At 61.9% G+C, this 57,671-nt stretch carries 45 protein-coding genes, 1 other RNA gene and 4 pseudogenes (2 of these 50 cut by a window edge); 25 read left to right on the forward strand and 25 right to left on the reverse strand.

Annotation, left to right across the window (positions count from 1 at the left end; genetic code table 11):
* A pseudogene (locus QF045_RS07575) lies at window positions 1-435 on the reverse strand (penicillin-binding protein activator); it reaches 1,378 nt to the left of the window's first position.
* A 176-nt stretch (window positions 436-611) separates the two neighbouring features.
* Here QF045_RS07575 and rsmI point away from each other — a divergent pair.
* From rsmI to lpxC, 18 genes are all read left to right on the forward strand, one after another.
* The gene (rsmI, locus tag QF045_RS07580) at window positions 612-1,517 is read left to right on the forward strand and encodes a 16S rRNA (cytidine(1402)-2'-O)-methyltransferase (RefSeq protein WP_306491668.1); all 906 of its coding nucleotides are present in this window, start codon (window positions 612-614) and stop codon (window positions 1,515-1,517) included.
* A 96-nt stretch (window positions 1,518-1,613) separates the two neighbouring features.
* An RNA gene (gene rnpB / locus QF045_RS07585) (RNase P RNA component class A) lies at window positions 1,614-1,967 on the forward strand.
* A gap of 354 nt (window positions 1,968-2,321) precedes the next feature.
* A complete protein-coding gene (gene mraZ / locus QF045_RS07590; RefSeq protein WP_306491669.1) occupies window positions 2,322-2,777 on the forward strand; it encodes a division/cell wall cluster transcriptional repressor MraZ in 456 nt (151 codons plus the stop codon).
* Window positions 2,774-3,721, forward strand: coding sequence for a 16S rRNA (cytosine(1402)-N(4))-methyltransferase RsmH (rsmH, locus tag QF045_RS07595; protein WP_164485554.1), 948 nt, complete (start codon window positions 2,774-2,776; stop codon window positions 3,719-3,721). The genes mraZ and rsmH overlap by 4 nt, the downstream gene beginning before the upstream one ends.
* Window positions 3,718-4,011 (forward strand): cell division protein FtsL, encoded by a 294-nt coding sequence (gene ftsL / locus QF045_RS07600; protein ID WP_057724615.1) that lies wholly within the window; start codon window positions 3,718-3,720, stop codon window positions 4,009-4,011. Before rsmH ends, ftsL begins: the two co-directional genes overlap by 4 nt.
* Complete coding sequence (locus tag QF045_RS07605; protein WP_306494868.1) at window positions 4,011-5,753, forward strand: penicillin-binding protein 2; 1,743 nt, start codon at window positions 4,011-4,013, stop codon at window positions 5,751-5,753. Before ftsL ends, QF045_RS07605 begins: the two co-directional genes overlap by 1 nt.
* A complete protein-coding gene (locus QF045_RS07610) occupies window positions 5,753-7,216 on the forward strand; it encodes a UDP-N-acetylmuramoyl-L-alanyl-D-glutamate--2,6-diaminopimelate ligase (protein WP_306491670.1) in 1,464 nt (487 codons plus the stop codon). Before QF045_RS07605 ends, QF045_RS07610 begins: the two co-directional genes overlap by 1 nt.
* Window positions 7,209-8,579 carry a UDP-N-acetylmuramoyl-tripeptide--D-alanyl-D-alanine ligase gene (gene murF / locus QF045_RS07615; protein WP_306491671.1) on the forward strand — a complete coding sequence of 457 codons (1,371 nt, stop codon included), beginning with the start codon at window positions 7,209-7,211 and terminating at the stop codon, window positions 8,577-8,579. The genes QF045_RS07610 and murF overlap by 8 nt, the downstream gene beginning before the upstream one ends.
* A complete protein-coding gene (gene mraY, locus QF045_RS07620; RefSeq protein WP_057724619.1) occupies window positions 8,579-9,661 on the forward strand; it encodes a phospho-N-acetylmuramoyl-pentapeptide-transferase in 1,083 nt (360 codons plus the stop codon). Before murF ends, mraY begins: the two co-directional genes overlap by 1 nt.
* 6 nt (window positions 9,662-9,667) lie before the next feature.
* Window positions 9,668-11,014 carry a UDP-N-acetylmuramoyl-L-alanine--D-glutamate ligase gene (gene murD, locus QF045_RS07625; protein WP_306491672.1) on the forward strand — a complete coding sequence of 449 codons (1,347 nt, stop codon included), beginning with the start codon at window positions 9,668-9,670 and terminating at the stop codon, window positions 11,012-11,014.
* Window positions 11,011-12,234, forward strand: a complete 1,224-nt coding sequence (gene ftsW / locus QF045_RS07630; RefSeq protein WP_124385200.1) for a putative lipid II flippase FtsW — start codon at window positions 11,011-11,013, stop codon at window positions 12,232-12,234. The genes murD and ftsW overlap by 4 nt, the downstream gene beginning before the upstream one ends.
* Window positions 12,224-13,294 carry an undecaprenyldiphospho-muramoylpentapeptide beta-N-acetylglucosaminyltransferase gene (gene murG, locus QF045_RS07635; RefSeq protein ID WP_306491673.1) on the forward strand — a complete coding sequence of 357 codons (1,071 nt, stop codon included), beginning with the start codon at window positions 12,224-12,226 and terminating at the stop codon, window positions 13,292-13,294. The genes ftsW and murG overlap by 11 nt, the downstream gene beginning before the upstream one ends.
* Entirely contained in the window at window positions 13,287-14,732 is a 1,446-nt protein-coding gene (gene murC / locus QF045_RS07640) for a UDP-N-acetylmuramate--L-alanine ligase (protein WP_306491675.1), read from the forward strand. Before murG ends, murC begins: the two co-directional genes overlap by 8 nt.
* Entirely contained in the window at window positions 14,729-15,685 is a 957-nt protein-coding gene (locus QF045_RS07645; protein WP_306491676.1) for a D-alanine--D-alanine ligase, read from the forward strand. Before murC ends, QF045_RS07645 begins: the two co-directional genes overlap by 4 nt.
* Before the next feature lie 4 nt (window positions 15,686-15,689).
* Window positions 15,690-16,559, forward strand: a complete 870-nt coding sequence (locus QF045_RS07650) for a cell division protein FtsQ/DivIB (protein ID WP_306491677.1) — start codon at window positions 15,690-15,692, stop codon at window positions 16,557-16,559.
* Window positions 16,560-16,574: 15 nt separating this feature from the next.
* Window positions 16,575-17,837 (forward strand): cell division protein FtsA, encoded by a 1,263-nt coding sequence (gene ftsA, locus QF045_RS07655; protein WP_306491678.1) that lies wholly within the window; start codon window positions 16,575-16,577, stop codon window positions 17,835-17,837.
* A gap of 132 nt (window positions 17,838-17,969) precedes the next feature.
* Window positions 17,970-19,166, forward strand: coding sequence for a cell division protein FtsZ (gene ftsZ / locus QF045_RS07660; RefSeq protein WP_306491679.1), 1,197 nt, complete (start codon window positions 17,970-17,972; stop codon window positions 19,164-19,166).
* Window positions 19,167-19,278: 112 nt separating this feature from the next.
* Complete coding sequence (gene lpxC / locus QF045_RS07665; protein ID WP_003171886.1) at window positions 19,279-20,190, forward strand: UDP-3-O-acyl-N-acetylglucosamine deacetylase; 912 nt, start codon at window positions 19,279-19,281, stop codon at window positions 20,188-20,190.
* Between the two features lie 186 nt (window positions 20,191-20,376).
* On the opposite strand, the gene QF045_RS07670 is transcribed toward lpxC, so the two are convergent.
* The 6 genes and pseudogenes from QF045_RS07670 to QF045_RS07695 form a co-directional block, all read right to left on the reverse strand.
* Window positions 20,377-21,873, reverse strand: coding sequence for a sensor domain-containing diguanylate cyclase (locus tag QF045_RS07670; protein WP_306491680.1), 1,497 nt, complete (start codon window positions 21,871-21,873; stop codon window positions 20,377-20,379).
* A gap of 188 nt (window positions 21,874-22,061) precedes the next feature.
* A complete protein-coding gene (locus tag QF045_RS07675) occupies window positions 22,062-23,384 on the reverse strand; it encodes an OprD family porin (protein WP_306491681.1) in 1,323 nt (440 codons plus the stop codon).
* A 279-nt stretch (window positions 23,385-23,663) separates the two neighbouring features.
* Window positions 23,664-25,034 (reverse strand): heavy metal sensor histidine kinase, encoded by a 1,371-nt coding sequence (locus tag QF045_RS07680; RefSeq protein WP_306491682.1) that lies wholly within the window; start codon window positions 25,032-25,034, stop codon window positions 23,664-23,666.
* A complete protein-coding gene (locus QF045_RS07685) occupies window positions 25,024-25,716 on the reverse strand; it encodes a heavy metal response regulator transcription factor (protein ID WP_306491683.1) in 693 nt (230 codons plus the stop codon). The genes QF045_RS07680 and QF045_RS07685 overlap by 11 nt, the downstream gene beginning before the upstream one ends.
* 31 nt (window positions 25,717-25,747) lie before the next feature.
* Window positions 25,748-28,843, reverse strand: coding sequence for a multidrug efflux RND transporter permease subunit (locus QF045_RS07690; RefSeq protein ID WP_306491684.1), 3,096 nt, complete (start codon window positions 28,841-28,843; stop codon window positions 25,748-25,750).
* Window positions 28,840-30,007, reverse strand: a pseudogene (locus QF045_RS07695) (efflux RND transporter periplasmic adaptor subunit). The gene QF045_RS07690 and the pseudogene QF045_RS07695 overlap by 4 nt, the downstream one beginning before the upstream one ends.
* Before the next feature lie 214 nt (window positions 30,008-30,221).
* Here QF045_RS07695 and QF045_RS07700 point away from each other — a divergent pair.
* Window positions 30,222-30,455 (forward strand): hypothetical protein, encoded by a 234-nt coding sequence (locus QF045_RS07700; protein WP_306491685.1) that lies wholly within the window; start codon window positions 30,222-30,224, stop codon window positions 30,453-30,455.
* Between the two features lie 165 nt (window positions 30,456-30,620).
* A complete protein-coding gene (locus tag QF045_RS07705) occupies window positions 30,621-31,427 on the forward strand; it encodes a transporter substrate-binding domain-containing protein (RefSeq protein WP_306491686.1) in 807 nt (268 codons plus the stop codon).
* Here QF045_RS07705 and QF045_RS07710 read toward each other — a convergent pair.
* The 6 genes from QF045_RS07710 to QF045_RS07735 all read right to left on the reverse strand — a co-directional run bounded on the left by QF045_RS07710 (window position 31,405) and on the right by QF045_RS07735 (window position 38,211).
* A complete protein-coding gene (locus tag QF045_RS07710; protein ID WP_306491687.1) occupies window positions 31,405-32,148 on the reverse strand; it encodes a YkgJ family cysteine cluster protein in 744 nt (247 codons plus the stop codon). The two genes, QF045_RS07705 and QF045_RS07710, sit on opposite strands and share 23 nt — an antisense overlap.
* A gap of 108 nt (window positions 32,149-32,256) precedes the next feature.
* Window positions 32,257-32,739: an N-acetyltransferase gene (locus QF045_RS07715; RefSeq protein ID WP_306491688.1), complete on the reverse strand. Its 483-nt coding sequence runs from the start codon at window positions 32,737-32,739 to the stop codon at window positions 32,257-32,259.
* A 3-nt stretch (window positions 32,740-32,742) separates the two neighbouring features.
* Window positions 32,743-33,645, reverse strand: coding sequence for a chemotaxis protein CheV (locus QF045_RS07720; protein WP_306491689.1), 903 nt, complete (start codon window positions 33,643-33,645; stop codon window positions 32,743-32,745).
* Between the two features lie 168 nt (window positions 33,646-33,813).
* Window positions 33,814-34,788, reverse strand: a complete 975-nt coding sequence (locus QF045_RS07725) for a D-glycerate dehydrogenase (protein WP_306491690.1) — start codon at window positions 34,786-34,788, stop codon at window positions 33,814-33,816.
* Between the two features lie 184 nt (window positions 34,789-34,972).
* Entirely contained in the window at window positions 34,973-35,941 is a 969-nt protein-coding gene (locus QF045_RS07730) for a LysR family transcriptional regulator (protein ID WP_306491691.1), read from the reverse strand.
* A gap of 74 nt (window positions 35,942-36,015) precedes the next feature.
* Entirely contained in the window at window positions 36,016-38,211 is a 2,196-nt protein-coding gene (locus QF045_RS07735; RefSeq protein WP_306491692.1) for a hypothetical protein, read from the reverse strand.
* A 229-nt stretch (window positions 38,212-38,440) separates the two neighbouring features.
* Between QF045_RS07735 and QF045_RS07740 the strand changes: the two genes are divergently transcribed.
* From QF045_RS07740 to QF045_RS07755, 4 genes are read left to right on the forward strand one after another with little or no spacing between them, the layout of a single operon-like run.
* Window positions 38,441-39,952, forward strand: coding sequence for an efflux transporter outer membrane subunit (locus tag QF045_RS07740; RefSeq protein WP_306491693.1), 1,512 nt, complete (start codon window positions 38,441-38,443; stop codon window positions 39,950-39,952).
* A 10-nt stretch (window positions 39,953-39,962) separates the two neighbouring features.
* On the forward strand, window positions 39,963-42,152 hold the full coding sequence (locus QF045_RS07745) for an FUSC family protein (RefSeq protein ID WP_306491694.1): 2,190 nt from the start codon (window positions 39,963-39,965) through the stop codon (window positions 42,150-42,152).
* The gene (locus QF045_RS07750; RefSeq protein ID WP_306491695.1) at window positions 42,142-42,342 is read left to right on the forward strand and encodes a DUF1656 domain-containing protein; all 201 of its coding nucleotides are present in this window, start codon (window positions 42,142-42,144) and stop codon (window positions 42,340-42,342) included. The genes QF045_RS07745 and QF045_RS07750 overlap by 11 nt, the downstream gene beginning before the upstream one ends.
* A gap of 10 nt (window positions 42,343-42,352) precedes the next feature.
* Complete coding sequence (locus QF045_RS07755; protein ID WP_306491696.1) at window positions 42,353-43,213, forward strand: HlyD family secretion protein; 861 nt, start codon at window positions 42,353-42,355, stop codon at window positions 43,211-43,213.
* Between the two features lie 38 nt (window positions 43,214-43,251).
* Here QF045_RS07755 and QF045_RS07760 read toward each other — a convergent pair whose 3' ends face one another.
* Together QF045_RS07760 and QF045_RS07765 are read right to left on the reverse strand one after the other, a co-directional pair.
* Window positions 43,252-43,653: a DUF4440 domain-containing protein gene (locus QF045_RS07760; protein ID WP_306491697.1), complete on the reverse strand. Its 402-nt coding sequence runs from the start codon at window positions 43,651-43,653 to the stop codon at window positions 43,252-43,254.
* On the reverse strand, window positions 43,650-44,834 hold the full coding sequence (locus QF045_RS07765) for an MFS transporter (RefSeq protein WP_306491698.1): 1,185 nt from the start codon (window positions 44,832-44,834) through the stop codon (window positions 43,650-43,652). The genes QF045_RS07760 and QF045_RS07765 overlap by 4 nt, the downstream gene beginning before the upstream one ends.
* Before the next feature lie 111 nt (window positions 44,835-44,945).
* Here QF045_RS07765 and QF045_RS07770 point away from each other — a divergent pair, with 111 nt between their 5' ends.
* Entirely contained in the window at window positions 44,946-45,803 is an 858-nt protein-coding gene (locus QF045_RS07770) for a LysR family transcriptional regulator (protein ID WP_306491699.1), read from the forward strand.
* Here QF045_RS07770 and QF045_RS07775 read toward each other — a convergent pair.
* From QF045_RS07775 to QF045_RS07820, 10 genes and pseudogenes are all read right to left on the reverse strand, one after another.
* Window positions 45,800-46,612: an SDR family oxidoreductase gene (locus QF045_RS07775; protein ID WP_306491700.1), complete on the reverse strand. Its 813-nt coding sequence runs from the start codon at window positions 46,610-46,612 to the stop codon at window positions 45,800-45,802. The two genes, QF045_RS07770 and QF045_RS07775, sit on opposite strands and share 4 nt — an antisense overlap.
* 14 nt (window positions 46,613-46,626) lie before the next feature.
* On the reverse strand, window positions 46,627-47,091 hold the full coding sequence (locus QF045_RS07780; protein ID WP_306491701.1) for a multidrug transporter: 465 nt from the start codon (window positions 47,089-47,091) through the stop codon (window positions 46,627-46,629).
* Between the two features lie 262 nt (window positions 47,092-47,353).
* A complete protein-coding gene (locus tag QF045_RS07785) occupies window positions 47,354-48,805 on the reverse strand; it encodes a mannose-1-phosphate guanylyltransferase/mannose-6-phosphate isomerase (protein ID WP_306491702.1) in 1,452 nt (483 codons plus the stop codon).
* A 222-nt stretch (window positions 48,806-49,027) separates the two neighbouring features.
* Window positions 49,028-49,686, reverse strand: a pseudogene (locus tag QF045_RS07790) (alginate O-acetyltransferase AlgF).
* 16 nt (window positions 49,687-49,702) lie between these two features.
* Complete coding sequence (locus QF045_RS07795) at window positions 49,703-50,875, reverse strand: alginate O-acetyltransferase (RefSeq protein ID WP_306491703.1); 1,173 nt, start codon at window positions 50,873-50,875, stop codon at window positions 49,703-49,705.
* Between the two features lie 11 nt (window positions 50,876-50,886).
* The gene (locus QF045_RS07800) at window positions 50,887-52,419 is read right to left on the reverse strand and encodes an MBOAT family protein (RefSeq protein WP_306491704.1); all 1,533 of its coding nucleotides are present in this window, start codon (window positions 52,417-52,419) and stop codon (window positions 50,887-50,889) included.
* Window positions 52,420-52,636: 217 nt separating this feature from the next.
* Window positions 52,637-53,746 (reverse strand): mannuronate-specific alginate lyase, encoded by a 1,110-nt coding sequence (locus QF045_RS07805; RefSeq protein ID WP_306491705.1) that lies wholly within the window; start codon window positions 53,744-53,746, stop codon window positions 52,637-52,639.
* An 8-nt stretch (window positions 53,747-53,754) separates the two neighbouring features.
* A pseudogene (locus tag QF045_RS07810) lies at window positions 53,755-55,204 on the reverse strand (alginate O-acetyltransferase).
* A gap of 11 nt (window positions 55,205-55,215) precedes the next feature.
* Complete coding sequence (algG, locus tag QF045_RS07815; RefSeq protein ID WP_306491706.1) at window positions 55,216-56,784, reverse strand: mannuronan 5-epimerase AlgG; 1,569 nt, start codon at window positions 56,782-56,784, stop codon at window positions 55,216-55,218.
* A protein-coding gene (locus QF045_RS07820) for an alginate export family protein (protein WP_306491707.1) crosses the window boundary here: on the reverse strand, window positions 56,784-57,671 show its 3' portion. It continues 600 nt past the right edge of the window; 888 of the gene's 1,488 nt are visible here — the last part of the coding sequence; its start codon lies beyond the right edge, outside the window — the gene reads right to left on this strand; it ends in the stop codon at window positions 56,784-56,786. Before QF045_RS07820 ends, algG begins: the two co-directional genes overlap by 1 nt.

Below are 57,671 nucleotides of genomic sequence, written 5' to 3' on the forward strand. Positions count from 1 at the left end.
GCTTCATAGGCGCGGGCATGCACGGTGCCGGTGCGGATCTGCTGTTCGACCGGCAGCTCCTTCAAGGCTTTGCAGGCTGGGGTGGCTCAGCGCCGTCAACGCAGCCTTGGGCTGGTTGCGGGTCATCGCGAGTTCGGCGGCCAGGGTGCTGGCAAACACTTGCGCGGCTGGCTTCAGGACATCCAGAGGCACCTGCGCAAGAATCTGCGAGGAGCGCCCGGGGTTGTTCTGCTGGTAGGCCAGGTCAGCCGCACTCAGGCGCAGCAAGGCGGCCTTTTCCGGCGTTTTGGCGGCGGTGGCCTGTTCGAGCAGTTGCTCGATACTGGCGTCGGGCGTGCGTGGAAGGTCGCCAAGGCTGGACGAGGGCGAGCTGGCGCAAGCGGCCAGCAAGGCAGCGAGGCAGAGGGCGGAGAGCAGCCGCAGGCAAGCGATCATGTAAGTGTTCCTGATACCGATCAAATTAGCGTGGAAGTGTACCCAAGCACTGGCCCAGGCGCGATGTTCGTGGCGTGAAACCGTGGATTTAGGTCGTGCAATTGTTGCAATTGACTAACAGTGGCTGAAACGTCATCCGCCGTGACGGCATATTTTCAGCGCGTTGACGCGCTACAATGTGGCTTTTGCCAATCATCGAGGTGTGCGTTTTGACTGCTCCAGGTCCTTTGAATTCCACTGCAGGCTCGCTTTTTGTCGTGGCGACGCCCATTGGCAACCTGGACGACATCAGTGCCCGGGCGCTGAAGGTGTTGCGCGAGGTTAAATTGATCGCGGCGGAAGACACACGACACTCCCAACGGTTGATGCAGCATTTTGGAATCAGCACGCCACTGGCGGCTTGCCATGAACACAACGAGCGCGAGGAGGGCAGCCGTTTCATCACCCGCTTGCTGGCCGGTGATGATGTTGCGCTGATCTCCGATGCGGGCACGCCGCTGATTTCCGACCCTGGGTACCACCTGGTCCGCCAGGCGCGTGCCGCTGGTATCAATGTAGTGCCTGTTCCAGGAGCGTGCGCGCTGATCGCTGCATTATCTGCAGCCGGCCTGCCGTCGGACCGCTTTATTTTCGAGGGTTTCCTGCCCGCCAAGGCGGTGGGGCGTCGCGCGCGTCTGCAAGCGCTGAAGGAAGAACCGCGCACATTGATTTTCTACGAGGCTCCGCACCGCATCCTGGAGTGCCTGCAGGACATGGAGCTGGTGTTCGGCGGCGCGCGCCTGGCGCTGCTGGCGCGAGAGTTGACCAAGACCTTTGAAACCCTCAAGGGTCTGCCGTTGGAAGAGCTGCGTGGGTTTGTGGAAGGCGACAGCAATCAGCAGCGCGGAGAATGCGTCGTGCTGGTGGCAGGTTGGACGGCTCCGGAAAGTGAAGATGCGGTCGGTAGCGAAGCCATGCGCATCCTTGATTTGCTGCTCAAGGAAATGCCGCTCAAACGTGCCGCGGCCCTTGCAGCGGAGATTACCGGGGTGCGCAAGAATGTGTTGTATCAGGCTGCGCTCGATAAACAGAAAGCCGAATAGTTCCGGGGGCGGGCCGGTGTTTCGTCCGAACGTGATGGCAATGCCGCACTTTTAGTACTTGTCCTGAGGCCGTCGTGCCGTTAACCTGCGCGGCGGAGAGTCGATTGGACAGTCGCTGCCCTCTATGAAAATTAGGGGGGGGAGGAAAGTCCGGGCTCCATAGGGCGAAGTGCCAGGTAATGCCTGGGAGGCGTGAGCCTACGGAAAGTGCCACAGAAAATAACCGCCTAAGCACTTCGGTGCCGGTAAGGGTGAAAAGGTGCGGTAAGAGCGCACCGCACGACTGGCAACAGTTCGTGGCTAGGTAAACCCCACTTGGAGCAAGACCAAATAGGGTCCCAAGGCGTGGCCCGCGCTGGGACCGGGTAGGTTGCTAAAGATGTCCAGTGATGGCCATCGTAGACGAATGACTGTTCAAGACAGAACCCGGCTTACAGATCGACTCTCCACCTTTTTCTTTCCGCCCGAGCCTCGGGCAGAAAACCGGTAGTAACGCAAGAATCCCTCCCTGCCAAATCATTGGCAGATGCGTCTTCGTAATACCAAAAAAATCTTACTCTTAACAAATCACTTTAACTTTGAGCTACAGCTCTTTGAGTTATTTGTGCTTGTTGAGTCAAAAACTACGCTGAAGTCGGGTTTCTCCTTTCGTTACGCTCGTAAATCTCCGTTCTGTAAGGCTTTTCCTTGTATCCGCGCCTTGACGGTGTGGTGGGCGCATTCCTATAGTGTGCGCAAGTGGCGGAAAGTGGCACAAAGTGGGTTTTTTGAACGTAAAACGATAAAATTTGGAGAAACGCACCTGTGTTTCGCGGAGCTAACGCTATCAGTCTCGATGCAAAAGGCCGTCTCGCCATGCCGAGCCGGTATCGTGACGAGCTCATTTCGCGAAGTTCGGGCCAGTTAATCATCACGATTGACGCTGTTGACCCCTGTTTATCCGTTTACCCCCTCGATGAGTGGGAGTTGATTGAAACCAAGTTGCGCGCTCTGCCTTCATTGCGTGAAGAAAACCGCCGCCTCCAGCGTTTGCTGATCGGTAATGCCGTCGACCTCGAGCTCGATGGCAGTGGTCGTTTCCTGGTGCCTCCGCGTTTGCGCGAATACGCCAAGCTCGACAAGCGCGCAATGCTGGTAGGCCAACTGAACAAGTTCCAATTGTGGGACGAAGATGCCTGGGATGCTGTTTCTGCAGCTGACCTGGCTGCTATTCAACAACCGGGCGCCATGCCTGATGAACTGCGTGATTTGATCCTGTGACTATTGATAGCGGCTTTAACCACATCACCGTACTGCTTGACGAAGCCGTTGAGGCTCTCGCCGTACGCGCGGATGGCTGCTATCTGGATGGCACCTTCGGCAGGGGCGGGCACAGTCGGTTGATACTCAGTCAGCTCGGGCCCAACGGTAAACTCCTCGGGTTCGACAAAGACCCTCAAGCGATTGCCACCGGGCAAGCGCTAGCGGCCGAAGATGGCCGCTTTGTCGTTGTGCAGCGCAGCTTTGCCGAGCTGGGTGCGGAAGTCGCCGAACGCGGCATGGCAGGCAAGGTGGCCGGGGTTCTGCTCGACCTGGGCGTGTCTTCGCCGCAGCTCGACGACCCGGAGCGCGGCTTCAGCTTCATGAACGACGGCCCCCTCGACATGCGCATGGACCCAACCCGCGGCGTCAGTGCCGCGCAGTTCATTGCCACCGCCCCAGTCGAAGAAATTGCCCGCGTGTTCAAGGAGTACGGTGAAGAGCGCTTCGCCGGTCGCATGGCTCGCGCCGTGGTCGAGCGCCGCGAGATCCAGCCGTTCGAACGCACCGCTGACCTGGCCGAAGTGCTGAAGGTCGCCAACCCGGCATGGGAGAAGGGCAAGAACCCGGCTACCCGTGCGTTCCAGGGCCTGCGCATTCACGTCAATAACGAACTGGGCGACCTGGAGGCTGGCCTTGAGGCTGCCCTGGACGCACTGGAAGTGGGTGGTCGCCTGGTGGTGATCAGTTTCCACTCCCTGGAAGACCGCATCGTCAAACTGTTCATGCGCCGTCTGGTCAAGGGTGAGTCCGACAACCTGCCGCGCAACCTGCCGGTGCGTTTCGAAGCCTTTGTGCCGAAAATCAAAATCCATGGCAAAGCGCAGTTCGCCTCCGAAGCCGAACTCAAGGCCAACCCGCGTTCGCGCAGCGCCGTCATGCGCGTCGCGGAGAAGTTGCGGTGAGCAAGCTTTTCGCCAAACCCCTGCCAGGTGGCAGCTTCTTTATGTTGCTGCTGTTTGTTGGCGTGCTGGTGTCCGCGATTGCGGTGTCCTACAGCGCGCATTGGAACCGCCAGTTGCTCAATACCCTGTACGGGGAGTTGAGCGTGCGTGATAAAGCGCAGGCGGAATGGGGCCGGTTGATCCTTGAGCAGAGCACCTGGACGGCCCACAGCCGTATCGAAGTGCTGGCCACCGAACAATTGAAAATGCACATCCCGGGCGCGGCCGACGTACGCATGGTGGCGCCATGATGAAGCTTGAAGGCGCACTCTACCCTTGGCGCTTCCGCCTGATGCTCGGCTTGCTGGCATTGATGGTGGGCGCGATTGTCTGGCGTATCTTCGACCTGCAGGTCGTCGACCGTGACTTCCTGATCGGCCAGGGTGATGCCCGTAGCCTGCGGCATATTCCGATCCCCGCGCATCGCGGCCTGATTACCGACCGCAACGGCGAGCCGCTGGCTGTGAGTACTCCGGTGACCACCCTGTGGGCCAACGCCAAGGAACTGCAGGTGGCCAAGGACAAATGGCCGGAGCTCGCTGCCGCCCTGGGCCAAGACCGCAAAGCACTGACCGAGCGTCTGGAAGCCCAGGCCAATAAAGAATTTATCTACCTGGTTCGCGGGCTCACCCCCGAACAGGGCCAGCAAGTGCTCGACCTCAAGGTTCCCGGTGTCTATGGCATCGAGGAATTTCGTCGTTTCTACCCGGCCGGTGAGACCACCGCGCACATGGTTGGCTTCACCGATATCGATGACCATGGTCGCGAAGGCGTCGAGTTGGCCTATGACGAGTGGCTGGCCGGCGTTCCCGGCAAGCGCCAGGTCATCAAGGATCGGCGCGGCAGACTGATCAAGGATGTGCAAGTCACCAAAAACGCCAAGGCCGGTAAGCCCTTGGCGTTGTCGATCGACCTGCGTCTGCAGTATCTGGCCAACCGCGAACTGCGTAACGCGATCATCGAGAACGGCGCCAAAGCCGGCAGCCTGGTGATCATGGACGTGAAGACCGGCGAGATCCTCGCCATGGTCAACCAGCCGACCTACAACCCGAACAACCGTCGCAACCTGCAACCGGCGATGATGCGCAACCGCGCAATGATCGACGTGTTCGAGCCGGGTTCGACCATGAAAGCCATCTCCATGAGTGCCGCCCTGGAAACCGGACGCTGGAAGCCCAGCGACAAGGTCGAGGTGTACCCAGGTACCTTGCAACTGGGCAAATACACCATTCGTGACGTGTCCCGCACCGAGGGCCCGGTGCTGGACCTGACCGGCATCCTGATCAACTCCAGTAACGTGGGCATGAGTAAGGTTGCCTTCGATATCGGCGGCGAAACCATTTACCACCTGGCGCAGAAAATCGGCCTGGGCCAACCCACCGGGCTCGATTTCCCAGGTGAGCGCGTCGGCAACCTGCCGAACTACCGTGACTGGAAAAAAGCCGAGACCGCCACGCTGTCGTACGGCTACGGTCTGTCGGTAACCGCGATCCAGTTGGCCCACGCGTTCTCGGTGTTGGCCAACAATGGCCGCATGGTTCCGCTGAGCCTGATCCACGTGGACGAAGCGCCGAAAGCCACTCAGGTGATCCCGGAAAAAGTCGCCAAGACCATGCAAGGCATGCTGCAGCAAGTGATCGAGGCGCCGCGTGGCGTATTCCGTGCCCAAGTGCCGGCCTATCACGTGGCTGGCAAGTCCGGTACCGCGCGTAAAACCTCGGTGGGTACCAAGGGCTACGCCGAAAATTCCTATCGCTCGCTGTTCGCCGGTTTCGGCCCGATGAGTGACCCGCGCTACGCCATCGTCGTGGTTATCGACGAACCGAGCAAGGCCGGTTACTTCGGTGGCCTGGTGTCGGCGCCAGTGTTCAGCAAAGTGATGTCCGGCACCCTGCGCCTGATGAACATCACGCCGGACAATCTTCCGCCGACCCAGCAAGCGAACGCCGCTCCACCGGCCGCTGCGGTCAAAGCCAATGGAGGGCGCGGCTGATGTCTCTGAGCCTGAACAAGATTTTTGCCCATGCCGGCCGCGATCTGCTGATTCGCGAGTTGAGCCTGGACAGCCGCAATGTACGCGCCGGTGACCTGTTCCTGGCGGTGCCCGGCGGCAAGTTCGATGGCCGTGCGCATATCGCCGACGCCCTGCAACGTGGTGCTGCCGCTGTGGCCTATGAAGTGGAAGGCGCCACCGTGCTGCCGATCACTGATGTGCCGTTGATTCCCGTCAAGGCCCTGGCCGCTCAGCTGTCCGACATTGCCGGGCGCTTCTATGGTGAGCCGAGCCGCCACCTCAACCTGGTGGGCGTGACCGGCACCAACGGCAAGACCAGCGTGACGCAGCTGGTTGCCCAGGCGCTGGACCTGTTGGGTCAGCATTGCGGCATCGTCGGTACCCTGGGCACCGGCTTCTATGGCGCGCTGCAAAGCGGTCTGCACACCACGCCGAACCCGATTGCCGTGCAAGCGACCCTGGCCGACCTGAAAAAGGCCGGCGCCAAGGCGGTCGCGATGGAAGTCTCTTCCCATGGTCTCGACCAGGGCCGCGTCACCGCATTGGCGTTCGACGTGGCCGTGATGACCAACCTGTCCCGCGACCACCTTGATTACCACGGCACGATGCAAGCGTACGCGGCGGCCAAGGCCAAGCTGTTCGCCTGGAACGATCTGAAGTGCCGGGTGGTGAACCTGGACGACGCCTTCGGCCGCGAACTGGCTGCTCAAGACAGCGAAGCGCGCTTGATCAGCTACAGCCTGGAAGACGCCAGTGCGTACCTTTATTGCCGCGAAGCGCAGTTCAGCGACGAGGGCGTGCGCGCCACGTTGGTCACGCCGCAGGGCGAGCACCATTTGCGCAGCACGCTGCTGGGGCGTTTCAACCTGAGTAACGTACTGGCGGCTATTGGCGCCTTGCTCGGCCTGGATTACGCGCTCGACGAAATTCTGAACGTGCTGCCCAAGCTGGAAGGTCCGGCCGGCCGCATGCAGCGCCTGGGTGGCGGCACGCAACCGCTGGTGGTGGTCGATTACGCCCACACCCCTGACGCACTGGAAAAAGTCCTGCTGGCGCTGCGCCCGCATGCCAAGGGCAAGCTGTTGTGCCTGTTCGGCTGTGGCGGTGACCGCGATCGCGGCAAGCGTCCACTGATGGCCGAGATCGTCGAGCGCCTGGCCGACGGCGTTTTGGTAACCGACGACAACCCGCGCAGCGAAGAGCCGAGCCGGATTTTCGACGATATCCGTGAAGGCTTCAAAGACACCGCCAACGTCACCTTCGTGGCCGGTCGCGGCGCAGCCATTGCCCAACTGATCGCCAGCGCCAGCGCGGATGACGTGGTGGTACTGGCCGGCAAGGGCCATGAGGATTACCAGGAAATCAACGGCGAGCGCCATGCTTTCTCGGATCTGGTCGAGGCTGATCATGCCCTGACCGCCTGGGAGGTCGCCCATGCTTAAGGCAATGACATTCAGCGAACTGGCCCAGGCGTTGTCGGCCCGTGTGGTGTCGAGCGATTGCACGTTCGACGGCGTCAGTATCGACAGTCGCAACATCAAGCCGGGCCAGTTGTTCGTCGCACTCACGGGCCCGCGTTTCGATGGTCATGATTACCTGAACGAAGTCGCCGCCAAAGGCGCCGTGGGTGCCCTGGTGCAACGTGAAGTGGCCGACGCTACCTTGCCGCAGTTGCTGGTCGCCGATACCCGCCTGGCCTTGGGCCAACTGGGCGCGCTGAACCGTGCCGCTTTCGACAAGCCGGTTGCCGCCATCACCGGTTCCAGCGGCAAGACCACCGTCAAGGAGCTGCTGGCCAGCGTACTGCGCACCCGTGGGCCGGTCCTCGCCACCCGTGGCAACCTGAACAACGATTTCGGCGCACCGCTGACCCTGCTCGAACTGGCCCCGGAACACACGGCGGCCGTGATCGAGTTGGGGGCTTCACGCATCGGCGAGATTGCCTACACCGTGGCGCTGACCAAACCCCACGTCGCGATTATCAACAACGCCGGTACCGCCCACGTCGGTGAATTCGGCGGCCCGGAAAAAATCGTCGAAGCCAAGGGTGAAATCCTTGAAGGCCTCGACGCTTCGGGCACCGCTGTATTGAATCTGGATGACAAGGCTTTCGAGACCTGGCGCGTACGCGCGGCCGGGCGCAAGGTGCTGACGTTTGCCGTGCGCAACGCTGCGGCCGATGTCCATGCTTCCAACATCACTGTCGATGCGCGCGGTTGCCCTTCCTTCACTTTGAACACGCCGCAAGGCAGTGAGCGCGTGCAGTTGAATCTGCTGGGCAACCATAACGTCGCCAACGCCCTGGCCGCCGCCGCCGCCGCCCACGCCCTGGGCGTGTCGCTGTTCGGCATCGCCACAGGCCTGGGCGCGGTGCAGCCGGTCAAAGGCCGCACCGTGGCGCAATTGGCTACTAACGGCATGCGCGTCATCGATGACACCTACAACGCCAACCCGTCTTCCGTCAATGCCGCCGTGGACCTGCTCAACGGCTTTGATGGACGCAAGGTGCTGGTACTCGGCGATATCGGCGAGTTGGGCGACTGGGCTGAACAAGGCCATCGCGAAGTCGGCGCCTATGCCGCCGGCAAAGTCGATGCGCTCTACGCCGTCGGCCCGAACATGGCCCACGCGGTAAACGCCTTCGGCCCCGGCGCGCAGCATTTCGCCAGCCAAGCCGAATTGATCCAGGCGCTGACTGCGGCTGAACACGATAAACACACAACCATTTTGATCAAGGGATCGCGCAGCGCGGTGATGGAAAACGTCGTCGCAGCCTTGTGTGGCTCAAGTACGGAGAAACATTAATGCTGCTGCTGCTGGCTGAGTATCTGCAACAGTTCCACAAAGGCTTCGCGGTCTTTCAGTACCTGACCCTGCGCGGGATCCTGGGTGTGCTGACCGCGTTGTGTTTGTCGCTGTTTCTGGGGCCGTGGATGATTCGCACCCTGCAGAACCTGCAAATTGGTCAATCGGTTCGCAATGACGGCCCGCAGTCGCACCTGTCCAAGTCCGGCACCCCGACCATGGGTGGCGCGTTGATCCTGTCGTCCATCGGTGTCAGTACCTTGCTCTGGGCCGACCTGCACAACCGCTATGTATGGGTGGTGCTGCTGGTGACCCTGCTGTTCGGTGCCATCGGCTGGGTGGATGACTACCGCAAAGTGATCGAGAAGAACTCCAAGGGGCTGCCAAGCCGCTGGAAGTACTTCTGGCAGTCGGTATTCGGCCTGGCGGCGGCGATCTTCCTGTACACCACCGCGCCAAGCGCCGTGGAAACTACCTTGATCATTCCGATGCTCAAGGACGCCAGCATTCCATTGGGCATCGGCTTCGTGGTGCTGACCTATTTCGTCATCGTCGGCTCCAGCAACGCGGTGAACCTGACCGACGGCCTCGACGGCCTGGCGATCATGCCAACGGTGATGGTGGGCGGCGCGCTCGGCATTTTCTGCTACCTGTCGGGTAACGTGAAATTTGCCGAATACCTGCTGATTCCCTACGTACCGGGCGCGGGTGAACTGATCGTGTTCTGCGGCGCGCTGATCGGCGCCGGCCTTGGGTTCCTGTGGTTCAACACCTACCCGGCACAAGTCTTCATGGGTGACGTCGGCGCACTGGCGCTGGGCGCGGCCCTGGGCACCATCGCGGTGATCGTGCGCCAGGAAATCGTGCTGTTCATCATGGGCGGTGTGTTCGTGATGGAAACCCTGTCGGTGGTCATCCAGGTGGCTTCCTTCAAATTGACCGGGCGCCGCGTCTTTCGCATGGCGCCGATTCACCACCACTTTGAACTCAAGGGCTGGCCCGAGCCACGCGTGATCGTCCGTTTCTGGATCATCACCGTGATTCTGGTACTGGTCGGCCTTGCCACCCTGAAACTGAGGTAGAAACGAGTGTCCCTGATCGCTTCAGACCACTTCCGCATCGTTGTCGGCCTCGGCAAGAGCGGCATGTCCCTGGTTCGCTTCCTGGCGAACCGGGGCACGTCGTTTGCCGTGGCCGATACGCGGGAAAATCCACCGGAGCTGGTCACGCTGCGCCGTGACTACCCGCACGTGGAAGTGCGTTGTGGCGAGCTGGATGTCGAGTTTCTGTGCCGCGCCGACGAGCTGTACGTGAGCCCTGGCCTGGCCTTGGCGACACCGGCCCTGCAAGCCGCCGCCGCGCGTGGCGTGAAGTTGTCGGGTGACATCGACCTGTTTGCGCGTAACGCCAAGGCACCGATCGTGGCCATCAGTGGTTCCAACGCGAAAAGCACCGTGACCACCCTGGTCGGCGAAATGGCCGTGGCTGCCGGTAAGCGCGTGGCGGTGGGCGGCAATCTCGGGGTGCCTGCGCTGGACCTGCTCAGCGACGACGTCGAGCTGTACGTGATGGAGCTGTCGAGCTTCCAGCTGGAAACCACCCACGACCTCGGTGCTGAAGTGGCCACTGTGTTGAACGTCAGCGAAGACCACATGGACCGCTACAGCGGCCTGCCGGCCTATCACCTGGCCAAGCACCGGATTTTCCGTGGCGCCAAGCAGGTGGTGGTCAACCGTCAGGATGCCCTTAGCCGTCCGCTGATGGGCGAGGGCCTGCCGTGCTGGACCTTCGGCCTGAGCAAACCCGATTTCAAGGCGTTCGGTATCCGCGAAGAGAACGGCGAGAAATACCTGGCCTTCGAATTCCAGAACCTGATGCCGGTGCGCGACCTGAAAATCCGCGGCGCCCATAACCAGTCCAATGCCCTGGCGGCCTTGGCGCTCGGCCACGCGGTAGGCCTGCCATTCGACGCCATGCTCGCCAGCCTGCGCACCTTCGCCGGCCTTGAGCATCGCTGCCAGTGGGTACGCGATCTCGATGGCGTCAGCTATTACAACGATTCCAAGGCCACCAACGTCGGCGCTGCCCTGGCCGCCATCGAAGGCCTCGGTGCCGATATCGACGGCAAGCTGGTGCTGATCGCCGGTGGCGACGGCAAGGGTGCCGACTTCAAGGACCTTAAAGCGCCGGTTGCTGCGCATTGCCGCGCCGTGGTGCTGATGGGCCGCGACGCGGACCTGATCGCCGCCGCCCTGGGCGACGCGGTGCCGCAAGTGCGCGCCACTTCCCTGGATGACGCGATTGCCCAGTGCAAAGCCCTGGCCCAGCCGGGCGACGCGGTGCTGCTGTCGCCGGCCTGCGCCAGTTTCGATATGTTCAAGAACTATGAAGAGCGCGGCCAGTTGTTCGCCCGCGCCGTGGAGGCTTTGGCATGAGCCTCAACCTGAAGAACATCATCAAGCCGTACCCGTCGCCGATCATTACCGGGCGCGGCATCGACCTTGATTTCCCAATGCTCGCCGGTTGCCTGGCGCTGCTCGGCCTGGGCCTGGTGATGATCACCTCGGCGTCCTCCGAAGTGGCCGCCGTGCAGTCGGGCAACACCCTGTACATGATGATCCGCCACCTGGTGTACCTGGTGATCGGCCTCGGCGCGTGCATCGTCACCATGATGATCCCGATCGCCACCTGGCAGCGCCTGGGTTGGCTGATGCTGATCGGGGCGTTTGGCTTGCTGATCATGGTGATCTTGCCCGGCATCGGCCGCGAAGTGAACGGTTCGATGCGCTGGATCGGCTTCGGTGCGTTCAACGTGCAGCCGTCGGAAATCGCCAAGGTGTTCGTGGTGATCTACCTGGCCGGCTACCTGGTGCGCCGCCAGAAAGAGGTGCGCGAAAGCTGGATGGGCTTCTTCAAGCCGTTCATCGTGTTGCTGCCCATGGCCGGCCTGCTGCTGATGGAGCCCGACTTCGGTGCCACCGTGGTGATGATGGGCGCCGCCGCAGCGATGCTGTTCCTCGGCGGTGTCGGCCTGTTCCGCTTCACCTTGATGGTGGTGCTGGCGGTCGCGGCCGTGACGATTCTGGTGCAGGCCCAACCCTACCGGATGGCTCGCTTGATCACCTTTACCGACCCGTGGTCCGACCAGTTCGGTTCCGGCTACCAGTTGACCCAGGCGCTGATTGCCTTCGGTCGCGGCGAGTGGCTGGGGGTGGGCCTGGGCAACAGTGTGCAGAAGCAGTTCTACCTGCCGGAAGCCCACACCGACTTCGTGTTCTCGGTACTGGCTGAGGAGCTGGGCGTGGTCGGTTCGCTGTGCACCGTCGCGCTGTTCGTGTTCGTGTGCGTACGCGGCATGTACATCGGCTTGTGGGCCGAGAAGGCCAAACAGTATTTCGCCGCCTATGTGGCGTACGGCTTGTCGTTCCTGTGGATCGGCCAGTTCCTGATCAACATCGGGGTGAACGTCGGGCTGCTGCCGACCAAAGGCCTGACCTTGCCGTTCCTCAGCTACGGCGGCAGTTCGCTGGTGATTTGCTGCGCCTGTCTTGGCTTGTTGCTGCGCATCGAGTGGGAGAGTCGTACTCACCTGGGCAGCGAAGAGATGGAGTTCAGCGAAAGCGACTTCGCCGAGGAGCCGACCCATGGGCGCTAACGTGCTGATCATGGCGGGCGGCACCGGGGGCCATGTGTTCCCGGCTCTGGCCTGCGCGCGCGAATTCCAGAACCGTGGCTACACCGTGCACTGGCTGGGTACGCCGCGTGGCATCGAGAACGAACTGGTGCCCAATGCCGGCTTGCCGCTGCACCTGATCAACGTCACGGGCTTGCGCGGCAAGGGCAAGTTGTCGCTGCTCAAGGCGCCCTTCGTGTTGCTCAAGGCGGTCTGGCAGGCGCGCAAGGTCATTCGTGAATTGAAGCCGGTCTGTGTACTCGGTTTTGGTGGGTACGTGACCGGCCCTGGTGGCGTTGCCGCCAGGCTCTCGGGCGTGCCGTTGATCGTGCACGAACAGAACGCCGTCGCCGGGACTGCCAACCGTTTGCTGGCGCCATTGGCGGCGCGAGTCTGCGAGGCCTTCCCGAAGACCTTCGACGCATCGAGCAAGCTGCGCACCACCGGCAACCCGGTGCGCACCGAACTGTTTATGGGCATCGCCCGTGAAGCACTGGCCGGACGCAAGGCGCACCTGCTGATCATGGGTGGAAGCCTGGGCTCCGAGCCGCTGAACAAACTGCTGCCTGAAGCGCTGGCGCAACTGCCGGTGCACGTGCGCCCGGAGGTGTTCCATCAGGCCGGCAAGCAACATGGTGAAGCCACTGCCACGCGCTATCGCGAAGCCGGTGTCGAGGCAAATGTACAGCTCTTCATCAAAGACATGGCCCAAGCCTATGGCTGGGCCGACCTGGTGGTCTGTCGCGCTGGTGCGCTGACCGTCAGTGAATTGGCCGCCGCCGGTCTGCCGTCGTTGCTGGTGCCTCTGCCCCATGCAATCGACGATCACCAGACCCGCAACGCCGAATATTTGGCCGGGGAGGGCGCTGCCTTCCTGCTGCCGCAAAGAACGACTGGCGCCGCCGATTTGGCCGCACGCCTGACCGAGGTTTTGATGCAACCGGAACGACTCAACAGCATGGCGAGCACCGCAAGCCGCCTGGCCAAACCTGACGCAACCCGCACCGTGGTCGATATCTGCCTGGAGGTGGCCCATGGTTGAGAATCAGAAAGCCATGCCGCAACCGGAAATGCGCCGCATCCGTCGCATCCACTTCGTCGGTATCGGCGGCGTGGGCATGTGCGGGATTGCCGAAGTATTGCTGAACCTGGGCTATCAGGTGTCCGGCTCTGACCTCAAAGAGTCGCCGGTTACCGATCGCCTGAAATCCTTTGGCGCGCAGATCTTCATCGGCCACCGCGCCGAGAACGCCGCCGAGGCTGACGTGCTGGTGGTGTCCAGCGCTGTGAACACCTCCAACCCGGAAGTGGCCACCGCCCTCGAACGCCGTATTCCGGTGGTGCCGCGTGCCGAGATGCTCGCCGAGCTGATGCGCTATCGCCACGGCATCGCTGTGGCCGGTACCCATGGCAAGACCACCACCACCAGCCTGATCGCCTCGGTGTTCGCCGCCGGTGGCCTGGACCCGACGTTCGTCATCGGTGGCCGCCTGAATGCAGCCGGCACCAATGCCCAGCTGGGCACCAGCCGCTACCTCATCGCCGAAGCCGATGAAAGCGATGCGAGCTTCCTGCACCTGCAACCGCTGGTCGCCGTCGTCACCAACATCGACGAAGACCACATGGCGACGTACGACGGTGACTTCAACAAACTGAAGAAAACCTTCGTGGATTTCCTGCACAACCTGCCGTTCTACGGGTTGGCGGTGGTGTGCCTGGACGATCCGGTGGTGCGCGAGATTCTGCCGCAGGTCAAGCGCCCTACCGTGACCTACGGTTTCAGCGAAGACGCCGACGTGCGCGCGATCAATGTGCGCCAGGAAGGCATGCAAACCTTCTTCACCGTGCTTCGCCCCGACCGCGAGCCGCTGGATGTCTCGGTCAACATGCCGGGCAACCACAACGTACTGAACTCCCTGGCGACCATTTGCATCGCCAGCGACGAAGGCGTCAGCGATGAAGCCATCGTCGAAGGCCTGTCGCGCTTTGCCGGTGTCGGCCGACGCTTCCAGGTCTACGGCCAGCTGCCGGTTGAAGGCGGTGACGTGATGCTGGTGGACGACTACGGGCACCACCCGACCGAAGTCGCCGCTGTGATCAAGGCCGTACGCGGTGGCTGGCCGGAGCGCCGTTTGGTGATGGTCTACCAGCCGCACCGCTACAGCCGCACCCGCGACCTGTACGACGATTTCGTCAATGTATTGGCCGATGCCAACGTGCTGCTGCTGATGGAAGTCTACCCGGCCGGTGAAGAACCGATTCCGGGGGCCGACAGCCGCAAGCTGTGCAACAGCATCCGCCAGCGTGGCCAGTTGGACCCGATCTACATCGAGCGCGGCGTCGACCTGGCCCCTATCGTCAAGCCGCTGCTGCGCGCCGGCGACATCCTGCTGTGCCAGGGCGCCGGTGATATCGGTGGCCTTGCGCCTAAATTGCTGGCCAGCCCGCTGTTTGCGGTTGAGCAGGGGAAGTCGAAATGATCACTGACTACGCCTCCCTGTTCTCCACCATCGCGCCTGCCGACTTCGGCCGCGTCGCCGTGCTGTTCGGCGGCAAGAGCGCCGAGCGCGAAGTGTCGCTCAAGTCCGGCAATGCCGTGCTCGAGGCGCTGCAAAGCGCCGGTGTGGACGCGTTCGGCATCGACGTGGGCGATGATTTCCTAGCCCGCCTGCAGGCTGAAAAGATTGACCGCGCCTTCATCATTCTTCACGGCCGTGGCGGTGAAGACGGCAGCATGCAGGGCCTGCTCGAGTGCGCCGGCATTCCGTACACCGGCAGCGGCATCCTGGCTTCGGCACTGGCGATGGACAAGTTGCGCACCAAGCAGGTATGGCACAGCCTGGGCATTCCAACCCCGCGTCACAGCGTATTGCGCAGCGAAGACGATTGTATTTGTGCAGCCAAGGAACTGGGGCTGCCTTTGATCGTCAAACCAGCCCATGAAGGCTCCAGTATCGGCATGGCCAAAGTGAACTCGGCCGCCGAATTGATCGACGCATGGAAAGCGGCAAGTACCTACGATTCGCAAGTGTTGGTGGAACAGTGGATCCAGGGTCCCGAGTACACCATCGCCACCCTGCGTGGCCAGGTATTGCCGCCCATCGCATTGGGCACCCCCCATTCTTTTTACGATTACGACGCCAAGTACGTGGCTTCCGATACCCAGTACCGGATTCCATGCGGTCTTGACGCAACCAGGGAACAGCAATTGATGGACCTCACGGCGCAAGCCTGTGAGGCGCTGGGTATCGCCGGTTGGGCGCGGGCAGACGTGATGCAGGATGACCAAGGGAATTTCTGGTTCCTGGAAGTCAACACCGCACCCGGGATGACCGACCACAGCCTGGTCCCTATGGCCGCCCGTGCCGCCGGTCTGGATTTCCAGCAGTTGGTGCTGGCGATCCTGGCCGACAGCATTGAGCCAAGAGGCTAAGCACATGAAAGGCGCATCGCTTCGTCATCAGCCCCCACAAGCACCGAGCCGCAAGCCGGTGCCACGGGGTGCCAGCCGCATGGTGGCCAAAGAGCCGATGTCGGCGCGCCTGCCCAAAGCCAACTTTGGTTTCATCAAGGCGCTGTTCTGGCCGGTGCTGCTGGTGGTGTTGGGCTTCGGCACCTACGAGGGCGCGCAGCGCCTGTTGCCGTATGCCGACCGGCCGATCACCAAGATCAGCGTGCAGGGCGACTTGAGCTACATCAGCCAGCAAGCGGTGCAGCAGCGTATCGGTCCGTTCCTGGCCGCGAGCTTCTTCACCATCGACCTGGCTGGCATGCGCGCAGAGCTGGAACAGATGCCGTGGATCGCCCACGCCGAAGTCCGCCGGGTATGGCCGGACCAGGTAACGATCCGCCTGGAAGAGCAACTGCCCGTGGCCCGTTGGGGTGATGGTGCGCTGTTGAACAACCAGGGGCAGGCGTTTGCGCCGCGTGAAGTGGCGAACTATGAGCACCTGCCGCAGCTGTTCGGGCCGCAGCGGGCGCAGCAGCAAGTGATGCAGCAGTACCAGGCCTTGAGCCAGATGCTGCGGCCACTGGGCTTCTCCATTGCACGCTTGGAGTTGCGTGAACGGGGCAGCTGGTTTTTGACGACCGGGGCAGGCAGTTCCGGCCCGGGCATCGAGTTGTTGCTGGGACGCGACCGCTTGGTGGAAAAGATGCGCCGCTTTATTGCCATCTATGAAAAAACCTTGAAAGAACAGATCACGAACATTGCGAGCGTCGACCTGCGTTACGCCAACGGCCTGGCCGTCGGTTGGCGTGTACCGGCGGCGCCCACGGCAGCACAACCCGCTGTCGCGAAGAATTAAGAAGAGGCAGGACCCATGGCAAACGTGCAAAGCGGCAAAATGATCGTCGGTCTCGATATCGGCACCTCCAAGGTGGTGGCGCTGGTGGGCGAGGTCGGTGAAGACGGCACGATCGAAATCGTCGGTATTGGCACGCATCCGTCCCGGGGCCTGAAGAAGGGCGTGGTGGTGAACATCGAGTCCACCGTGCAATCGATCCAGCGCGCCATCGAAGAAGCGCAGCTGATGGCCGGTTGCCGGATTCACTCGGCGTTCGTTGGCGTGGCCGGCAACCATATCCGCAGCCTGAACTCCCACGGCATCGTGGCGATCCGCGACCGCGAAGTCAGCTCGGCCGACCTTGAGCGCGTCCTCGACGCCGCCCAGGCCGTGGCGATCCCGGCTGACCAGCGCGTGCTGCACACCCTGCCGCAGGACTACGTGATCGATAACCAGGAAGGCGTTCGCGAACCGCTGGGCATGTCGGGCGTACGCCTGGAAGCCAAGGTCCACGTGGTGACCTGCGCCGTCAACGCCGCACAGAACATTGAAAAATGCGTGCGCCGCTGCGGCCTGGAAATCGACGACATCATTCTCGAGCAGTTGGCCTCGGCCTACTCGGTCCTGACCGACGACGAAAAAGAACTGGGCGTGTGCCTGGTGGACATCGGCGGCGGCACCACCGACATCGCGATCTTCACCGAGGGTGCGATCCGTCACACCGCCGTGATCCCGATTGCCGGCGACCAGGTCACCAACGACATCGCCATGGCGCTGCGTACGCCGACCCAGTACGCCGAAGAAATCAAGATCCGTTACGCCTGCGCCCTGGCCAAGCTGGCCGGTGCCGGCGAAACCATCAAGGTGCCAAGCGTCGGCGACCGTCCACCGCGTGAGCTGTCGCGCCAGGCCCTGGCCGAAGTGGTCGAGCCGCGCTACGACGAGCTGTTCACCCTGATCCAGGCCGAGCTGCGCCGCAGCGGCTACGAAGATTTGATCCCGGCCGGCATCGTGCTGACCGGTGGCACCTCCAAGATGGAAGGCGCGGTCGAACTGGCCGAAGAGATCTTCCACATGCCGGTTCGCCTGGGCGTGCCCCATGGCGTCAAAGGCCTCGGCGACGTGGTGCGCAACCCGATTTATTCCACCGGTGTGGGCTTGCTGTTGTACGGGCTGCAGAAGCAGACCGACGGGATTTCCCTGTCGGGGCCAAGCATCCGTGACAGCTACCGCAGCGATGACGACGCGAAAGCGCCGTTGTTCGAGCGGCTGCAGGCTTGGGTAAAAGGGAACTTCTGACGAAGTTAGCTACAAGCTACAAGTTTTAAAGCTTCAAGTAACACGCTTCAAGCTTGCAGCTAATAGCTTGCAACTTGCAGCTGATGTAAAGCAGTAGGCGAAAAAACTAGAGAAAACGAAAGGAGAGGGAACATGTTTGAACTCGTAGACAACATCCCCGCTAGCCCGGTTATTAAAGTAATCGGTGTCGGCGGTGGCGGCGGTAACGCTGTCAACCATATGGTCAAGAGCAACATTGAAGGCGTTGAGTTCATCTGCGCCAACACTGATGCCCAGGCGCTGAAAAGCATCGGCGCGCGGACCATCCTGCAATTGGGCACAGCCGTGACCAAGGGCCTCGGCGCAGGCGCCAATCCGGAAGTCGGCCGTCAAGCCGCCCTGGAAGACCGCGAGCGCATTGCCGAAGTGCTGCAAGGCACCAACATGGTGTTCATCACCACCGGCATGGGCGGCGGTACCGGTACCGGTGCAGCTCCGATCATTGCCGAAGTGGCCAAGGAAATGGGGATTCTGACCGTCGCTGTGGTGACCCGTCCGTTCCCGTTCGAAGGCCGCAAGCGCATGCAGATCGCCGACGAAGGTATCCGTCTGCTGTCTGAAAGCGTCGACTCGTTGATCACCATTCCCAACGAGAAACTGCTGACCATCCTGGGCAAGGACGCAAGCCTGCTGTCCGCGTTCGCCAAGGCTGACGATGTACTGGCCGGTGCCGTTCGCGGTATCTCCGACATCATCAAGCGCCCAGGCATGATCAACGTCGACTTTGCCGACGTGCGTACTGTCATGAGCGAAATGGGCATGGCGATGATGGGCACTGGCTGCGCCAGCGGTCCGAACCGTGCACGCGAAGCCACCGAAGCGGCCATCCGCAACCCGTTGCTCGAAGACGTGAACCTGCAAGGTGCACGCGGCATCCTGGTGAATATCACCGCAGGTCCTGACCTGTCCCTGGGTGAATACTCCGACGTGGGTAGCATCATCGAAGCCTTCGCTTCCGAGCACGCGATGGTCAAGGTCGGTACCGTTATCGATCCGGACATGCGCGACGAGCTGCACGTGACCGTGGTTGCGACCGGTCTGGGTGCGAAAATCGAGAAGCCTGTGAAGGTCATCGACAACACCCTGCACAACAGCCAGGCCAACCAGGCAGCCGCCGCTCCAGCCCCTGCTCGTCAGGAACTGCCGTCGGTGAACTACCGTGACCTGGACCGTCCGACCGTGATGCGCAACCAGGCTCAGGCCGGTGCTGCAGCGTCCCGTAGCCCGAATCCGCAAGACGATCTGGACTACCTGGACATTCCGGCATTCCTGCGTCGTCAGGCCGATTAATGGAATGTATCAGGGCTATGAAGGTGATTGGTGTTCAGCAAAGGTCTGGTCTGCTATTATCGCCAGCCTTTGTTGATACCAGTTCGCAATTTGCGCTGAAGCGGTCCAAGCCATGATTAAACAACGCACCCTGAAGAATATTATTCGTGCCACAGGTGTAGGTCTGCACTCCGGGGAAAAGGTCTACCTGACCCTCAAGCCTGCACCTGTCGACACCGGCATCGTGTTTGTGCGTGCCGACCTGGACCCTGTGGTGCAGATACCTGCTCGCGCGGAAAACGTTGGCGAAACCACCATGTCGACCACATTGGTCAACGGTGACGTCAAAGTGGACACGGTGGAGCACTTGCTCTCGGCCATGGCCGGTTTGGGCATCGATAACGCCTACGTCGAGCTCTCCGCGTCCGAAGTCCCGATCATGGATGGCAGCGCTGGACCCTTCGTATTCCTGATTCAATCTGCCGGCCTGGAAGAACAGGACGCAGCCAAGAAGTTCATTCGCATTCTGCGGGAAGTGACAGTAGAAGACGGCGACAAGCGCGCCACCTTCGTCCCGTTCGAAGGCTTTAAAGTGAGCTTTGAGATCGATTTCGATCACCCGGTATTCCGTGACCGCACCCAAAGTGCAAGCGTGGATTTTTCCAGCACTTCGTTCGTAAAAGAAGTCAGCCGCGCCCGTACCTTTGGTTTCATGAGTGACATCGAGTACCTGCGCAAGCACAACCTCGCACTCGGCGGCAGCGTTGAAAATGCCATTGTGGTCGACGCGGATGGTGTACTGAACGAAGACGGCCTTCGCTACGAAGACGAATTCGTGAAGCACAAGATCCTCGATGCAATCGGTGACCTCTACCTGCTGGGCAATAGCCTGATAGGCGAGTTCAAAGGCTTCAAGTCGGGCCACGCCCTTAACAACCAGCTGCTGCGCAAGTTGATTGAGCAGACAGACGCTTGGGAAGTCGTGACCTTCGAAGATGCCAGCACCGCACCGATCTCTTACATGCGTCCCGTTGCGGCGGTGTAAGTAACAACTCTCTTTCTTTAGTTTTTAAAGGCTGCCTTCGGGTGGCCTTTTTTTATGTCCCGCTGTTCTGTGCTTTTCGTAGGAGCGAGCTTGCTCGCGAAGGTCGTCAATGCTGACGCTGGCAATCTGGTTGAACGCGGTGTCTTTGGGTTTTTCGCGAGCAAGGGCTAGCCGCCCGCCTCGCTCCTACAAGGGCAGGGTTGACGCATCCACGATCCGATTACGCCCCGTGTGCTTGGCCTCGTACAGCGCCTGGTCGGCCCTGAGCAGCAGGTTCTCGAGGGACAGGCCGCTGCGCTTTTCCCAGGTGCTCATGCCGATGCTCACCGTTATCGGCTGCTCATCCCACGCCACCCGCGGCAGATGCTCAACACCACTGCGAATATGCTCGGCGATCACCCATGCGCCCTTGGCGTCAGTATGGGGCAGCACCACGGCGAATTCTTCGCCGCCGTAACGTGCCGCCAGGTCGGCCGGGCGGCGGATATTGCTGTCAATCACCTGCGCCACCGTGCGCAGCGCATTATCCCCGCCCTGGTGTCCATGGCGGTCGTTGAAGGCCTTGAAGTGGTCCACGTCGATCATCAATACCGTCAGCGGCTCGGTTGAGCGTTGGGCGCGCTCCCATTCCAGGCGCAGGCGTTCGTCGAGGGTACGGCGGTTGGCCAGGCCGGTGAGGGCGTCGGTGCCTGCCAGTTCTGACAGCACCTGCTCAGCCCGGTGGCGGCGTCGCAGCTCCATGCACAGCGCCCAGGTCAACCACAACAGGCCAATGCATAACACCCCCGTCGCGAGGCTGACCATCCAGGCCGCCCTTCGCCATGGCGCGAACACTTCATCACTGGCCAGGGCCACCGCCACGATCAGCGGTAAATCGCCCACGTTCGAGAAACTGTAGAGGCGAGGGTGGTTGTCGACGCTGGAGACGCTGCGAAAGTTGCCGTCCCGCTCGCGCAGCATGCGTGCCACATTGGGCCGCTGGCTCAGGTCCTTGTTGATGATATCCACTTCCAGCAACGGCTCTTGTGCCAGCAGGATGCCTTGATGGTTGAGCAGGTTGATGGTGCTGTTGCTGCCGATATTCAGGCTGCTGAACAGTTGGTGGAAGTACGACAGACGCATGGAGGCGACGGCTACCCCCAGGAAACCCCCGTCCGGTGACGAAACGCGGCGACTGAATGCAATGCGCCAGGGGTCATCGCATTCACAGCGGGCCCTGAACGGTCGGCTGACATACAGGCCAATGCCGGGATTGTCGCGATGTATCTGGAAATAGTCCCGGTCGGCGAAGTTGCCGGACTTGGGCGTGAGCAAGGATGAGTCGGCGATTACCTCGCCACTCGCGTCCAGCAGCAGGATATCGCCCTTGTACGGCGCTGCGGCGGAGCGGTCGAACAGCACCAGGTGTCGGATGCTTGCGGACACACCTTGCAGGTCAGTGCGTTCAGTCGCGGCGATCAGGCCCTTGAGGGCCATGTCATAGAGCTCGACGTTGCGCAGCACATCGGCATCGATCAACTGAGTGATGGTGTTGGCGTTGCGCTTGGCCGTCTGCAGCGTGTTGGCGTGTTCACGAATCAACAGTGCGGTGACGATCCCCACGATCAGCAACACCGTGAGGGTGCTGCCCAGAATCAGCAAGCGCTCCGGGCGGCGGGTAAGGCGGGTAAGGCTTGAACTCATCGGGCGTACTTCTGCTCTGAGGATGCCTTTAGCGTAGTAGCAACTCTGAAAGATGGCGCAGAACACAAAAATGTGGGAGGGGGCTTGCTCCCGATGGCGGCGAATCAGTCAAAGTGTTGTTGACTGACACTCCGCCATCGGGAGCAAGCCCCCTCTCACATTGGATCTGTGTAGTTATTCAGATGGGGTTAGAACACGTTGATCGGATAATCCACAATCACGCGGTATTCATCCACATCCCGATCCACGGCTGAGTAGCCCTGGCCTCCGCGGTTGGTCGCCCATTGCAGGCGTACCGCCAGGTCTTTGGCCTTGCCGCCTTGCACCACGTATTTCAAGTCGATATCCCGCTCCCAGTGTTTAGCGTTCTTGCCATCGGCGCTGTACCAGTTGCTGTAGCCACGGCTGTTCGGGTCGACGCGGGTCAGGTCGGTCTTGCCGCTGCTATACGACACGGCAGAGGTGAGGCCGGGCAGGCCCAGGCCGGCGAAATCATAGGCGTACTTGAGCTTCCACGAACGCTCGTTGGGGCCGTTGAAGTCCGAGTACTGCTGGGAGTTGTCCAGGTACACGCTGTCGCCCTGGGTGATGTAGTCGAACGGCGTGTTGCCGTTGACCCGCTGGTAGGCGGCAGTGAAGCTGTGGTTGCCCACGCCCAGGGTGAGATGCAGGCTGTAGGTGTTGTTGTCGATATCGCCCAGCAGTGCCTGGCCGGTGTCCTGGGTGTGGTAGTAATGCAGGCCGGGGGTCAGGCTGACCAGGTCGTTCAGGGCATAGGTGTATTCAAGGTCGTAGTAGTACTGGTGCCACACGTCCTTGAGTTCGGAGGCGTACAGGTTGCTGGTCAGCCCGGCGATGCCGCTGAACGACACGCCCGCCCAGTCCAGGTGCTGGCTGTCGGCATTGGCGGGCAATGCGCCGTAGCTGGTGCCGATGCGCCGATGACCGCTCTGGTTGTAGAGCTTGGTGAAGCTGGCCTGGCCGCCTTCGAACATCCAGCCATCGAGGCTGTGGTTGGTCAGGCTCACGCCGCGAAACGTTTGGGGCAGCATGCGGGTCAGGCCGCCGGCGATCACCGGGTTGTTGAGGAACAGGTCGCCGGCTTTCAATTCGGTATCGAACGCACGCATTTTCAGGGTGCCGCCAGCGGTGGAGAACGCGCCGGGCGCCTTGCCGTTGCCGCTGCCGTACGGAAGGATGCTGGAACCGTCGGTGCCGCCGCCGCCGTCGAGCTTGAGGCCGAGCATGGCGTTGAGGTCCAGGCCGAAACCGACGGTGCCCTGGGTGTAGCCGGATTCGAAGGTGCCGATAAAGCCCTGGCCCCATTCCTTGCTGTCATCGGTGTGAATGTCGCGACGGTCGCGATTCATGTAGTAGTTGCGGGTGTTGATCTTGAGGTGCGAACCCTCGACAAAACCTTCTTCGGGCGTGGCGTCTGCCGCGTGGGCAAGGGGGATGATCGTTGCTGCGATTGCGAGGAATAACGGGGTGAACGTCAGCGAGTTCTTCACCGGTGGAGCTCCTTGGGTCAATCATTAACGGCCAATGTCGTGGGGGTTGCCTGGCCTTTTTTTACGGCAAAAAAAAGCCGCTGAAGTCAGCGGCTTTAAGACAGATTCCCAGTGTAGAGCCCTGGAAATAAGTCGAGGGAAATTCGGGTGAGCGGGTAGCTGTCTTTGCCGTCGCGCTCATCGATGCGTCAAAGTAACGCAGGCGAGCGGTGCGATATAGAGTGTAACAAGATAATGACTGTTGCCCAAATCGCAACAGTTGGCTTGAGGGCGGCACATTTAAAGGTGGGAGGGCAGGGAAATGCCGAAGGTATTGCCGCCGCCTTCGCTGCGCACAAACACATCGCCGCCGTGCATCAGGGCAATCGCCTTGACGATGGCCAAGCCCAATCCGTGATTCGCGCCGCTGTTGCTGCGCGATGCATCCACGCGATAGAAACGCTCGAACAGGCGCGGCAAGTGTTCGCTGGCAATCGCATCGCCCGGGTTGGTCACGCCGATGGTGACCCAGTGGTGCTGAGCTTCAATATTCACCTCAATGACGCTCCCCGGCGCTGTGTGCTGCACCGCATTGCTCAACAGGTTGATCAGCGCGCGGCGCAGGTGGGCTTTTTCGATGTGCACCTGGGCGTCACCCTGCACCCGCACCTGGACTTGGGCGTCTTCGAGGATGAAATCCAGGTAGTCGAGGGTGGTAGCGACTTCGTCGGCCAGGGAGCTTTCGATCAGCTTGGTGGCCTTGCTGCCCTGATCGGCGCTGGCGAGGAACAGCATGTCGTTGATGATCGAGCGCAGCCGCTCCAGCTCTTCCAGGTTCGACTGCAGCACTTCGAAGTAATGCTCGGCCGAACGCCCGCGGGTCAGCGCGACCTGGGTCTGGCCGATCAGGTTGGTCAGCGGCGAACGCAGTTCATGGGCCACGTCGGCATTGAACGACTCAAGGCGCGAGTAGGCGAGTTCGACGCGGTCGAGGGTGGCGTTGAACGAGTTGACGAACTGGCTCAGTTCCGGCGGCAGCGGTGACAATTGCAGGCGCCCGGAGAGTTTCGGTGGCGCGAGTTTCTGTGCCTCGTCCGAGAGTTTCTCCAGTGGCTTGAGGCCGATGCGTGACACCCAGAAGCCCAGTAACGAGGCCAGGACCACACCGACCAGCGCCAGACTGATCAACGCCACCAGCAGATGGTGCTGGGTGGCGCGGAAATTCTCGGTGTCGATGGCGATCATGAAGCGCAGCGGCGGGCGTTGGTCCTTGGCGGCGAACTGGCTCACCAGTACCTTGAACGGATAATCGTGGCCGGGCAGGTGCAGGTCGCGCTTGCCGGTGGGGCCCTGGGCAAACGCACGGATCTGCGCGTCCGGGTCACCGTATTCGTAATTCGGGTCGCTGCTGACCACCCAGAAGCGAATGCGCTTGTCCTCTTCCCCCAGCAGCTTGAGCTTGGCCTTGATCTTGACCCAATGCTCCGGCGTACCGAAGCGGTTCACCGAGGATTCGAGCACGCTGTAGCGCGCATCCAGCTCCGCCCCCGGCAACAGGCCCAGGCCGCGGTCCACTTGCTGATACAGCGCGCCGCCGATCAGCACGAAGATCAGCAGCGCCACCAGGGTGAACATGCCGCTCAGGCGCAGGGCGATGGAGTTAGCGACCACTTTGGTTTTCCAGCATGCGGTTCTCCAGCACGTAGCCCATGCCACGAATGGTGTGCAGCAGCTTGTGCTCGAACGGCCCATCGAGTTTGGCGCGCAGGCGCTTGATCGCCACTTCGACCACGTTGGCGTCGCTGTCGAAATTGATGTCCCAGACCATCTCGGCTATTGCCGTCTTGGACAGGATTTCACCCTGGCGCCGCGCCAACACGCTGAGCAACGAGAACTCCTTGGCGGTCAGGTCCAGGCGCACCCCGTTGCGACTGGCCTTGCGGCTGATCAGGTCGATCCACAAGTCGGCAACCGTCACCTGCACCGGCTCATGGCCGCCGCTGCGCCGGGTCAGCGCTTGCAGGCGCGCCACCAGTTCCAGGAACGAAAACGGCTTGCCCAGGTAGTCGTCGGCGCCTTCGCGCAGGCCGCGAATGCGGTCTTCCACGCGCTCGCGGGCGGTGAGCATGATCACCGGCGTCTGTTTGCGTGCACGCAATGCACGCAACACGCCGAAACCATCGAGCGCCGGCAGCATCACGTCGAGCACGATTACCGCGTAGTCGTTCTCCAGCGCCAGGTGCAACCCTTCGACGCCTTCGCGCGCAACGTCGACGGTGTAGCCTTGCTCTGTCAGGCCGCGGTGCAGGTAGTCCGCGGTTTTTTCTTCATCTTCAATGATCAGGACGCGCATGAGCCTTTTGTTCCAGGGCGGGGCCTTGGCCTCAATGTGGGGTCGCCAGCGGGAGCGCCGGTGTGGGCCGATGGAAAAATTTTTCAAGGTACAAGTATATGACCGGCGTGGTGAACAGCGTCAGCGCCTGGCTCACCAGCAAGCCGCCGACCACCGCGATCCCCAATGGCTGGCGCAGCTCCGCACCGGGGCCTGAACCGAGCATCAGCGGCACTGCGCCCAGCAGGGCGGCGAGGGTGGTCATGATGATCGGTCGGAACCGCGTGACACAGGCTTCGTAGATCGCTTCCTCAGGCGCCAGGCCACGTACGCGCTGGGCCTCCAGGGCGAAGTCGATCATCAGGATGCCGTTTTTCTTGACGATACCGATCAACAGCACCAGGCCGATCAGGGCCATGATCGAAAAGTCCTGGCCCAGCAGCCACAGCATGATCAACGCACCCAGGCCCGCCGAGGGCAAGGTGGAAATGATCGTCAGCGGGTGCACGAAACTCTCGTAGAGCACGCCCAGGATGATATAGACCGCGACCAGTGCCGCGAGGATCAGCCACGGCTGGCTGGCCAGCGAACTCTGGAATGCCTGGGCCGCGCCCTGGAAATTACCGATGATGGTACTGGGCATGCCAATCTCGTTCTTGGCCTGGTTGAGCATGATCACCGCATCCCCCAGCGCCACGCCGGGGGCCAGGTTGAACGACAGGTTCGCGGCGGGGAACATGCCGTCATGGCTGATGGACAACGGCCCCACGCTGGGCGGGTCGACCCTGGCCAGCGCCGACAGGGGCACCATCTCGTTGGTCAGCGGCGAGCGCAGGTAAAAATAGTTCAGGCTCTCGGTCTTGCCGCGCTGTTGACGGTCCAGCTCCAGCACCACTTGGTACTGGTTGATCTCGGTCTGGTACTCGTTGATCTGGCGCTGGCCAAAGGCGTCGTAGAGGGCCTGGTCGACGTCGGTGGCGGTCAGGCCGAAACGTGCGGCGGCCTGGCGGTCGATGCTGATGTGGGTGATGCTGCCGCCCAGTTGCAGGTCGTTGGACAGGTCACGAAACGCCGGGTTGCCGCGCAGTTTTTCGGTGAGGCGCTGGGTCCAGATGTTCAGCGTCGGGCCGTCGTTGCTCTTGAGCACATACTGGTACTGGGCGCGGCTGGGGCCGGAGCTCAAGTTGATGTCCTGGCCGGCACGCAGGTACAAGACGATGCCGGGCACCTTCGCCAGTTGCGGGCGGATGCGGTCGATGAACTGACTGGCGGAAACGTCCCGATCGGCGCGGTCTTTCAGGGCAATCCAGAAGCGGCCGTTGGCGATGGTCTGGTTGCTGCCGGTGACACCCACGGAGTGGGAGAAGGCTTGCACCGCCGGGTCGGCCTTGACGATGTCGGCCAGCGCCTTGTGCTTGGCGACCATGTCCGGGTACGACACATCGGCCGCCGCCTCGCTGGTGCCCAGCACAAAACCGGTGTCCTGCACCGGGAAGAATCCCTTGGGGATAAAGATGTAACCGACCACGGCCAGGGCCAGTGTCACCACGAAGATCGCCGCCATGGTGCGTTGATGGGCAAGGGCACGCCGCAGGTTGCGCGCGTAACCGGCCAGCAGGCGCTCGCTGAACGTAGGCTTGGCATGAGCAGAATGGGTCGGCGCACGCATGAACAGTGCGGCGAGGGTGGGCGCCAGGGTCAGCGAGACCACCACCGAAATCAGGATGGTCGAGGTAGCCGTCAGCGCAAACTCCTTGAACAGCCGCCCGACCACGCCGCCCATGAACAGCAGCGGAATGAACGCTGCCACCAGCGAGAAGCTGATGGACACCACGGTAAAGCCGATTTCGCCCGAGCCTTTGATCGCGGCTTCGCGCTTGCCCAGGCCGGCTTCCAGGTGACGGTGGATGTTTTCAACCACGACAATCGCATCATCCACCACAAAGCCCACCGCAATCACGATGGCGACCAGGGTCAGGTTGTTCAAGCTGAAGCCCATCACATACATCAGCGCGAAACTGGCCACCAGCGATACGCCGAGCACGGCAGACACAATCAGCGTGGCCGACAGTTGGCGCAGGAACAGCGCCATCACCGCCACCACCAGCAGGATGGCGATCAGCAAGGTCATTTCCACTTCATGCAGCGAGGCGCGGATGGTCTTGGTGCGGTCGGTCAATACGCTGACCTGCACCGTCGCCGGCAGCATGGCTTCCAGGCGTGGCAGTGCTTGCTGGATGCGGTCGACCGTGTCGACGATATTCGCCCCCGGCTGGCGCGAAATCACCAGGTTGACCCCCGGTGTATCGCCGGACCAGGCCTGCACGTAGGCGTTTTCCGAACCGTTGATGACCTTGGCGATATCGCGCAGTTGTACCGGCGCGCCGTTCTTGTAGGACACGATCAACTGGCCGTATTCGTCGGGGTGAAACAGTTGATCGTTGGTCGACAGGGTCGACACGCTGTTGGCGCCGTAGATCGCGCCTTTGGCCAGGTTCAGGCTCGACTGCTGGATGGCCAGGCGAATGTCCGCCAGCGTCAGGCCGACCGCCGCGAGTTTGTCAGGGGAGGCTTGCACGCGAATCGCCGGGCGCTGCTGGCCGGTGATGTTGATCTGGCCGACACCGTCGATCTGGCTGATCTGGCGCGCCAGCAGGGTTTCCACGTAGTCGCTCAGTTCGGTGCTCGGCATGCTGTCGGAGCTGACGCTGAGGATCAACACCGGGCTGTCGGCCGGGTTGACCTTCTTCCAGGTCGGCAGGCTTGGCATATCGCTGGGCAGCTTGCCCGATGCGGTGTTGATCGCCGCCTGGACTTCCTGGGCGGCGGTGTCGATGCTCTTATCCAAGGTGAACTGCAGGGTCAGCAGGCTGGAGCCCAGGGCGCTGCTGGAGGTCATCTGGGTCATGCCGGGGATGGCGCTGAATTGCACTTCAAGCGGAGTCGCCACCGACGAGGCCATGGTGTCCGGGCTGGCACCGGGCAGTTGGGCGGTGACCTGGATCGTCGGAAATTCCGCTTCCGGCAGTGGCGCCACGGCCAGGCGCGGGAAGGCAATGATCCCCAGCAGCACCAGGGCAAAGGTCAGCAGCAGGGTGGCGACCGGGTGATCAACACACCAGGCCGAGGGCGAGCGGCTGCCGCTCATGGCTGCACCGTGGCGTCAGCGGTCTGGATTATTTGCGGCGGCTCCTTGAGCACTTCCACCAGGGCGCCGGCCTTGAGCCGCGATTGGCCATCGCTGACCAGCATGTCCCCGGCCTGCACGCCCTTGATGATGTTCACCTCGCTGTTCTGGTAAGTGACCTGCACGGGCACCACTTCCACCTTGTCGCCGTTCAACCGGTACACGAAATGCGAGTCCAGGCCACGCTGCACCACCGTCGGCGGCACCACCAAGGCGTTCTTGTCGACAGCGGTCTGGATCTTGATGGTCACCAGTTGTCCCGGCCACAGCTTCTGTGCGCTGTTCGGGAACTCGGCCTTGGCGCGCAGGGTGCCGGTGGTGGAGCTGATCTGGTTGTCGATCAGGCTCAAGTGGCCTTCCCCCAACAGGTCGCCGGTCTGGCCGTCGGTATCGGCCCCCAGGTAGGCATCGACGCTGGCTTTTTCAGGGGCGGCGATCAGGCCTTGCAGGGTCGGCAGCATTTGCTGGGGCAGGGAGAACTCGACGGCGATCGGGTCGATCTGGGTGACGGAGAACAACCCTTGGGTGTCGCTCATGCGCAGGAAGTTGCCTTCATCCACCGTGCGAATGCCGACGCGCCCACTGACGGGGGAGCGAATCTGGGTGTAGGAAAGTTGTACTTGAGCCGAATCAATCGCGGCCTGGTTCCCCTGCACCGTGGCTTTGAGTTGGTTTACCAGCCGCCTGCTGCTGATCGTAGGTCTGCTTCGACACGCCGTCGTCGACACTCAGCTCCTTGTAGCGCTTGAGGTTGACCAGCGCCACTTGCAGTTGCGCCTGGCTCTCGCCCAGTTGTGCCCTGGCCTGGTCAAGGCTGGCGCGGATCGAGCGGTCATCGATGCTCGCCAGCAAGTCGCCGGCCTTTACCTGTTGGCCTTCCTTGACTCGTAACTGAGTGAGGATGCCGTCGATCTGCGGGCGGATTACCACGCTGTGCAACGACAACACCGAACCAATGCCGCTGACGAACCGCGGGACATCCTGTTGCGCCACGCTCACCACGCGCACCGGAATTGCGCTGGGCGCCGCCAACCGAGCCTTGGCGGGCCGAGTCAAGGTCCAGGCTGCGATGGCCAGAACCAGGAGGGCGCCCACCAGCAGGGCCGTGTTTCGTTTTATGTGCATAGGTACGGCGCCAGGCAAAGGGTCGGGAGCGTTAAATGACCGTTATAGCCTTTTGATTTGGTCAGCACAGTGACGGCTATCTGACAGCGCTGTCAGTTTAGCGCAGACCATTCGTACGACGACGCTTAAAGATCCATGAAGCGCAGGTATACTGCGCGCCACTGGGGCCCGCTCGCCGGGCCCGCTTGATCTTTTGCGCACCCCGGAGCCCCCCATGACTTCCCCAGCCCAACCCCCTGTCGACGTGGCCGAATCCGTCGACTCGGTCGATGTCGACGGCGTTGAAAAAGCCGAAATTGCGGCGTTCAAGTTCCCTTTCAAACCGGGTGAGCTGGCGGGCGCCAAGCAGGCCGGTCAGCCCTGGTACAAAGGTGGCGCCAAGAACGGCCATACTAAAACGCCAGGCATGGCGCCGCCGGGCACGCGCCGTTCGATGGGTAAACGTTGAGAGTAATACTCAGCCGCGCCGTATAGGCAGTTGCCTACAACTCACGTCGACATTTCTGCTTGTAGGCCCGCCACCCTTTCTTGAAAGCTTGCCCAGCATCGCCGCGCCCTGATCATCCGTATCGGGACATGGCGACGCCGCTCTCTCCGGAAAAGGATGTTTCCTGTGGCCCTGATACTTGTCTGTATGGCGCTTGCCCTCTTGCTGTCCGTGGAGGCCGCCGCCGCCGAGCCGCCGCGACGCGAAATTCGCTTCGCCGTCGCCGCGCATTTCCCCCCATTTCAAAGCCGTAATCCGCAAGGGCAACTGGTGGGGCTCAATATCGAATTGGGTAATGCCCTGTGCGTGCAGCTCAATGTGCAGTGCACCTGGGTCGACCAGGTCGTCATGGAAAACTTCCCCGCCCTCGACGCCAGGAAATTTGACGCGATCATGGGGATGGCCCCGACCTTGAGTCGGCAGCAGTGGGTCAATTTCAGCGATGACCTCTACCCGATCACCACCCGGCTGGTGGCCCGCAAAACCTCTGGCTTGAGCCCCGACAGACGGGTACTCAGGGGCAAGCGGGTCGGGGTTCTGGTCAGGAGCAATCGCGAAGCCTTTGCCCTGTCGCAGTGGATGCCGGCGGGCGTGATCATCGAGAGCTACTGGCTCAACGACCAGCTGGTGCGCAGCCTGGTCGCGGGCGAGATCGATGCGACGCTGCAGGGGGCCGTGGAAATCCGCGAGGCATTGCTCGATACGCCTGAAGGCATGGATTTCGACTTCATAGGCCCGCCGGTATCCTCTGACCTATTGGGCAATAGTGTCGCGATCGCACTGCGCAAGACCGACACCGTGTTGCGTACTGAACTCAACCATGCGCTTGAACAGCTCAAGCACAATGGCGAATACCAGCGCATCCTCCAGCCCTACCGTCTCGATACAACGCCCATCGACCCCTCAGGCCTCAAGCTGCCCGCAACGGAATAAACGCGTAATTGGCCGGCACCTCGGTGGCAATCTGCGCCCCGGCATCCAGCAGTTGTTCGGCAATGTCCATCCCCGAGACATGAAACACCCACTCACTGGCGGTGAGGGGCTGGGCGGTTGCCAACGTAATGGCTTGGGTAAACGCATTCATGTCCGGCAGGTACGCCGTGAACCCGTCGCCCTTGAGGGCCGTGGTACGAATCCCCAACAAGGCACACACCGCCTCCTTGGTCTGCACATCGTCACGGTCGGCCTGGCGTGAACGGCGGATCAATTCAGCCAGTTCAGCATCCATCAGCTCACCGCCAACGATCAACGCCGGCCCCTGTTCCCAGGACTCTGGAGGGCAATCCTTGGCGCTCGGGTTCAGCGGGATGTGCGGATTGATCTCCATCGGATAGATCCGACACACCAGCGGGCGTCGTTCGTAGATACCGCAGCGATTGTCTTCGTCAAGATTCCGACAGCGTCCGGCGTTGTAGGCGGCAAAGGTAATCGCCACCCATGCCTGGGTGCTGCCGCTGGGTACCACCACTGAGCGGCGTTCGGCATGTTCGCGTTGCTGTTGGGGCAAACCCAGGCCGCTGGCGAGGAAACCTTCAACCAGAACAATGACATTGCCGCCGTCCGCCGCCCAGTGTCGGGCTTCGTCGAGGGTCAGGGGCACGTGGTGATCGGAGCAGCATTTGCCGCAACCTACGCAGGAAAAGTGAGTGTTCATGGCGGATCTTTTACCAGGCAAGGTCAGAGGGCAGACTTGAGCGGTGACGGGTTTTTACCTCTATCCACCGCTTGGGCTCTCTGAAAGCAAGTTATGCGCCAGTGAACATCAGTGCTCAGGAATCACGTCGCGCAGGACGAGCCGCATGCCTGCGCTTTCATACAGCTGCCGCGCGCGCAGATTGGTCTCCCGCACCTTGAGGTCCACATAAGGTTCGCCGCGCTGCTTGAACACGTGAAAGGCATGAAGCAACAACGCTCGGCCAAGCCCCTGGCCCTGGGCGCAGGGATGCACCGACAGGTTTTTGATAAAGGCACTGGTCCAGCACTGGGCTACGCCGAGAATGCCCTCGGCGTTACTGGCCACCAGGCACAGCGTGGGGTCGAACTCGGCATCGGTAACGAATTGCCGGCGCCATTGTTCAAGGCCTGCGACACGGCCACCGCCCTGGTCCTGGGTCATGCGCAATACCGCATGGACCGCCGGGGCCAGTTCATCGCGGTAGTGATCCAGCTGCGTCTGGGGCGGCCACTGCGGCGAGGGCAGGCTGCCGGTAAGGTCGCGTCGCAGCAGCAGGAAATACTCGGCCAAGGCTTACAAACCCTTTTGCGCCACGGTTTGCGCCGCCACCACCAGGCACTTGGTCAACTCGGGGGAGGAAAACTTGGTCAGCACCGCATCGGCACCGGCCAGGCGGGCTTTCTCACTGTTCATCGCACTGTCCAGGGAGGTGTGCAGCAGCACGTAGAGCTGCTGGAAGTCCGGGGTTTCGCGCAACGTGCGGGTGAGGGCATAGCCGTCCATCTCGGACATTTCGATGTCTGACACCACCACATTGATCTGCTCGCCCGTGCCTTGCAGCTCCAGCAGCACATCGATGGCCTCTTTGGCGCTACGCGCGGTGTGACAGGTCAGGCCGAGGTTGCGCAGGGTGTGCACCGATTGCTGCAGCGCCACCTGGCTGTCATCGACCACCAGGATGCGGGCATGGCCGAGCGCTTCGGCTTCATCCATGGTCAGGTCGGTCGGCGCGGCTTCGATCGGCGCCGGGGCGATGCCATGGATGACTTTCTCGATATCCAGCACCTGCACCAGGCCACCTTCCACCTGGGTCACCCCGGTGATAAACGCGCGATTGCCGCCGGAGCCATAGGGCGGAGGGCGGATATCGGTGGTCAGGCAGTGCACGATCTTGCTCACCGCCTGCACATGCAGGCCCTGCTTGGAGCGGCTGACATCAGTGACGATCAGGCAGCCGCCGTCCGGGTCCTGCAACGGCATCTCACCCAAGGCTCGGCTCAGGTCGATCACGGCCAGCGAGTTACCGCGCAGCGTGGCAATGCCTTTGACGTGTGGGTGTGACTCCGGCAGCTTGGTCAGCGGCGGGCAGGGAATGATTTCGCTGACTTTCAGCAGGTTGATCGCCATCAGCTTGCCGCTGCGCAAGGTAAAGAGCAGAAGCGACAGTGAGTCTGCGCGGGCTTTGGTGGTGGACATAAAAACCTTCTGTGGATCAGGGATGACGATCTGTACACCGTTATCGACCCGGGCCCCGAAAACTGTAGGAGCGAGCTTGCTCGCGAAGACCGTCAACGATAACGCGGCGAATCTGGTTTAACGCGGTGCTCTCAGGTTCTTCGCGAGCAAGCTCGCTCCTACAGGGTGTCAGCCCTTCCACACCTGCGGGTTCACCAGGTCCTGCGGGCGTTGGCCGAGCAAGGCACTGCGCAGGTTGTCGAGGGCGCGGTTGGCCATGGCTTCGCGGGTTTCATGGGTCGCCGAACCGATGTGCGGCAGGGTCACCGCATTGCTCAATTGAAACAGTGGCGACTCGGCCAGCGGCTCTTTCTCGTACACATCCAGCCCGGCGCCACGAATGCGCTGGGTTTGCAGGGCCTCGATCAGCGCCGGTTCGTCCACCACCGGGCCACGAGAGATGTTGATCAGGATGGCGCTGGACTTCATCAGCCCCAGCTCGCGGCGGCTGATCAAGTGACGCGTCTTATCGCTCAACGGCACCACCAGGCACACGAAATCCGCCTCGGCCAGCAACTGGTCCAGGCTGCGAAACTGTGCGCCCAGCTCCTGCTCCAGTGCGCTCTTGCGGCTGTTGCCGCTGTACAGGATCGGCATATTGAAGCCCAGGCGTCCGCGTCGGGCCACGGCCGCGCCGATATTGCCCATGCCGACGATGCCCAGGGTCTTGCCGTGCACGTCGCGGCCAAACAACGGTGCGCCGACGCTGGCTTTCCACTGGCCGGCCTTGGTCCAGGCGTCCAGTTCGGCCACGCGCCGTGCGCTGCTCATCAACAGGGCGAAGGCCAGGTCGGCGGTGCTTTCGGTGAGTACGTCAGGGGTGTTGGTGAGCATGATCCCGCGTTCATTGAAGTACGCGACGTCGTAGTTGTCGTAGCCCACCGACACGCTGGACACCACCTCCAGTTTGCCTGCGCCTTCCAGCTGTTCGCGGCCCAGCTTGCGGCCTACACCGATCAGACCGTGGGCGTGGGGCAGGGCTTCGTTGAATTGGGCGTTGATGTCGCCCAACTTGGGGTTGGGCGCGATCACCTCGAAATCCTGTTGCAGGCGTTCGATCATTGGTGGGGTGACACGGCTGAAGGCCAGGACAGTCTTTTTCATGGCAGGCGGGCTCATCGACTACGGAAGAATGCCAAGCAAGCTAACATATTGTCAGGACCCCGTTGAACCCTTGTGGAAGGGGGCTTGCTCCCGATAGCAATGTGTCAGTCAGCAAATCCATAACTGACAGACCGCTATCGGGAGCAAGCCCCCTCCCACATCAATCTCTATCGTCTGCCTGGAATCAATTGGCCAAACGCGCGCCGCTGAGGCTGCCGCTCAATTCGTACGCCACCAATTCGGCCTGGTGCGCTGCGAGAATCTCCGGCAACGAACCGCGCAAGTATTCCACCCACGTTTTGATCTTGGCATCCAGGTATTGGCGCGAAGGGTAGATGGCGTACAGGTTCAGCTCCTGGGAACGGTAGTTGGGCATCACCCGCACCAGCGTGCCGTTGCGCAAACCTTCTATCGCGGCATACACCGGCAACAGGCCGACGCCCATGCCGCTGGTGATGGCGGTTTTCATGGCGTCGGCCGAATTGACCAGAAACGGCGAGCTGTTCACCGCAACGCTTTCCTGGCCTTCGGGCCCGTTGAAGGTCCATTTGTCCAGCTGGATCACCGGGCTGACCAGTCGCAGGCAGGCGTGATTGAGCAGGTCCTGGGGCCGTTGTGCGCAGCCCTTGGCTTTGACGTAATCCGGCGAGGCGCAGGCGATGCTGTAGGTGATGCCCAGGCGTTGCGAGACGAAACCGGAGTCCGGCAGTTCGCTGGCCAGCACGATGGACACGTCATAGCCCTCATCGAGCAGGTCCGGCACGCGGTTGGCGAGCGTCAGGTCGAAGGTCACGTCGGGGTGGGTGCGGCGGTAGCGGGCAATCGCGTCGATCACGAAATGCTGGCCGATGCCAGTCATGGTGTGTACTTTCAGTTGCCCGGCCGGCCGCGCATGGGCGTCGCTGGCTTCGGCCTCGGCTTCCTCGACGTAGGCGAGGATCTGCTCGCAGCGCAGCAAATAGCGTTTGCCGGCCTCGGTCAGCGCGATGCGGCGGGTGGTGCGGTTGAGCAAGCGGGTTTGCAGGTGGGCCTCAAGGTTGGAGACCGCGCGCGAGACGTTGGCAGTGGTGGTGTCCAGTTGCACGGCGGCGGCGGTGAAGCTGCCGGCCTCCGCAACGCAACTGAACGCGCGCATGTTTTGCAAAGTGTCCATGGGGTGTTCTCAAGGGAGATGACAAATTGTGACATGAAGTTGCGCGCAGGTGTGTATCCGCTCGGCTTAGCGCCTCAGGACAGCGTCCAGGCCTCACTGACTTTCGCCTCGTAGTGCGGCAGATAGGCCAGCAGTACACCATTGAACGCCGCCAGGGCCCGGCTGCGATTTTCGACGGTGGGAATTTCAGCGGCGGTGTGTGCATGCTGCGTCAGTGTTTCAACCGCCAAAGTGAGCGCCGCACTGATGCGCTTGAGCGCGTCGAGTTCGGCACTGAGCACGGTGCCGAGGTGCTGCCGGCCGATGGTGTCGAGCAATGCCTGAACGTCATCGGCGTGACGCTGCAGGTAAACGTCCCAGCCGTGTCGTTGTTCGGGTGTTTGCAAGTAGTGGCGGGCTATAGGTAGCAGGTGGTCCAGGGAATGGCTGCCCAATTGCTCCTTGACCAAGGTCTGTCGCGTGCGCAGGGACTGCAGATCAATGCCGCTGTGCTGGTTGACCCGCTCCGGCAGCGTCAGGTTGCGGTCTTTGTTCACCGTATGACGAGTGAGCAGCACCACCGGCTCACCCTGCTTGATTTTCACCCGTACGTGTGTGGACGTCGGTTTGGCGGGGTCGAGCAGCGACTCGCTGATCGAGCGGATCAGGTTGTCCCACTCGAACGTCTGATCGCCAATGGCTGACAACGCCTGGCGAAGGCTCTTTTTCACGGCATCGATGGATTTGAGCGGGGCAATATCGATCTCCAGGTAGTCGCCGCTCAGGTGTGGGTCATCCCGTTTGCGGTGACTGATTTCAATCGTCACCCCTTTGCCGGTCCCGGCCCTCGAAGACAGCGTGATGCCGGTCGAACCGATCAGCGTTTGGGACTGGGCCGTGAGTTTGTAGACGTTCAACGAATCGGGTCGAAGCAGAGCGCGATGTTGGTCGATAAAGGCGCGTATGGCGCTATCGAGCTCAGGATCGAGAGGCGGGTTTGCCTTTAGCAACACATAGCGTTCCAACAGCGAGCAGGCTTGCCGGTGGCTCGCACTCAGACTGCGGTTCAACTCGGACGCCGGTACTGCGGCGCCAGCCTGCAAGGCGAATCGCCGGCTGCTGCTGGCCACGTGGGTTTTCATCGCAGTGAGCAGCGTCAGCGGATCGTCACCCTGGCGTCTGGAACCCGCCAGTTGCTGCTGTGCCAGCGTCGGGGCCATGTCATGAAGGTCGAGGATATCCAGCACTCTGCGCAGGTGCGTACGTTGCAGGCTCAGCGCCAGTGTCGAGTTCACTTTCAATACGCTGAAAACATCCATCGCCACCTTGCTGTTCGCATTCAGAGCGATGCCTTTCTCGCTGATGAGCGGCGCCGTGGCATGGTGCAAGGCGGGCAGTTCCACCCCGGCCAGGCCTGCGCGGTTCAGTGCCTGCCGGACGTAGGGCTGACTCAGCGCTGAGTAGGCCCTGTGTCGGTGCAGTTGGTGACGATCACTCACCAGCTCGCGCAATTGCCCGAATGTGCGCCCGATGCTTTCGCTGAGCGAGGTGTTTACCGAACCACTGCGACTGTCGGCGTAATGCTCCAGGCTTGCATACGTGCGGGACGTCATGTGCCCAAGACCTAGTTGCTGCTGAGACTGGGCCTCACTCAGATTCGTGAACGTGGATTTGAGCTTTCCCTGCAGGGCGATCACACGGGTGCTTTTGATTCGCTGGTCCGGGCTGATCTGCAGGTGCGAGTCGATGGTCAGATGCGGCCCTGCCCTGAGCTGGCGCGTCGATTCCAACGGCCAGTCATAGCCAATATGACGATGGTTACTGCGTTCCCCACCCGCTTGAACATAGGCCAGCGACGTCAGTAAGTGCTGCGTCAGACGCTGATGCCTGCTGTCTCCCATCGCTGCGCGAAACTGCCATTTCAGCGCGCGGCATAGGGTGTAGTCGGCTTCGATAGCCGGGTTCCGACTGCTGCGATACCGCTTGAGCACGTGTTCGGCTTTTTTGAAGAACGCGTAGAAGCCAGGTAGCTCATCGCGCGACAGTTCCAACCGCGGTTCGCTGTTGCACAGCGTGTGGTGAAGCGCCTCTATGGCGAGCTTGTCGCGATGATCGCCGGCAAGCGGTACCAGGTTTTCCAGCACATGATCGGCTATCCAACGCACATCCCTTTGCAGAGGGAGCGTGCCGGGGCTCAAAGGCTCCGGCTCGGCGCGCAACTGCCTGTGCAGCAACGTGGCAGTGTCGTGGGCGGGCGGGCAGGTCGACAGCAGGCTGGGGGCGCAAAGCATGGAATGCTCCTGAAGCTTGGGGCTCACGATTTTGGAGGTCGGCAAGGCAGGGCGATGTAGGGCGAATTCCGGAGCCCCTGGGTAACTGTCTGACCGTGCGCGCACTCGGCCTGGATTATCGTCGGAACGGTAATAAAGATTCACAGGAATCCCCGCTTATCGTTCTTGGTCATGCCCCCTAGAATTGCGCCACTTTCCCCGCGTCAACCACCTCAGGAATTCCCTAGCCGTGCCGCGTCGCATCAGCAGAGAGCTGAAGACTCTCAGTGTTTGGGCCTTATCGTTAGCAATCAGCGGCTGCATCGGAACCGCAGGCATCGGCCCCCAGGGCCAGTCCTTGAACGCCAACAACCTGGTCACCGACGAAGCGATCCAGAGCGCCGCCAGCGACGCTCACTGGCCCACCGTCCACTGGTGGCAGGCCTATGGCGATGCGCAACTGGACCGCTGGGTCGAACTCGCCACGCAAGACAGCCCCACGATGGCCATGGCCGCCGCGCGAGTGCGTGAAGCGCGGGCCATGGCCGGGGAGGCTGAGTCGGCCGAGTCCCTGCAGGTCAACAGCGACACTACCCTCAAGCGCCACAACTGGCCGAAGGATCAGTTCTACGGCCCCGGCGAATTGAGCGGTGCCACTACCTGGGATAACAATTCATCCCTGGGTTTGAGCTACGCCCTTGACCTGTGGGGCCGCGAAAGCAATGCCAGCGAGCGTGCCGTCGACCTGGCCCACATGAGCGTCGCGCAAGCGCGTCAAGCCCAGCTCGAACTGCAGAACAACGTGGTGCGCGCCTATATCCAGTTGTCCCTGCATTACGCCAACCGCGATATCGTCGCGGCCACATTGGCCCAGCAACAGCAGATTCTCGACCTGGCAAACAAACGCCTGGACGCCGGGATCGGCACGCACTTGGACGTCAGCCAGGCACAAACGCCGTTGCCGGAAACCCACCGTCAGTTGGATGCGCTCGACGAGGAAATCGCCCTGAGTCGAAACCAGCTGGCGGCGCTGGCCGGCAAAGGTCCGGGGGAGGGCGCGCAGTTGCAACGTCCCAGCCTGTCGCTAGGCGCCGCGCTCAAATTGCCGTCGAACTTACCCGCACAACTGCTCGGCCAGCGTCCGGACGTGGTCGCCAGTCGCTGGCAGGTGGCGGCGCAGGCGCGAGGTATCGACGTCGCCCACGCGGGCTTCTACCCCAACGTCGACCTGGTCGGCAGCCTCGGCTTTATGGCCACTGGCGGCGGCACGCTGGCGTTTCTTGCAGGCAAGAAATTCAATTACAACGCAGGTCCCGCCATCACCCTGCCGATCTTCGACGGCGGGCGCCTGCGGGCGCAGCTGGGTCAAGCCAGCGCCGGTTATGACACTGCCGTGGCGCATTACAACCAGACCCTGGTCAATGCACTCAAGGGCATCAGCGACCAGTTGATTCGCCGCGAGTCCATGGAAAAACAGGCCTCGTTCGCCGCGCAATCGGTGGCGTCGGCGCAGAAAACCTCCGACATCGCGACCATCGCCTACCAGCGTGGCCTCACCGATTACCTCAACGTGCTGAACGCCCAGACCCAGCTGTTTCGCCAGCAGCAGGTCGAACAACAGGTGCAGGCCGCACGCTTGAGTGCCCACGCCGAACTGGTGACCGCCCTGGGCGGTGGCCTGGGCGCCGGTGACGATGTACCGCAGGACGGCAAGACCCTTCCCAGCAAGACTCCGGCGGCGCTGGCCGTATTCGATCACTGAGTAGATAGCGATGACTCCCTTGCCTGCCCCCCTGCGCTGGCTGCACTCGCTTGAGTGGCGCCGTGGTTTTTTCGACTGGGCGCGCAGCGATGGCGTGACCTGGGTGTATATCCTCAAAGTGCTGCTCGCCGCGTTCCTCACGCTATGGCTGGCGATGCGCCTGGAACTGCCGCAGCCGCGCACTGCGATGATCACGGTGTTTATCGTGATGCAACCGCAGAGCGGCCAGGTGTTTGCCAAGAGCTTTTACCGCTTCCTCGGCACCTTGGCGGGGTCGGCGGTGATGGTGCTGCTGATCGCATTGTTTGCGCAGAACACCGAACTGTTCCTTGGCGCATTGGCCATCTGGGTGGGGATCTGCACCGCCGGTGCCACGCGCAATCGTAACTTTCGCGCCTACGGCTTCGTGCTTGCCGGCTACACGGCGGCGATGGTCGGCTTGCCGGCCCTGGCCCACCCGGACGGCGCCTTTATGGCGGCGGTGTGGCGGGTGCTGGAAATTTCCCTGGGCATTCTCTGCTCCACGCTGGTCAGCGCCGCGATCCTGCCGCAGACCTCCAGCGCCGCGATGCGCAATGCGCTTTATCAACGCTTTGGGGTGTTCGCGCTGTTCGTCACCGACGGGCTGCGAGGTCGCAGCCAGCGTGACGAGTTTGAAAACACCAACGTGCGCTTTATCGCCGAGGCGGTCGGCCTCGAAGGCCTGCGCAGCGTCACCGTGTTCGAAGACCCGCACATGCGTCGGCGCAATGGTCGCCTCAGTCGCCTCAACAGCGAATTCATGAGCATCACCACGCGCTTCAACGCGTTGCACCAGTTGCTGGCGCGACTGCGCGCCGACGAAGCCGATCATGTGGTCGCGGCGATAAAGCCCGGCCTGCAGGATTTGGCCGAAGTGCTCGACGGCTTTTCCGGCCGAGCCCTGACCAGCCCCGACGCGGCGCGACTGGTCAACCTGCTCAGCGCTTACAAGGACAGCTTGCCCGCCAAGGTGCGCAGCCTGCGTGCGCACTTCCAGGAAGCTGACCCTGCCGAAGCCGAACAACTGGACTTTCACACCGCCTACGAGCTGCTGTACCGCTTCGTCGATGACCTGCACAACTATGCGCAAACCCACGCCTCCCTGGCCGATCACCGTCACGCGCGGGAAGACTGGGACCAGGCCTATACGCCGAAAACCAACTGGCTGGCGTGCGCCGCCGCCGGCCTGCGTGCCTCGTTCATTCTGATTGTGCTCGGCAGTTACTGGGTGGCCACCGCCTGGCCCAGTGGCGCGACCATGACCTTGATCGCCGCCGCAACGGTCGGCCTGTCCGCCGCCACGCCCAACCCCAAGCGCATGGCCTTCCAGATGGCCTGCGGCACCTTGATCGGTGCGCTGGTGGGGTTTGTCGAAATGTTCTTCGTGTTCCCCCTGATCGATGGCTTCCCGCTGCTGTGCGTGATGCTCGCGCCAGTGATCATCTTCGGCGCCTTCCTCGCCTCGCGCCCGCAGTACGCCGGGGTCGGTGTGGGTTTGCTGATCTTCTTCAGCACCGGTTCGGTGCCGGACAACCTCACGGTCTACAACCCCTACAGCTTTATCAACGACTACATCGCCATGGTCATCGGCATGCTGGTGTGCGCGGCGGCCGGCGCGATCATCCTGCCACCCAACAGCCGTTGGCTGTGGCGTCGCCTCGAACAGGACCTGCGCGAGCAAGTGGTGTATGCGATCAGCGGCAAGCTCAAGGGCCTGGCGTCGAGTTTCGAAAGCCGCACCCGTGACCTGCTGCACCAGGCTTATGGTCTTGCCGCCGGCCAGCCGCAGGTGCAGCGCGATTTGCTGCGTTGGATGTTCGTGGTGCTGGAGGTGGGCCACGCGATCATCGAGTTGCGCAAGGAACAGGCGATCCTGCCGGTGCATCCGGCGTACGCCGAATCCCAGCCCTGGCGCCAGGCAATCCGCGTGATGGGGCGTTCGCTGGTGCGGCTGTTCCTGCAGCCCAGCGCCAGCAACCTGGAGCGCGGGCTCATTGCTGTCGACCATGCGATCAGCCGCGTGCAGGCCACCGATGAACCGTTCGCCCCGCACTTCGACACGTCGGCCCTGCGTCGGGTGAAAAGCTACCTGCACTTTATCCGCACCTCGTTGCTCGACCCGCAATCGCCGTTGGCGGCCCTCAAAGGCGCCACGCAAGGAGCCATGAATGCCCCGTGAAATAGCCTTCCACGGCATTTATATGCCGACCATGACCCTGATGTTCCTGATCGCGGCCGCCCTGGCCTGGGCCTTGGACCGCTGTCTAGCCGGGTTGGACCTGTACCGGTTTTTCTGGCACCCGGCGTTGCTGCGCCTGAGCCTGTTCGTTTGCCTGTTCGGCGCCCTGGCGCTGAGCGTCTACCGTTGAGAATGCCCCGATGAAAAAGTTTTTCAGCCTGCTCGCAACCCTGCTGGTGCTGGCGTTGGCGATCTGGATTGGCCGCACTCTGTGGGTGCACTACATGGAAACACCGTGGACCCGCGATGGCCGTGTGCGTGCCGACATCATCAATGTCGCGGCCGACGTGACCGGCGAAGTGGTGGACGTGCCGGTGCGCGACAACCAGTTGGTGAAGAAAGGCGACCTGCTGATGCAGATCGACCCCGAGCACTACCGCATTGCGGTCAAACAGGCGCAGTCGCTGGTGGCTTCACGCAAGGCCACCTGGGAAATGCGCAAGCTCAACGCCCACCGCCGCGCCGACCTCGACGCCCTGGTGATCTCCCGGGAAAACCGCGACGACGCCAGCAATATCGCCGACTCGGCCCTGGCCGATTACCAACACGCGTTGGCGCAGCTGGAAGCGGCTGAACTGAATCTGAAACGCACGCACGTGGTGGCGGCGGTGGACGGCTATGTCACCAACCTCAATGTGCACCGCGGCGACTATGCGCGCATCGGTGAGGCGAAGATGGCCGTGGTGGACATGAACTCGTTCTGGGTCTACGGCTTCTTCGAGGAAACCAAGCTTCCCCACGTAAACGTCGGGGACGAAGCCGATATGCAACTGATGAGCGGCGAGACCCTCAAAGGCCATGTGGAAAGCATTTCCCGTGGCATCTACGACCGCGACAACCCCGAGAGCCGCGAGCTGATCGCCGATGTGAACCCGACCTTCAACTGGGTGAGGCTGGCCCAGCGCGTGCCGGTGCGGATTCACATCGATGACGTGCCGGACGGCGTGCTGTTGGCGGCCGGCATCACCTGCACCGTGATCGTCAATCCAGCACAAAACTAGAATGTGGGAGCAAGCCCCTCCCACATTCTTTAATCGAGTCAGGCCTTGATAAAGGTCTCATGCAGATGCCGCCACAACAGCGCGCCACTGGCCTGTTTTTCGAACACCACCGTGGCCCGTCGATCCGTATGCGTACCGCTGTCATCAACCTGATGCTCGCGGTAGGTCACCGTCGCGCCGCGTGCGTGCCGGTCAATGCCGGTCATTTCGCTCAGGGTGATCTTCAAGCCCGGCCGCATCCCGCCCAGGCGCGTGAACAGTGCGTGGACGCCTGCCGTATTCACCCGGGTGCCGGTGGCGGGGGCCACCATGCTGAACTCCGGCGAGAAGCGCGCCAACAGGTTCTGCAAGGTGCCCTCCGGTGCGACGCCGGCAAACCATTGCTCGATCTCGACGTGGGTCTGGATCACTTCTTCAAAAAAATCGCTGTAGTCAATCATCGGTCAGGCTCGCTGGCAGGGTGAAGCAGTGCGTGTACGCTGGGTGTGTCCAGGCGCAGCACTGCGAAGAGAGGCAGCAGGGTCAAGGCTGCGGCTATCGTGAAGGTTATGGCGAAAGAATCCAAGGCCGACAGCAAGGCGCTGAGGAGGGCGGCCCCCAGGCAGAAACTCACTTGCCGGTTGATGTTCCACAAGGCACTGGCGTGTCCCATGCGTTCGGCGGGGGTATCGAGAAAGGCCAGGGTTTGCGCGGTGCTGCTGCACAGGCTGCCGCCCAGGCCCATCAACGCATAGGCCGCAATTATCAGGGCGGGCTGGTTGAGCAGCAGGATACCGCTGCATTGCAGCGCCATGCCCGCCAGCAGCAGCGGTTTGGGGCCGCAGTGATTGAACGTCTTTTTACCGAGATAAATCGCCAGGGCCGAGGCCAGCGCCCATGGCAGCATCAGCGCACCAGTCTGGGTAGCGTCAAACCCTAGGCCGCGCACATACAGAATGGCGATCAGGCTGGTGCCGATGAATACGCCGGGAATGCACAGGTAAACCAGCATGGCCACGCGCAGCATCGGGCTGGCGAGCGGTTTGATGAGACTGCCCAGCGCCAGGCGCGGGCGCATCGTCATGGGCACGTCAGGTTTTATCCACAGCCACGCCAGCGCGAGGGTAATCAACGCCAGCGGCAGGTTGGCGTAGAAGATCCAGCGCCAGGACAGGCTGTCGACAATCACCCCGCCCAGCGCCGGCGACAATGCTGGCACCAGTAGCGCGACCGACATCACCCGCGCCGTCAGTTGGCTGCGCTGCGCCGCTGGAAAGTGTCGGTAGGCCATGGCTTGCCCCACGGGAATCAACAGGCCGCCGCCCAAGCCTTGCAGGGCGCGCCAGCCGATCAGGGCATCGATACTTGCGGCCTGGCCCACCAGCACCGACGCCCCGGCGAACAACAGCAGGCTGATCGCGATCAATGTGCGTTCGCCCACGATCGCCGCCAGCCATACGCTCAACGGAATAATCAGCGTCAGCCCGAGCATGTAGGCGTTGCTGATCCAGGCCAGTTGCGTGACCGAGGCGTGCAGTTCGACGGCAATATCCGGGTAGGCGACGGTGGCGACAAACATGTTCACCAGGTCCAGGGCGAAGCCCAGTAAAAAGATCCAGGCGACTTTCGAGCGGTAGTTCATGAATGCGATCCTGCGAATGAAGCAGGCAGGGTAGGCGCGTTACCGGGCTTGGGATACGCCGGTTTGCCTGCTAGTTTGTCAAAAATATTTTGACAAAGGAGGTGGCCAGCCATGGTCAGCCTGGATCGATTCGACACGTTCAAGGCTGTGGTCGAGGCGGGATCACTTACCGCAGCAGCGGATTTGCTGGGGCAGACTCGCGCCGTGGTCAGCTTCAATCTCAAGCGCCTGGAAGCCGAACTCGGCGTTACCCTGCTCACGCGCAACACCCGCCAGTTGGCGCTGACTGACGCCGGTGAACGCTTCTATCTGCGCTGCACGCGCATGCTCGAAGAAGCACGCCTGGCGGTGGAAGAGGCCCGCAGCGAACATGCCCAGCTCAAAGGTACCCTGCGCATCACCACCACCGTCGAATATGCCCTGGCCGTGGTGGCCCCGGTGGTGGAAGCCTTTCGGCGCCTGCACCCGGACCTGAATATTCACTTATCCACCTCTTCCACCCACGCCGATCTGATTTCCGAGCGTTTTGACGTGGCGATTCGCCTGGGGCGCTTGCTGGACTCCAATCACCGCGCCGTGCAGTTGTCCACGTTCGAGGTGTTTGCCGTCGCGGCACCGCCGTTTGCCGGGGTGCACACCCTGGATGAGTTGGAGCAGGTGCCCAGGCTAGGCCATGGCCGGCTGACCGCGCTGAGCCTGACCGACCCGGCCGGCGTTGAGCATCTTTATCGTGCCGGCCCTTGCGCCTTGGTGGCCGACAGCGCAGCGGTCCTCCAGGCATTTGCCGTACGTGGCCACGGCGTGGCGATTCTGCCGCAATGGCTGGTGCAGCAAGATCTGGACGCGGGGCGGTTAGTGCGCGTACTGGCCGACCATCGATTCGCTGCCCAAGGGGTTTATGCGATGTATCCGGATACGCGGCACTTGCCGCTTAAAGTGCGGGCATTCATTGATTTCATGAAGGGCTAGAGGCGACCACCCAAGCCAAAGCGCTTCTTCAACACCGTCTCCAGCAATGCCTTGGGCAACAGCGCCGCCATCAACGGCAAGGCCCGGCTGCCATTGCCCGAGCGCAACAGGCGCGGTGGCTGCCGGCGTTGCACGGCCTTGAGCACGTCGGCGGCAAACTCGCTGGCCGGAGTGGGTTTGTCCTGGGAGGCCTGGCTGCGCGCACGAATGCCTTCGCGCAGCGGCCACCAGGGTGATTTTTCGTTGATCAACAGCTCGGCCTGGGCGCCGGCATTTTTGGCAAAGTGGGTATTGATTGCGCCTGGCTGCACTTCCAGCACGCGCACGCCAAACGGGGCCAGCTCCATGCGCAGTGCGTCGCTCAATGCATGCACAGCGGCTTTCGACGCGCAGTAGGCCCCGGCGAACGGGGTGACCAATACGCCGGAGACGCTGCCGATATTCACCACCAGGCCTCTGCTGCGACGCAACGCGGGAAACAGTGCCTGTGTCACGCCGACGATGGAAAACACATTGGTCTCGAACTGGCGTTGCATCGCCTCGGTGCCGCCGTCGAGCAGCGGGCCCATGGCGCCGTAGCCGGCGTTGTTGACCAGTACATTCAGCTCGCCCAATTGATCGGCCAGGCGCTGCAAGGCAGCAGGGTCATTGACGTCCAGTTGCACGGCGTTGAAGCCTGCGGCGGCGAGGGCGGCGACGTCCTCGGTGCGGCGGGCGCTGGCCCACACGTCATAGCCTGCGGCCTTGAAGGCGTCGGCCAGCGCGCGGCCGATGCCGCTGGAACAACCGGTGATCAGTACGTTGGGCATGGATCAATCCTTTGTCAGTCCGAGAAGCTGCCTTGCAGGTGCTCGGCACGAAATTCCAGGGTTTGTGGGCGGTAGCCTTGGCGCAAGGGTGGGGCGGGCAGGCAGTCGTCCCAGGTGGCGCCGGCCTGCAGCTCGCCGGGGCCGCGGTAGCGCGGGGCAGCATAGACGTTATCGGCCAGGTTCACCGTGTCGCCCGGCGCGTAGGCGGCGACGCGCCAGCGCAGTTCGGTGAGGGGCACGTCGTTGCCGTTGTTCAGGGTCAGCTTGAGCGGCCTGTCAGCCGGGCATTCCTGCGGGGCATAGGTGATGCGCAGTTCCAGGCGGGCCAGTTGCGCGGCTTCGCGGTTATCCAGCCAGACCACCCAAACGGCGACGCACGCCAAGCCCGCCAACGCGGCCAGGGAGACCGGCAAGGCCTTGGCCGGATACCGCAACAGCAGGACCAGCCAGGTGATGATCAGGAGAACGCCGAAAAACATGGTGACCACCTCGAATAGGGAATGAGCATCCTAACGTAAGCGTAGGTGGGATGGGTTACCTTGAGAGGGGTGTTGATTGGGCTGACGCTATCGGGAGCAAGCCCCCTCCCACATTTGAATGTGTTCACAAACCCAAGGTGGGAGGGGGCTTGCCCCCGATGGGCCCTCACAGCCAGCGAAAACCCCAAACAAAAAGCCCCCACCCAACCCACTGCGGATAGGGGACGCAATGGGCTGGGTGAGGGCTTCTTGTACGACTGTTTTACTGCGCGATAGTTTTCACCGAAACACCACGCTCAATCGGCGTCGAGCGACCGTAGATATCTTCGAACCGCTCGATATCGTCTTCGCCCAGGTAGCTGCCCGATTGCACTTCGATGATTTCCAACGGGATCTTGCCCGGGTTGCGCAGGCGGTGCACCGAGGCAATCGGGATGTAGGTGGACTGGTTCTCGCACAGCAGGAACACGTTGTCGTCGCAGGTCACTTCAGCCGTGCCGCTGACCACGATCCAGTGTTCGGCGCGGTGGTGGTGCATCTGCAGCGACAGGCAGGCGCCAGGCTTGACCGAGATGTGCTTGACCTGGAACCGCCCGCCCATGTCCACCGAGTCGTAGGAGCCCCACGGACGGTAGACTTCGCAGTGGTTCTGGGTCTCGCTGCGGCCCTGTTCGTTGAGGGTGTTGACCATCTGCTTGACGCCCTGGACCTTGTCCTTGTGGGCAATCATCATCGCGTCCTTGGTTTCCACCACCACGATGTTGTCCAGGCCGATCACCGAGACCAGCTTGCCGTTGCCGTGCACCATGCAGTTGCGGCTGTCCTGGATGACCACGTCACCTTTGCTCACGTTGCCGTTGGCGTCCTTGTCGTTGACCGCCCACAGCGAGGCCCAGCAACCCACGTCGCTCCAGCCGGCGCTCAGTGGAACAACGCAGGCGCGTTGGGTTTTTTCCATCACGGCGTAGTCGATGGAGTTGTCCGGGCAGCAGGCGAAGGTGGCTTCGTCGAAGGTCACGGTGTCGGCGGTCTGCTCGCTGCGCTCCAGGGTCAGTACGCAGGTGTCGTAGATGTCCGGGTCGTGCTTTTTCAGCTCTTCCAGGAAACGGCTGGCGCGGAACAGGAACATGCCGCTGTTCCAGAAATAGCCGCCGCTTTTGACGAACTCGACGGCGCGTTTTTCATCGGGCTTTTCCACGAACTGCTGCACGCGGCTCACGCCTTCAGGCAGCAGCGAATCGTTGGTGGACTTGATGTAGCCGTAGCCGGTTTCCGGACGCGTGGCCGGTACGCCGAACAGCACCATTTCGCCGCGCTCGGCGGCCACGGTGGCCAGGGCCAGGGCGCGTTGCAGGGCTTTCTGGTCGTCGATCACGTGGTCGGCCGGCAGCACCAGCATCAACTCGTCACGGCCTTCGTTGACCAGCATCATCGCCGTCAGGGCCACGGCCGGCGCGGTGTTGCGGCCAAACGGTTCCATCAGGATGCGTTGGCATTCAAGCTTACGCGCGCTCAGCTGTTCATTGACGATGAAGCGGTGGTCCTTGTTGCAGACCACGATCGGGGCGTCCATGCCTTCGAACACCAGGCGCTCCAGGGTTTGCTGGAACAGTGTGTGCTCGCCGGTCAGGGCCAGGAATTGCTTGGGGAACTGTTTGCGGGAAAGCGGCCAAAGACGTGAGCCGCTACCACCGGAAAGGATTACTGGGATCATGGGTGTTTCTCCTTGAATCAGTTTGGGTCAGAGCTACGAAGGTTTGTCGTTTCACTCTTGTTTTTGTCTCGGTCCGAACCGGCGCCTCGATCCCCTGTAGGAGCGAGCTTGCTCGCGAAAAACCTGAGAGCACCGCGATAAACCAGAAGCGCTGCGTCATCATTGACGTTCTTCGCGGGCAAGCCCGCTCGTACAGTAGATTGCGTTCAGTTCGGGAAATATTCAGCGGGTCGATACCGGGCGTTTCACCCAGACTGGCGACAGGCTCGAACCGGAACCGGTGACATACAGCACCGCTGCTTCACCACGTTCCAACGCAACCGGCTTCACATCGCCGACTTTCTTGTCACCGTCATACAACGCCAGGCTGACCTTCACCGGGTTGATTTCACGTTCGCCACGGCCTTTGGCGGCTACCGACTTGACCACGTCGGTCTTGCCGTCAGCGGTTTTCAGGGTGAGGGCCTTGTCGCTGAGGTTCTGCACCCGCACCAGGGATTTCTGCTTGTTCTTGAACGGCGGCTCTTCGATCAGTTGCGGCTGGCCGCTGCCGTTGTTGACCAAGGTGTAGTAATGATCGGCGGCGAGCTTGACCGGCACGGTCTGGCTGCCGACCTTGGCGCTGTAGTCACCGCCCGGCATGAAGCTGAAGTCGCTGCTGGCCAGTGGCGCGACGTCGCTGAGGTTGGTGCTGCCGACGGTGGCGCTGACTTCCTGGTTGCTGGCGTTGTAGATGCGCACGAAGCTCGAACCTTTTGGCGCGCGGTCGGGCCGTAGAGCGCGGCGTCACCACCGGCGAAGGCGGACATCGATACGAAGCTCAGGCCGGCGGCGATAGCCAGGGTCTTGGCGAGACGACGAGGAGTTGTAGTGAAAGTCATGTGAGTTACCTCTCTTTCAGTTTTGCGCCCGGTCGGGCGTCTCGGATTTAGGGGTGTTGCTTGCCATGTTTTGTTGGCGCGAACCGGCTTGTTTAAGCTGCGCAACCCAGGCTGGGTCGGCATCACCGATTTCGTTGTTGATGGGCAGATAGCGTTCAGGGAACTCCCAGATCAGCACCTGTGGCGGGCTGTTCTTGAAGTCGTCACTTTTCAGGTAGCTGAGCATCGGCAGGATCGGGCCGTGGCCGTCTTCGGCGTAGCTCACCACGTCGCTGCCCAGGGCTTGCTTGAGGGCGCCGACGAAGTTCCAGTTAGGGTTGGCGCTGTAGCTGGTGCCGACCAGCGCAACCGGAGTTTCGCTGTCGCTGAACAGCGCGTCGTCGCCCTGGGCTTGGGCCAGGTGGGTGACGCGTTTTTCCAGCGGCTCTTTAGGCGGCATCAGGTTTTCGAACAGCGGGTCCAGCGGCAGGAACAGACGCAGGTCGCCTTTATGCGGTTCGGTCTTTTCCGCTTCGGTGACAAAGCGCTGGGGCTCGCCGCTGAGCGGGGTCTTGTCGGCAATCACCTTGGCCAGTTGCTTGGCGGCGATTTCGGCACCGTCCGGGGTCCAGTGGGTGTCGGTGCGCAGGAACACTTGCTTGCCGCTCAGCTTGGCCTGTTGCAACGGGCCGAGCAGGTCAGGGGCAATGATCTTGTCCGCCGCAACACGGGCATGGAAGTCCTGGTACAGGTCGGCGTGGATGCTCGCCGGTTTCACTTCACCCAAATGCTCCGGATACAGACGCACCTTGGCCGGCACGATCGCCATCACCAGCTGGATGCCCTGGGCCTTGAGCTTCTGGCGCACGCCTTCGACCAGCGCGTAATTGCCTTGCAGGTTCTGGTCTTCGTTGACGGCGGGGTTGAACTCTTCGTCGCTGTACAACCAGTGATCGCGGCCCAGCACCACGCCAGGGCGGCCTTCATTGAACAGCTTGTAGTCCAGCGCCGCCCACAGGTTGGTGCCCAGGCGCTTGATCGGGAACTCGTCGTCGTAATGGGTCTCGACGGCTTTGGTCCAGCGGCCGTTGAGCACCGTTGCATCGGCATTGGTGCTGAAGCCGAAGAAACTGCGCAGCGACCAGGCCCCCAGTGCCAACAGCAGCACCAGGAACAGGGCGATATAGAGGACGCGTAATGAACGGGTCATGGTCGGCTCCCTCAGAATTGGAAGTAAAGGAACGGCGAGAAGCTCTGCGCCGACAGTTTCAGGATCGAGGCCACGAACAGCAGCAGCACCGCGGCGCGCATGGCGTAGCGTGGCCAGTCAGCGGTCCAGTAGGCCGGTTGCACGGCGGCGTCGCGGCCTACCGTGAAGCCAGGCTGGTGGATGCTGCCGGGGTTGTCGCCCGGTACGGCCTTGATCAGGCTCGGATCGGCCGGCTTGGTCTTTTCGGCAGGGCGATTGGTGTAGAAGTCGCGCAGGCCGAAGAACGCCAGCGTTGCGTAGGCCACCACCAGGGTCGCCACTTGCAGGCCAGTGAGATTGGCGCGGTTGAGTTCCGACAGCGACCACTCGCCAAAGCTGAACATCGCACCGTACATACGCCCGGCGACGTGCAGGTTTTCGGCGCGGAAGATCACCCAGCCCATCACCACCAGCAGGAAGGTGAAGGCCCAGCGCAGCACATTGAAGCTGCGCGGCGCGGTGTTCAGGCCGATGGCTTTTTCAATCGCCAGCCACATGCCGTGCCAGGCGCCCCACACGATGTAGGTGATGTTGGCGCCGTGCCACAGGCCACCGAGCAGCATGGTCAGAAACAGGTTGCGGTAGGTGGTCAGCGTGCCTTTGCGGTTGCCGCCCAGGGTGATGTACAGGTAGTCGCGCAGCCAGGTCGACAGGCTGATGTGCCAGCGGCGCCAGAACTCGGTGATCGACTGGCTGATGTACGGCTGCTTGAAGTTTTCCATGAAGCGAAAACCCATCATCAAGCCCAGGCCGATGGCCATGTCGCTGTAGCCGGAGAAGTCGAAGTACAGCTGTGCGGTGTAGGCCAGCGCGCCGAGCCAGGCATCGCCCGTCGTCGGGTCTTGCAGGGCGAAGCAATGGTCTGCCACTACCGCCAGGGTGTCGGCGATGAAGACCTTCTTGATAAAGCCCTGCATGAACCGCGTGCAGCCCTCGGAGAACTTGTCGAGGGTGTGGGTGCGGTTGTTGAACTGGTCGGCCAGGTCACGGAAACGCAACACAGGGCCGGCGATCAGGTGCGGGAAGATCGCCACGAACGCCGCGAAGTCGATCAGGTTGCGAGTTGCCGGCGTATCGCCACGGTACACGTCGATGATGTAGCTGATGGACTCGAAGATGTAGAACGAGATACCGATCGGCAACAGCACGTGGGTGAGAATGAACGGCTCAAGGCCAGCCGACTTCATCATGACGTTGATGCTGTCGACGCCGAAGTTGGCGTACTTGAAGTAGCCGAGGATGCACAGGTCGACGGCCACGCCAAGCAGCAGCCAGCGCTGGGCCGGCTTGGTGCGCACGCCCGCCGCACCGACCTTGAGGCCGATCCAGTAATTCCACAGCGTGACGGCCGCGAACAGCGCCAGGAAGTCCACTCGCCACCAGGCGTAGAACACGTAGCTGGCAATCAGCAGCAGCAGATTGCGATAGCGTTGCCCGCTCAAGTAGTACAAGCCGAGAAAGATCGGCAAGAACAGAAACAGGAACACATTGGACGAGAAAACCATCCCGATCTCTCCATGTTTAACCAACAGTCAAGGGCCAGAGCCCCCCCAAACCCCCCCACGATTTCGGGGGAGGGCGGTACAACATTCCTACTGACGAAACCGGCTTCAAATGTGGGAGGGGGCTTGCCCCCGATAGCGGTGTGTCATTCAACACAGATGGCGACTGTTACACCGCCATCGGGGGCAAGCCCCCTCCCACAGTTTTAACCGTGTCTCGTCAGGAACCTTTGTTACCTTTTTCGTGCGCCGGGTCGTAGACCTTGGTCAGGTCGCCGCCCAGGCGGAACGTCTTGAACGGCTGCATGCCATGCTTGCGCTCCAGTACGTCCGGGGCGCAGGTGTAGAGGGTGCAGAAAGGTTCGAGCCAGGCGAATTTCATCGCCTCCTTCAAATCCTTCATGTCCTGCTCCTTGCCGTTCTTCTGTTCGAAGATGTCCGGGTCCTTGACCCCGGCCAGCACCTTGTCGCCCAGGCGCTTGAGCGCACTGTTGTTTTCCTGGCGCAGATCAACCCCGTTGACCAGCGCGAAACTGGCGATCATCGACAGCGGCGGCAGGGCGTAGTTGTGGTACGACAAGGCCCGTTGCTGACGCTTCAATTCGTTGGGCAAGAAGCCCTGGTCGTCGACCTGGTTCACGCCGACCTTGTATTCCTTCACGGCCCAGTCGAACAGGTCGCGACGGTTGGTGGCGATGGACGTGGCCATCACCGACCAGGCGGCCCAGTACGAATGGTTGTTGGTTTTTTCCAGCGGCAGGTTGTCCCAGTCGCTTACCACCTGATCGGCCAGCTTGTTGAACCAGGCCTCGATCAGTTGCGATTCCTGCGGGTGATTGGCCAGCGGGTGCGAGTCGGAGAACTTCAACCGCACATAGGCCGAAGCCATGCTGCCCAGCGCCCATTTGCGCATGGACTTGCCGGTGTGGTTGAAGTCCTTGGACATCAAGGCGTCGGCCTTGGCCCACGACACCAGCCAGTTCAGCGTGCATTCGAGTTGCTGCGGGCGGCCGTCGCGCATGAACTGCATCACGCGCTTGCTGGTGTCTTTTTCCAGCTTGGTGATGTCGGCGGTGCTGTCGCGAAAGGCTTTCTCCGACTGCACATTCAGGGTCGAGCGGGCCTTGTCGGAGCCTTCGTACTTGCTGCGAAACTGCAGGGGCCCGGTGTAGGGCGTCGGCATGGTGTCGCAGTTTTCCTTGAAGTCGCCGGTCTTGAACGCTTCGATCGGGGCGAAATAGCCCTGAGGCGGACGCAGTGGCGCGGCCGCATTGACGGAGCCGGCGAACATTGCCAGGCCCAGCAGGGTAGGAAGCCATAACTTTTGCATAGGTAACCTCACTTCCCGAGTTGGGCGGTCTGCTGACCACCGCTTGGGAATACGTTGCGTGTGCAAATTTTCGCTTCGACCTTCTGCGCCGCAGCGCCCTGTTCCGGGCCCTGCACTTCCACGGCCAGCAAGTTCTGCGAGGCCCAGTCTTCATCGGTGCGCAGTTCAAAGGCGAAACGCCCGTCTGTATCGGATGTCTCGGGTTTTTCGATCTTGATGTCCTCGTGGCGCCCGTTCATGTACCAGAGGGTGGCTTGCAAGGTTTTCACCGACGGATCGGCGAAGCGGATATCGACCTGGTGGTTGGCGTTGCGCAAGTCTTTGTTCGCGCTGTTGACCATCAGTTCGTTTTTGCCTGGTTTGAGCGTGGTGCTGGCCGACATCTGTGCGGTCTTGCCCTCACAGCCGTTGTCGAGCAGCGCCATCATCTGGCGGTAGATGGTTTCCTGGTCGAGACGGTACAGCGGCGAGAATTCCCAGATCAGGATCTTGGGCGGGGTTTTCTGGAATTCGTCACTGCCCAGGTACTGCAGCATCGAACCTTCCAGGCCACCGCCGGGGAAGGCGACGTTGAGAATGTCGGCACCGATTTCCTCTTCCAGAAAACCGGCGAAGTTATAGTTCTTGCCGCTGTGGCTGGTGCCCACCAGGGTAATCTGCGGGTTGCCCGAATCGCCGAACAGGTCGCCGTCACCGGCTTCGCCCTTGGGCTCGGTGGTGAACTGGTCCATGTACTGGATCGCATAGCTGGTGCCGCACAGTTGCCCGGCCATGTTGTGCAGGGTGCCGGTCTTGCCCATGCGGCCCGAGCGCTTGGTCTCGAATTCGCGCTTGGGAATCTCGGCGAATTCGGGCATCTGCTTGACCTTGGCCGCGACGATTTTCGCGGTGCGCTGGGCGCCGTACGGCGTCCAGTGCTGGTCACCGCGGAAGTAGAAATCGTGGGCCGGCAATTCGTCCGGCAGTTGCTCGTTGGTCAACGGCGACAGGTCCGGCACCACGTAGCCCATCTTGGCGAAACGGCCGAGCATGGTCTTGTAGTTGGTCAAGGCCTTGTCGAAATCGTACTTGGCCTTTTCCTCGGGGTTGAGCTTGTTGCGGTTTACCAGGCCACGGGTCGGCTGGTAGACCACCACCAGTTCCACGCCCTTGCTCTTGAACGCATCATGCAACTGCTGCATGCGCTTGTAGCCGGCCGGGCTGGTGTCGAATTCGGTACGCAGGTCTTCCTGGGTACGGAACAACCAGTCGCCCTGGGCTTGCACCAGGGTGGTGAAGTTCTGCTGATAACGCGTGGTGTAGTTCTTCGCGTCATGGGCGGGCCGGGCACAGGCTGCAGCACGGTTCGGCGCTGAAGGTCGGTGCCTTGACTTCATCGGCGCGTACGCCCTGGCTGGCCGCGAGCAGGCCGAGGGTCAGACCCGAGAGGCTCAGCAGTTTGATCATGTGTGGGTGCATAAGGGTCATCCTCAGTCCTGCATTTCGGTCTGGCGTTCGACAGGGTCGATCAGCACGGCTTTCTGCTGGCGCACCAGCAGGTCGAGAATCTCTTCCTGACGATCACCGAGAACGCCGGAGAAGCTGATGCCGCTGGATTTGGTCGGCGCCAGCATCGACACGCGGTACAACTCGATACTCAGCGGTGAGTCGATCGACAACGGCCCGCTGCCATTGCCCGCCAGTTCACCGCCGACCACGATCAGCGAGACCTTGGCGTCGAACGGGTCGAGGGCGATGTCGCGGTCGGTGTCGGTCAAGTCCTTGATGTGGCCGTACACGCCGGTGAGCCCGTTGGCCATGGCGGTGTTTTCGTAGAGCTTGATGTTCACGCTGTTACGCACGCGAATGCCGTGGCGACGGTTGCTGATGACCTTGTTGCCCCACAGCAGGTTGTCACCGCTCTCATAAAGGGTGATGCCGTCGGTGTGGTTGCGGTAGATCTCGTTGTCGGCGATCAGGTTGTTGACGCTGTTACGGTCGATCACCAGGCCCGAGAGCTTGTTGTCGTAGCTGCGGTTGTTGAAGATGAAGCTGTCGTTCACTTCCCGGGAAATGATGATGCCGTGCTTCTTCTTGGTGCCGTATACGGTGTTGTCGGCGATGATCAGGCCGTGGGAACGGTCGTGCGGGTCGATGCCGTAGACGATGTTGTCTTTGTAGGTGTTGCCCTTGATCACAAAACCGGTGGTTTCGTAGCAGTAGAAGCCGTACCACATGTCCGAGAACTCGGAATCGATGATCCAGCCGGTCGGTTCCGGACGCTTGAGCACCTTGGCCATGTTTGGCGTGTACTGGGAGATACTCACCCCGTACGACTTACTGTTGGCGTAGCCGAAGCTGGCCATCTTGGTCTTGGAGATATAAGTCTCGGTGCCGCCCCAGGCCAGCAGGAACGGGCGAAATTCCTTGGGCGACTTGAACAGCGCCGGACCGTTGGTTTTCTCATCCCAGCCGGTGACCTTGGTGTCGCGCACGAACAGTTGCCCGTCGTTGATCAAAAACGAACCGGCTTGCTGGGACAGGCGCAGTTCCTGGGTCTCTTTGTCGATGTCGAGGATGCCTTTACGGCCGACCACGATGGGCAGCTTGGCCAGGAACACGCCCGGCGACGTTTCGCTGAAGTACTGCTTGGGCACCTTGCCCAGCAAGTCCTTGAGGTTCATGTAGCCATCGTCGACAAAGATCGCCTGGGGAATGCCGTGCTGGCGCACCACCCATTCGGCCATCTTGTTATCGCCGCCGATAAAGTCCTTGAGGGCGTCTTCCTGCATCATGCGGCGAATGCTGATTTTGCCCGGCTTGGTTCTGACGATTTTCTTTTCCATGGCCGCGGCGGTGTAGCCCGACAGATCGGGCAGCGCCGGCTTGGCCATTTCCAGCGGCGCGGTCGGCGGGCTGGAAATGGTGTAGGTCTTGGCCTGTTGCAGTTCCTTGGCGATGGTCGGCGCCTTGGCCGCCGTATCGGCAAACGCAGGGGCACTGGCCACCAGCATTGCCGCGACGAGTAGGCTTTGAGCATTCATTGCGCAGGCTCCCATCAGAATTTCCAGATCACGTCGACAAAGGCGCGGTGCATGTACGAGTCGACCTGGCTGCCGTAGGCATCGCCCGGCTTGAACACGCCGGCGCGCAGGCGCACCAGGGCCGACGGCTCGTCGATCGACTGGCTGAGCCCGGCCGGCAACAGGCCTTTCTTGAAGTACTTGGTGACCACAAGGTCCATTTCCTGACCCAGGTCTTTCTTGCCGTCTTCCAGCGGCAGGGAGGTGCTGGAGAGGATCGCGCCGGTCACGTCATCGGTGTTGTTCTGCACCGCGTCGATGCCGTTGCTGCCCACCGGCTTGTTGCCGTCCACGCGCCAGAACTTGTGGTAGACCAGGCTTGCGTCATAGTCCTCGCGCAGCTGCCAGGAACCGAACAGGCTCATGGACTGCATGTTGTTCATCTCGCCACGGAAGGCTTCGCCGAAGCGGTGCACGCGGGACTGGGTGCCGGTCCAGTTCGAACGGTTGCTTTGCAGGCCGTTCTGTTCGTACTCGGCACTGGCGCGCGAATAGGCCGCGCCCACTTGCCACTGCGGGTCAAGGCGCAGGCGCACGCCGATATCGGTGGCCCAGCCGCTCACGTCATCGCTGCGCTTGGCGTTGGTCGGGCGGGTGCCGTCGGCGTTCAGCGCGTTGACCGTATCGCGGTCGCCGCGCATGCCGGTGATGCTTGCCCAGTAGTTGACGGTGTTGGTGTTGCGCCAGTTATAGGCGTCGCTGTTGGCTTCGATGCCGAGCCAGGTCAGGTCGCCGTTTTCGCGTTTGTCCAACGGGTCGCTGGCCACGCCCGGTTCGGCGTAGTCGAGCTTGCCGTCGTCATGGGCGTGGTGGCCGCGCACGCCGATCCACTGGCCCGGCGTCCACTGGTAGGCGGCGTCGGC

Source organism: Pseudomonas sp. W4I3 (assembly GCF_030816195.1).
Classification (GTDB): Bacteria; Pseudomonadota; Gammaproteobacteria; order Pseudomonadales; family Pseudomonadaceae; genus Aquipseudomonas.

Excerpts from the sequence above, each read along its gene's own strand:
- rsmI (WP_306491668.1), top strand. The coding sequence starts at position 612 with ATGTGGCTTTTGCCAATCATCGAGGTGTGCGTTTTGACTGCTCCAGGT.
- QF045_RS07605 (WP_306494868.1), top strand. The coding sequence starts at position 4,011 with ATGAAGCTTGAAGGCGCACTCTACCCTTGGCGCTTCCGCCTGATGCTC.
- QF045_RS07610 (WP_306491670.1), top strand. The coding sequence starts at position 5,753 with ATGTCTCTGAGCCTGAACAAGATTTTTGCCCATGCCGGCCGCGATCTG.
- murF (WP_306491671.1), top strand. The coding sequence starts at position 7,209 with ATGCTTAAGGCAATGACATTCAGCGAACTGGCCCAGGCGTTGTCGGCC.
- mraY (WP_057724619.1), top strand. The coding sequence starts at position 8,579 with ATGCTGCTGCTGCTGGCTGAGTATCTGCAACAGTTCCACAAAGGCTTC.
- ftsW (WP_124385200.1), top strand. The coding sequence starts at position 11,011 with ATGAGCCTCAACCTGAAGAACATCATCAAGCCGTACCCGTCGCCGATC.
- murG (WP_306491673.1), top strand. The coding sequence starts at position 12,224 with ATGGGCGCTAACGTGCTGATCATGGCGGGCGGCACCGGGGGCCATGTG.
- murC (WP_306491675.1), top strand. The coding sequence starts at position 13,287 with ATGGTTGAGAATCAGAAAGCCATGCCGCAACCGGAAATGCGCCGCATC.
- QF045_RS07645 (WP_306491676.1), top strand. The coding sequence starts at position 14,729 with ATGATCACTGACTACGCCTCCCTGTTCTCCACCATCGCGCCTGCCGAC.
- QF045_RS07650 (WP_306491677.1), top strand. The coding sequence starts at position 15,690 with ATGAAAGGCGCATCGCTTCGTCATCAGCCCCCACAAGCACCGAGCCGC.
- ftsA (WP_306491678.1), top strand. The coding sequence starts at position 16,575 with ATGGCAAACGTGCAAAGCGGCAAAATGATCGTCGGTCTCGATATCGGC.
- ftsZ (WP_306491679.1), top strand. The coding sequence starts at position 17,970 with ATGTTTGAACTCGTAGACAACATCCCCGCTAGCCCGGTTATTAAAGTA.
- lpxC (WP_003171886.1), top strand. The coding sequence starts at position 19,279 with ATGATTAAACAACGCACCCTGAAGAATATTATTCGTGCCACAGGTGTA.
- QF045_RS07670 (WP_306491680.1), bottom strand. The coding sequence starts at position 21,873 with ATGAGTTCAAGCCTTACCCGCCTTACCCGCCGCCCGGAGCGCTTGCTG.
- QF045_RS07685 (WP_306491683.1), bottom strand. The coding sequence starts at position 25,716 with ATGCGCGTCCTGATCATTGAAGATGAAGAAAAAACCGCGGACTACCTG.
- QF045_RS07690 (WP_306491684.1), bottom strand. The coding sequence starts at position 28,843 with ATGAGCGGCAGCCGCTCGCCCTCGGCCTGGTGTGTTGATCACCCGGTC.
- QF045_RS07700 (WP_306491685.1), top strand. The coding sequence starts at position 30,222 with ATGACTTCCCCAGCCCAACCCCCTGTCGACGTGGCCGAATCCGTCGAC.
- QF045_RS07710 (WP_306491687.1), bottom strand. The coding sequence starts at position 32,148 with ATGAACACTCACTTTTCCTGCGTAGGTTGCGGCAAATGCTGCTCCGAT.
- QF045_RS07720 (WP_306491689.1), bottom strand. The coding sequence starts at position 33,645 with ATGTCCACCACCAAAGCCCGCGCAGACTCACTGTCGCTTCTGCTCTTT.
- QF045_RS07725 (WP_306491690.1), bottom strand. The coding sequence starts at position 34,788 with ATGAAAAAGACTGTCCTGGCCTTCAGCCGTGTCACCCCACCAATGATC.
- QF045_RS07730 (WP_306491691.1), bottom strand. The coding sequence starts at position 35,941 with ATGGACACTTTGCAAAACATGCGCGCGTTCAGTTGCGTTGCGGAGGCC.
- QF045_RS07735 (WP_306491692.1), bottom strand. The coding sequence starts at position 38,211 with ATGCTTTGCGCCCCCAGCCTGCTGTCGACCTGCCCGCCCGCCCACGAC.
- QF045_RS07745 (WP_306491694.1), top strand. The coding sequence starts at position 39,963 with ATGACTCCCTTGCCTGCCCCCCTGCGCTGGCTGCACTCGCTTGAGTGG.
- QF045_RS07750 (WP_306491695.1), top strand. The coding sequence starts at position 42,142 with ATGCCCCGTGAAATAGCCTTCCACGGCATTTATATGCCGACCATGACC.
- QF045_RS07755 (WP_306491696.1), top strand. The coding sequence starts at position 42,353 with ATGAAAAAGTTTTTCAGCCTGCTCGCAACCCTGCTGGTGCTGGCGTTG.
- QF045_RS07760 (WP_306491697.1), bottom strand. The coding sequence starts at position 43,653 with ATGATTGACTACAGCGATTTTTTTGAAGAAGTGATCCAGACCCACGTC.
- QF045_RS07765 (WP_306491698.1), bottom strand. The coding sequence starts at position 44,834 with ATGAACTACCGCTCGAAAGTCGCCTGGATCTTTTTACTGGGCTTCGCC.
- QF045_RS07770 (WP_306491699.1), top strand. The coding sequence starts at position 44,946 with ATGGTCAGCCTGGATCGATTCGACACGTTCAAGGCTGTGGTCGAGGCG.
- QF045_RS07775 (WP_306491700.1), bottom strand. The coding sequence starts at position 46,612 with ATGCCCAACGTACTGATCACCGGTTGTTCCAGCGGCATCGGCCGCGCG.
- QF045_RS07780 (WP_306491701.1), bottom strand. The coding sequence starts at position 47,091 with ATGTTTTTCGGCGTTCTCCTGATCATCACCTGGCTGGTCCTGCTGTTG.
- QF045_RS07785 (WP_306491702.1), bottom strand. The coding sequence starts at position 48,805 with ATGATCCCAGTAATCCTTTCCGGTGGTAGCGGCTCACGTCTTTGGCCG.
- QF045_RS07795 (WP_306491703.1), bottom strand. The coding sequence starts at position 50,875 with ATGACCCGTTCATTACGCGTCCTCTATATCGCCCTGTTCCTGGTGCTG.
- QF045_RS07800 (WP_306491704.1), bottom strand. The coding sequence starts at position 52,419 with ATGGTTTTCTCGTCCAATGTGTTCCTGTTTCTGTTCTTGCCGATCTTT.
- QF045_RS07805 (WP_306491705.1), bottom strand. The coding sequence starts at position 53,746 with ATGCAAAAGTTATGGCTTCCTACCCTGCTGGGCCTGGCAATGTTCGCC.
- algG (WP_306491706.1), bottom strand. The coding sequence starts at position 56,784 with ATGGGAGCCTGCGCAATGAATGCTCAAAGCCTACTCGTCGCGGCAATG.